The 57127-nt window shown below is 71.1% G+C and carries 49 protein-coding genes and 1 pseudogene (1 of these 50 only partly in view); 22 read left to right on the top strand and 28 right to left on the bottom strand.

All coding sequences use genetic code 11. The features are described from left to right. Positions 1-69: 69 nt before the first annotated feature. The 7 genes from ABZ794_RS12560 to ruvC all read right to left on the bottom strand — a co-directional run bounded on the left by ABZ794_RS12560 (position 70) and on the right by ruvC (position 6795). A complete protein-coding gene (locus tag ABZ794_RS12560; protein WP_357515585.1) occupies positions 70-636 on the bottom strand; it encodes an adenine phosphoribosyltransferase in 567 nt (188 codons plus the stop codon). A 78-nt stretch (positions 637-714) separates the two neighbouring features. Next, positions 715-1914 carry a protein translocase subunit SecF gene (gene secF, locus ABZ794_RS12555; RefSeq protein ID WP_210784944.1) on the bottom strand — a complete coding sequence of 400 codons (1200 nt, stop codon included), beginning with the start codon at positions 1912-1914 and terminating at the stop codon, positions 715-717. Between the two features lies 1 nt (position 1915). Further along, positions 1916-3829 carry a protein translocase subunit SecD gene (gene secD / locus ABZ794_RS12550; protein ID WP_210784945.1) on the bottom strand — a complete coding sequence of 638 codons (1914 nt, stop codon included), beginning with the start codon at positions 3827-3829 and terminating at the stop codon, positions 1916-1918. Between the two features lie 277 nt (positions 3830-4106). Next, positions 4107-4463, bottom strand: coding sequence for a preprotein translocase subunit YajC (yajC, locus tag ABZ794_RS12545; RefSeq protein ID WP_238688667.1), 357 nt, complete (start codon positions 4461-4463; stop codon positions 4107-4109). A 121-nt stretch (positions 4464-4584) separates the two neighbouring features. Then, the gene (gene ruvB / locus ABZ794_RS12540) at positions 4585-5652 is read right to left on the bottom strand and encodes a Holliday junction branch migration DNA helicase RuvB (RefSeq protein WP_210784946.1); all 1068 of its coding nucleotides are present in this window, start codon (positions 5650-5652) and stop codon (positions 4585-4587) included. 16 nt (positions 5653-5668) lie between these two features. Then, positions 5669-6271 (bottom strand): Holliday junction branch migration protein RuvA, encoded by a 603-nt coding sequence (gene ruvA, locus ABZ794_RS12535; protein ID WP_210784947.1) that lies wholly within the window; start codon positions 6269-6271, stop codon positions 5669-5671. Next, positions 6268-6795: a crossover junction endodeoxyribonuclease RuvC gene (ruvC, locus tag ABZ794_RS12530; protein WP_210784948.1), complete on the bottom strand. Its 528-nt coding sequence runs from the start codon at positions 6793-6795 to the stop codon at positions 6268-6270. Before ruvC ends, ruvA begins: the two co-directional genes overlap by 4 nt. Before the next feature lie 269 nt (positions 6796-7064). Here ruvC and ABZ794_RS12525 point away from each other — a divergent pair, with 269 nt between their 5' ends. Next, a complete protein-coding gene (locus ABZ794_RS12525) occupies positions 7065-7847 on the top strand; it encodes a 3-hydroxybutyrate dehydrogenase (protein ID WP_210784949.1) in 783 nt (260 codons plus the stop codon). A gap of 14 nt (positions 7848-7861) precedes the next feature. After that, positions 7862-9781, top strand: coding sequence for a helix-turn-helix domain-containing protein (locus ABZ794_RS12520; protein WP_328655100.1), 1920 nt, complete (start codon positions 7862-7864; stop codon positions 9779-9781). A gap of 46 nt (positions 9782-9827) precedes the next feature. Here ABZ794_RS12520 and ABZ794_RS12515 read toward each other — a convergent pair whose 3' ends face one another. From ABZ794_RS12515 to ABZ794_RS12480, 8 genes are all read right to left on the bottom strand, one after another. Further along, positions 9828-10436 carry a TetR/AcrR family transcriptional regulator gene (locus tag ABZ794_RS12515; protein WP_357515581.1) on the bottom strand — a complete coding sequence of 203 codons (609 nt, stop codon included), beginning with the start codon at positions 10434-10436 and terminating at the stop codon, positions 9828-9830. Between the two features lie 11 nt (positions 10437-10447). Beyond that, positions 10448-12016, bottom strand: a complete 1569-nt coding sequence (locus tag ABZ794_RS12510) for an MFS transporter (protein WP_357515610.1) — start codon at positions 12014-12016, stop codon at positions 10448-10450. 84 nt (positions 12017-12100) lie between these two features. Next, the gene (locus tag ABZ794_RS12505; protein ID WP_357515579.1) at positions 12101-12772 is read right to left on the bottom strand and encodes a transcriptional regulator; all 672 of its coding nucleotides are present in this window, start codon (positions 12770-12772) and stop codon (positions 12101-12103) included. 79 nt (positions 12773-12851) lie between these two features. Beyond that, positions 12852-13865, bottom strand: coding sequence for a branched-chain amino acid ABC transporter permease (locus ABZ794_RS12500; RefSeq protein ID WP_210784951.1), 1014 nt, complete (start codon positions 13863-13865; stop codon positions 12852-12854). After that, positions 13862-14743 carry a branched-chain amino acid ABC transporter permease gene (locus ABZ794_RS12495; protein ID WP_112583340.1) on the bottom strand — a complete coding sequence of 294 codons (882 nt, stop codon included), beginning with the start codon at positions 14741-14743 and terminating at the stop codon, positions 13862-13864. Before ABZ794_RS12495 ends, ABZ794_RS12500 begins: the two co-directional genes overlap by 4 nt. Beyond that, on the bottom strand, positions 14740-15978 hold the full coding sequence (locus tag ABZ794_RS12490) for an ABC transporter substrate-binding protein (protein WP_210784971.1): 1239 nt from the start codon (positions 15976-15978) through the stop codon (positions 14740-14742). The genes ABZ794_RS12495 and ABZ794_RS12490 overlap by 4 nt, the downstream gene beginning before the upstream one ends. Before the next feature lie 62 nt (positions 15979-16040). After that, positions 16041-16733, bottom strand: coding sequence for an ABC transporter ATP-binding protein (locus tag ABZ794_RS12485; RefSeq protein ID WP_210784953.1), 693 nt, complete (start codon positions 16731-16733; stop codon positions 16041-16043). After that, positions 16720-17481, bottom strand: a complete 762-nt coding sequence (locus ABZ794_RS12480; RefSeq protein ID WP_357515576.1) for an ABC transporter ATP-binding protein — start codon at positions 17479-17481, stop codon at positions 16720-16722. Before ABZ794_RS12480 ends, ABZ794_RS12485 begins: the two co-directional genes overlap by 14 nt. Before the next feature lie 223 nt (positions 17482-17704). Here ABZ794_RS12480 and ABZ794_RS12475 point away from each other — a divergent pair, with 223 nt between their 5' ends. Next, positions 17705-18562, top strand: coding sequence for an SPFH domain-containing protein (locus tag ABZ794_RS12475; protein WP_210784954.1), 858 nt, complete (start codon positions 17705-17707; stop codon positions 18560-18562). A 165-nt stretch (positions 18563-18727) separates the two neighbouring features. Here ABZ794_RS12475 and ABZ794_RS12470 read toward each other — a convergent pair whose 3' ends face one another. Next, positions 18728-20104 carry a permease prefix domain 1-containing protein gene (locus ABZ794_RS12470; protein WP_357515573.1) on the bottom strand — a complete coding sequence of 459 codons (1377 nt, stop codon included), beginning with the start codon at positions 20102-20104 and terminating at the stop codon, positions 18728-18730. Then, positions 20101-20466, bottom strand: a complete 366-nt coding sequence (locus ABZ794_RS12465) for a PadR family transcriptional regulator (protein ID WP_210784956.1) — start codon at positions 20464-20466, stop codon at positions 20101-20103. Before ABZ794_RS12465 ends, ABZ794_RS12470 begins: the two co-directional genes overlap by 4 nt. 162 nt (positions 20467-20628) lie before the next feature. Here ABZ794_RS12465 and ABZ794_RS12460 point away from each other — a divergent pair, with 162 nt between their 5' ends. Beyond that, positions 20629-20892 (top strand): hypothetical protein, encoded by a 264-nt coding sequence (locus ABZ794_RS12460; protein ID WP_091402229.1) that lies wholly within the window; start codon positions 20629-20631, stop codon positions 20890-20892. 104 nt (positions 20893-20996) lie between these two features. Here ABZ794_RS12460 and ABZ794_RS12455 read toward each other — a convergent pair whose 3' ends face one another. The 3 genes from ABZ794_RS12455 to ABZ794_RS12445 form a co-directional block, all read right to left on the bottom strand. Further along, the gene (locus ABZ794_RS12455; RefSeq protein ID WP_247669696.1) at positions 20997-22172 is read right to left on the bottom strand and encodes an alcohol dehydrogenase catalytic domain-containing protein; all 1176 of its coding nucleotides are present in this window, start codon (positions 22170-22172) and stop codon (positions 20997-20999) included. Continuing rightward, on the bottom strand, positions 22169-23623 hold the full coding sequence (locus tag ABZ794_RS12450) for an aldehyde dehydrogenase family protein (protein WP_357515570.1): 1455 nt from the start codon (positions 23621-23623) through the stop codon (positions 22169-22171). Before ABZ794_RS12450 ends, ABZ794_RS12455 begins: the two co-directional genes overlap by 4 nt. A gap of 68 nt (positions 23624-23691) precedes the next feature. Then, positions 23692-24348 carry a TetR/AcrR family transcriptional regulator C-terminal domain-containing protein gene (locus ABZ794_RS12445; RefSeq protein ID WP_210784958.1) on the bottom strand — a complete coding sequence of 219 codons (657 nt, stop codon included), beginning with the start codon at positions 24346-24348 and terminating at the stop codon, positions 23692-23694. A gap of 196 nt (positions 24349-24544) precedes the next feature. Between ABZ794_RS12445 and ABZ794_RS12440 the strand changes: the two genes are divergently transcribed. Next, positions 24545-25717 (top strand): acyl-CoA dehydrogenase family protein, encoded by a 1173-nt coding sequence (locus ABZ794_RS12440; protein WP_357515568.1) that lies wholly within the window; start codon positions 24545-24547, stop codon positions 25715-25717. A gap of 62 nt (positions 25718-25779) precedes the next feature. On the opposite strand, the gene ABZ794_RS12435 is transcribed toward ABZ794_RS12440, so the two are convergent. Beyond that, positions 25780-26817 carry an aminotransferase class V-fold PLP-dependent enzyme gene (locus ABZ794_RS12435; RefSeq protein ID WP_357515564.1) on the bottom strand — a complete coding sequence of 346 codons (1038 nt, stop codon included), beginning with the start codon at positions 26815-26817 and terminating at the stop codon, positions 25780-25782. 153 nt (positions 26818-26970) lie between these two features. Here ABZ794_RS12435 and ABZ794_RS12430 point away from each other — a divergent pair, with 153 nt between their 5' ends. Continuing rightward, positions 26971-30168, top strand: coding sequence for a COR domain-containing protein (locus ABZ794_RS12430; protein ID WP_357515562.1), 3198 nt, complete (start codon positions 26971-26973; stop codon positions 30166-30168). A gap of 11 nt (positions 30169-30179) precedes the next feature. On the opposite strand, the gene ABZ794_RS12425 is transcribed toward ABZ794_RS12430, so the two are convergent. The 4 genes and pseudogenes from ABZ794_RS12425 to ABZ794_RS12410 all read right to left on the bottom strand — a co-directional run. After that, positions 30180-32354: an FUSC family protein gene (locus ABZ794_RS12425; protein ID WP_357515560.1), complete on the bottom strand. Its 2175-nt coding sequence runs from the start codon at positions 32352-32354 to the stop codon at positions 30180-30182. Positions 32355-32441: 87 nt separating this feature from the next. After that, positions 32442-33854: an FAD-dependent oxidoreductase gene (locus ABZ794_RS12420; RefSeq protein ID WP_357515558.1), complete on the bottom strand. Its 1413-nt coding sequence runs from the start codon at positions 33852-33854 to the stop codon at positions 32442-32444. A 72-nt stretch (positions 33855-33926) separates the two neighbouring features. Beyond that, the gene (locus tag ABZ794_RS12415) at positions 33927-34418 is read right to left on the bottom strand and encodes an RICIN domain-containing protein (protein WP_238688679.1); all 492 of its coding nucleotides are present in this window, start codon (positions 34416-34418) and stop codon (positions 33927-33929) included. 48 nt (positions 34419-34466) lie between these two features. Continuing rightward, a pseudogene (locus ABZ794_RS12410) lies at positions 34467-36101 on the bottom strand (serine/threonine-protein kinase); the annotation flags it as partial. 194 nt (positions 36102-36295) lie between these two features. On the opposite strand from ABZ794_RS12410, the gene ABZ794_RS12405 reads away from it, so the two are divergent. Continuing rightward, positions 36296-36892, top strand: coding sequence for a hypothetical protein (locus tag ABZ794_RS12405; protein WP_210784966.1), 597 nt, complete (start codon positions 36296-36298; stop codon positions 36890-36892). A 247-nt stretch (positions 36893-37139) separates the two neighbouring features. Continuing rightward, positions 37140-38012: a DUF4231 domain-containing protein gene (locus tag ABZ794_RS12400; RefSeq protein WP_357515556.1), complete on the top strand. Its 873-nt coding sequence runs from the start codon at positions 37140-37142 to the stop codon at positions 38010-38012. Between the two features lie 160 nt (positions 38013-38172). Here ABZ794_RS12400 and ABZ794_RS12395 read toward each other — a convergent pair whose 3' ends face one another. Then, a complete protein-coding gene (locus ABZ794_RS12395; protein WP_210786437.1) occupies positions 38173-39555 on the bottom strand; it encodes a cation:dicarboxylase symporter family transporter in 1383 nt (460 codons plus the stop codon). Between the two features lie 91 nt (positions 39556-39646). Here ABZ794_RS12395 and ABZ794_RS12390 point away from each other — a divergent pair, with 91 nt between their 5' ends. From ABZ794_RS12390 to abc-f, 4 genes are all read left to right on the top strand, one after another. Then, positions 39647-41239: a sensor histidine kinase gene (locus tag ABZ794_RS12390; RefSeq protein WP_238688652.1), complete on the top strand. Its 1593-nt coding sequence runs from the start codon at positions 39647-39649 to the stop codon at positions 41237-41239. Next, the gene (locus ABZ794_RS12385) at positions 41236-41931 is read left to right on the top strand and encodes a response regulator (RefSeq protein ID WP_210786439.1); all 696 of its coding nucleotides are present in this window, start codon (positions 41236-41238) and stop codon (positions 41929-41931) included. The genes ABZ794_RS12390 and ABZ794_RS12385 overlap by 4 nt, the downstream gene beginning before the upstream one ends. A 185-nt stretch (positions 41932-42116) precedes the next feature. Then, on the top strand, positions 42117-42356 hold the full coding sequence (locus ABZ794_RS12380; protein WP_282102937.1) for a PIN domain-containing protein: 240 nt from the start codon (positions 42117-42119) through the stop codon (positions 42354-42356). Positions 42357-42645: 289 nt separating this feature from the next. Then, the gene (gene abc-f, locus ABZ794_RS12375) at positions 42646-44283 is read left to right on the top strand and encodes a ribosomal protection-like ABC-F family protein (RefSeq protein ID WP_357515552.1); all 1638 of its coding nucleotides are present in this window, start codon (positions 42646-42648) and stop codon (positions 44281-44283) included. 44 nt (positions 44284-44327) lie between these two features. Here the strand turns inward: abc-f and dnaE are convergent, their stop codons facing one another. After that, entirely contained in the window at positions 44328-47858 is a 3531-nt protein-coding gene (gene dnaE / locus ABZ794_RS12370) for a DNA polymerase III subunit alpha (protein WP_357515550.1), read from the bottom strand. 144 nt (positions 47859-48002) lie between these two features. Between dnaE and ABZ794_RS12365 the strand changes: the two genes are divergently transcribed. The 3 genes from ABZ794_RS12365 (at position 48003) to ABZ794_RS12355 (ending at position 49793) form a co-directional block, all read left to right on the top strand. Continuing rightward, complete coding sequence (locus ABZ794_RS12365) at positions 48003-48623, top strand: L-threonylcarbamoyladenylate synthase (protein ID WP_357515548.1); 621 nt, start codon at positions 48003-48005, stop codon at positions 48621-48623. 88 nt (positions 48624-48711) lie between these two features. Further along, on the top strand, positions 48712-49251 hold the full coding sequence (locus ABZ794_RS12360) for an RNA polymerase sigma factor (protein WP_210786443.1): 540 nt from the start codon (positions 48712-48714) through the stop codon (positions 49249-49251). Next, complete coding sequence (locus tag ABZ794_RS12355; RefSeq protein WP_210786444.1) at positions 49248-49793, top strand: hypothetical protein; 546 nt, start codon at positions 49248-49250, stop codon at positions 49791-49793. Before ABZ794_RS12360 ends, ABZ794_RS12355 begins: the two co-directional genes overlap by 4 nt. A 6-nt stretch (positions 49794-49799) precedes the next feature. Here the strand turns inward: ABZ794_RS12355 and ABZ794_RS12350 are convergent, their stop codons facing one another. Beyond that, complete coding sequence (locus ABZ794_RS12350) at positions 49800-51257, bottom strand: serine/threonine-protein kinase (protein WP_210786445.1); 1458 nt, start codon at positions 51255-51257, stop codon at positions 49800-49802. A 130-nt stretch (positions 51258-51387) separates the two neighbouring features. Here ABZ794_RS12350 and ABZ794_RS12345 point away from each other — a divergent pair, with 130 nt between their 5' ends. From ABZ794_RS12345 to ABZ794_RS12315, 7 genes are all read left to right on the top strand, one after another. Continuing rightward, positions 51388-51987 (top strand): hypothetical protein, encoded by a 600-nt coding sequence (locus ABZ794_RS12345; RefSeq protein ID WP_210786446.1) that lies wholly within the window; start codon positions 51388-51390, stop codon positions 51985-51987. Between the two features lie 130 nt (positions 51988-52117). Continuing rightward, complete coding sequence (locus tag ABZ794_RS12340; protein ID WP_091401756.1) at positions 52118-52459, top strand: PadR family transcriptional regulator; 342 nt, start codon at positions 52118-52120, stop codon at positions 52457-52459. Further along, entirely contained in the window at positions 52456-53403 is a 948-nt protein-coding gene (locus ABZ794_RS12335; RefSeq protein WP_210786447.1) for a permease prefix domain 1-containing protein, read from the top strand. The genes ABZ794_RS12340 and ABZ794_RS12335 overlap by 4 nt, the downstream gene beginning before the upstream one ends. Positions 53404-53519: 116 nt before the next feature. Then, on the top strand, positions 53520-54857 hold the full coding sequence (locus tag ABZ794_RS12330) for a sensor histidine kinase (protein ID WP_210786448.1): 1338 nt from the start codon (positions 53520-53522) through the stop codon (positions 54855-54857). Further along, positions 54854-55570 (top strand): response regulator transcription factor, encoded by a 717-nt coding sequence (locus ABZ794_RS12325; RefSeq protein ID WP_210786449.1) that lies wholly within the window; start codon positions 54854-54856, stop codon positions 55568-55570. Before ABZ794_RS12330 ends, ABZ794_RS12325 begins: the two co-directional genes overlap by 4 nt. A gap of 80 nt (positions 55571-55650) precedes the next feature. Beyond that, complete coding sequence (locus tag ABZ794_RS12320; RefSeq protein ID WP_357515544.1) at positions 55651-56544, top strand: ATP-binding cassette domain-containing protein; 894 nt, start codon at positions 55651-55653, stop codon at positions 56542-56544. Further along, positions 56541-57127 carry the 5' portion of an ABC transporter permease gene (locus ABZ794_RS12315; RefSeq protein ID WP_357515542.1) on the top strand. It continues 475 nt past the right edge of the window, so only the first 587 of its 1062 coding nucleotides appear in the window; it begins with the start codon at positions 56541-56543; its stop codon lies off the right edge, out of view. The genes ABZ794_RS12320 and ABZ794_RS12315 overlap by 4 nt, the downstream gene beginning before the upstream one ends.

Below are 57127 nucleotides of genomic sequence, written 5' to 3'. Positions count from 1 at the left end.
CGCCGGACGGTCGGCGCCGGGTCCGTCCGACGGGTCCGGGATCAAACGGTCAGCAGAGTATCGACCGGCTCAAACAGTCAACAGGGCGTGGACGGGACGCGGCGCCAGCCGCTGGCGCCCGCCCAGGAAGCCGAGCTCCAGCAGGACCGTGAAGCCGGTGACGGTGCCGCCGGCCCGCTCGACCAGGTCCAGCGTCGCCTCGGCGGTGCCACCGGTGGCCAGCACGTCGTCGACCACCAGCACCCGGTGCCCGGCGGTGAAGGCGTCCTCGTGCACTTCGAGGGTGGCCTCGCCGTACTCCAACTCGTAGGAGACCGAGTGCGCCGGACGGGGCAGTTTGCCGGCCTTGCGCACCGGCACCACACCCACCCCCGTCGCGTACGCGATGGCCGCCGCCACGACGAACCCGCGCGCCTCGATGCCGACCACCACGTCGAAGGTGTCCCGCCCGTGGTGGGCGACGATCCCGTCGATCACCTCACGGAAGACCTTGCCGTCGGCGAACAGTGGCATCAGGTCCTTGAACATGACGCCGGGCTTGGGAAAGTCGGGCACGTCCAGCACCCGACTGGCGACCAGTCGGGCGACCTCCGGGCCACTGTCCCCGCGCGCTGCGGTGCTGTGGGTCTCCGTCACGGCTTTTTCGCTCTCCTTCGACGACGAACGGCGTCCGGCAACAGCATGCCGGACGCCGTTCGGGTGTTTCCTGTCGGGTCAGCGCCGCTTGGCGCCACCCGGCCGGTTGCCGCCGCCACCGGGGCGACCGCCCCGGGCGCCGGTGGGCCGCTTGCCCGCCGGCCGAGCGCCCACCTTGGGGGCGGCACCGGCCAGCGCGGCGGCGTCCTGGTCGACCGGCTCGTCGGTCGCATCGGCCTGGGCCACCGGGCTCGCGGCAGCACCCTTACCGGTGACCTCGCCGCGGCCGGCCCCGCCCCGCCGGGTCAGGACGCGCTTGTTGTGAGCCTGGATCCGCGGGTCGTAGTTCTTCAACAGCGCCAGCAGCGGAGTGGCCACCAGGATGGAGGTCAGGAACGCCACAGCCATACCGACGAACAGCACCAGACCGAGGTCCTTCAGCGTGCCGGCGCCGAGCAGGCCGGCACCGATGAAGAGCAGACCGCCGACCGGCAGCAGGGCGACCACCGAGGTGTTCAACGACCGCATCAGGCTCTGGTTGATGGCCAGGTTGGACGCCTCGCCGTACGTCTGGTTGTTGTTGGCCGTGATGCCCCGGGTGTTCTCCTGGACCTTGTCGAAGACCACCACCACGTCGTAGAGCGCGAAGCCCAGAATGGTGAGGAAGCCGATGATCGTCGACGGGGTGACCTCGAAGCCGACCAGCGAGTAGATGCCGGCGGTGAGGATCAGGTTCGTGATCAGCGAGGCGACCGCGGCGACGGCCATCCGCCACTCGAAGCGCAGGATCAGGTAGACCATCACCAGCGCGATGAAGATGACCAGACCGAGGATGGCCCGCTGGGTCACCTGGCTGCCCCACGCCTCGCTGACCTGGTTGTCGCTGATCTGGTCGACGTTGATGCCGAGGTCCTCGGCGATCTGGGCCTTGACCGCGGTGGCCTGGTCGACGGTGAGCTGCGGCGTGCGCAGCTCGTAGGAGTCACCGCCGGGACCGCCGACCTTCTGCGCGGTGGCCACCTCAACGCCGGTGTTCGCCGAGGTGAGGGCCGAGTTGACCTCCCGCTCGGCGTCGTCCAGGGTGCCGACGCTCGCCGGCACCTGGAACGAGTTACCGCCGGCGAACTCGATGCCCAGGCTGAACCCACGGATCGAGAAGCTGAGGATCGCGATCAGGACCAGGACCCCGGCGACGCCGAACCAGAGCTTGCGCCGGCCGACGATGTTGAGACCGGCCTCGCCGTTGTAGAGGCGGCTCGCCAGACCGTTTTCAGCCATCTCAGGCCTCCTTGGCGCGCGGGTTGCGGGGCTGAGTCGGCTGGTTGCGGGCCGGAAGTGCCCGGCCCAGACCGCTGACCCGCGGGGACAGGAACGCCCGGGTGCGGGCGAACATCGTCATGATCGGGTGCCGGAAGAGGAAGACCACGACCAGGTCCAGCACTGTGGCCAGACCGAGGGCGAAGGCGAAGCCCTTGACCGTGCCGACCGAGACCACGTAGAGCACCACAGCGGAGAGCAGGGTGATCGCGTTGGCCGAGATGATCGTCCGGCGGGCCCGGATCCAGGCGCGGGGCACCGCGCTACGCGGGCTGCGCCCCTCCCGGATCTCGTCTTTCAGTCGTTCGAAGTAGATGACGAACGAGTCCGCCGCCACACCGAGTGAGACGATCATGCCGGCGATGCCGGCGAGGGTGAGCGTGAAGCCGATCTGCCGGCCGAGCACCACCAGCGCGCCGAAGACCAGCAGCGCGGACAGGATGAGGCTCAGGAAGATCACCGAGCCGAGCAGCCGGTAGTAGAAGAACGAGTAGATGATGACCAGCAGCATGCCGATGCCCGCCGCGAGCAGACCGGCGCGCAGGTGGCTGGCGCCCAGCGTGGCGGTGACGTTCTGCGCCTCCTGCTGCTCGAAGGTCACCGGCAGTGCGCCGTAGCGCAGCTGACCGGCGAGGGTGCTGGCGTCCTTCTGAGTGAAGGTGCCGGTGATCTGGGAGTTGCCGGTCAGCACGCCCTGGATCTCCGGGGAGGAGACGATCTTGTTGTCCAGTACGACGGCCACTCGGCACTTGCCGTCCTGGCCCAGCGCGGTCGCGTCGCAGGCCTGGCCCTCGTTGTTGAACGACTCACGGGTCAGCGAGGTCCACTTGCCCTGGCCGTCGCCGGTGAAGTCCAGGCTGACCACCCAGGCGTTGGTCTGGTCGAGCACCGCGTCGGCGTCGGACACGTCGGTGCCCTCGACCTTGGCCTGGTCGAGCAGGTACTTCGACGCGCCGTCCTCGCAGGAGACCACCTGCTGCTTCGGGTCGGAGATCGACGCCGGGGGGCGCTGGTCGAGCTGCGCGCAGCTGATCGTCGGCACGTTGAACTGCATCTGCGCCGGCAGCACCGCCACCTCCTGCGGAGACAGCGTGCCGAACGGCTTGAGCTTCTCGGCCAGCGACGGGTCGGCAGTCAGATCGGCCGGGGCCTGCAACCCGTTGGCGGCCTGCCACGCGGCGGCACCGACCTTCTGCTCGACGACCTTGCGCTGCTGCTCGACACTGGCCGGCACCGGTTCGGCGCTGGGCGCGGCGGCGCTCGGCGAGGCCGTGGCGGACGCGGAGGGGGTCGGCGTGGCGCTGGGCGACGCCGGGGCCATTCCGCCCTGACCGCCGCTGGGCGACGAGGTCACCTTCGGCGAGGCGCTGCCCGTCGGGGTCGGGGTCGCGGCGCCGGACGGGGTCGCGCTGCCGGTCGGGGCGGCGCTGCCGGACGGGGCCGGCGTGGCGGCGGGCGGCGCCTCGGCCACCCCGCTGCCGGAGGCGGCCTTGAGCACCTTGCGGAAGCGCAGCTCGGCCGCCTCGCCCACGTCGTCGAGGTTCCGGTTCTCACCGGGCAGGGAGATGACGATGTTGCGGTTGCCCTCGGTGACCACCTCGGCCTCGGCCACGCCGAACGCGTTGACCCGGCTCTCGATGATCTCCCGGGCCTCCTCGAGGTTCTCCGCCGTCGGGGGCTTGCCGTCGACGCTGTTGGTCGCCTCCAGTGTCACCCGCGTGCCGCCGATGAGGTCCAGGCCGAGCTTGGGCTCGAGCCGGTCCTTCCAGCTGCCGCTGGCGCCAGCGAAGAACACCAAAAGATAGAGGACCACGAAGATGAACCCGAGCACGGCGAGCTGCCGCCCGGGGCGCATCTGTCCCTGAGGTGGTGCCACGGCTGTCCTGTCTCCCTGTACGGTCGCGCCGCTGTCGCAGCGGCGGCGGTGTCGGGCCGGGGGTCCTGCCCGACGGGGTCTGCCTTGAGCCGACGGAGTGCCGACACGAGGACCGGGCACCCCGGCGCGGAACGCCGACGGTCACGGGAACGTGCCGACGCCCGGCGTCGACCCAACTATCCAGTTTTCACGTCTCGCCCGCTGCCCCGTTCGGGCGCGACGACCCGGAAGCCGGCCGACCGGCCGTACGCCGGACTCGCCGCTCCCGGGGGAGGGGTCACTCCTTGACGGTGTCCGCGTCCTCGGTGACCGGCTCGCTCGGCAGCTCCGCGCGGGTGACCACCCGCGCGATGGCCGGGCGGGCATAGCGGGTCTGCACGCCCGGGGCGACCTCGATCAGGACGGTGTCGTCCTCGATGCCGGTGACAGTGCCGTAGAGCCCACCGATGGTCACGACCTCGTCGCCGGGGCCGAGGTTGGACTGCATCGCCTCCGCCTCTTTGCGGCGCTTCTGCTGGGGCCGGATCATCATGAAGTACATGACGCCAAAGAGCAGGGCGATCATCAGGATCGGCGTGATACCGCCGGCCCCGCCACCCGGTGCTGCCAATTGCACGGTTACTGACCTTCCCATTGGCCACCTGCTCGGCACCGGGGTGCCGGAGCGGAGGCGGATTCTCACGTCCTGTACAGACCGCGGCGAAGTCTAAACCCTGCACCTGGGAACGCCGAATGCGGCACAGATCACGTTCACATCACGGCTGATCGACATCCAAGGAGAACAAGTCGGGTACAGGTGGACTATCCGCACCAAATGTACCATTCGGCGGCGTGCGCCCCAGATGCCGCCAGGCGGCCTCGGTCGCCACCCGACCCCTGGGCGTACGGGCCAACAGCCCGGCCCGCACCAGGAACGGCTCGCAGACCTCCTCGACAGTGTCCGGCTGCTCCCCCACCGCCACGGCGAGGGTGGACAACCCGACCGGGCCGCCCCGGAACGACTCGACCAACGCGGTCAACACCGCCCGGTCCAGCCGGTCCAGGCCGAGCGCGTCCACGTCGTACACGATCAGGGCCGCGCGGGCGGTGTCGAGGTCGACCACCCCGTCCGCCCGGACCTCGGCGTAGTCGCGGACCCGGCGCAGCAGCCGGTTCGCGATCCGCGGCGTGCCCCGGGACCGACCGGCGATCTCGGTAGCGCCCTCCGGGGTGATCGGCACCCCCAGGATCCGCGCCGAACGGTGCAGCAGCGTCTCCAGATCCGCCGGGGCGTAGAAGTCGAGGTGCGCCACGAAGCCGAACCGGTCCCGCATCGGCCCGGTCAACAGGCCCGAGCGGGTCGTCGCGCCGACCAGGGTGAACGGCTCGACGTCCAGCGGAATCGCCGTCGCCCCCGGCCCCTTGCCCACCACCACGTCGACCCGGAAGTCCTCCATCGCGCTGTACAGCAGCTCCTCGGCCGGCCGCGCGATCCGGTGGATCTCGTCGATGAACAGCACGTCGCCCTCGGCGAGGCTGGTCAGGATCGCCGCCAGGTCACCGGAACGCTCGATCGCCGGCCCGCTGGTCACCCGGATGCCCGCGCCCAGCTCGGCGGCGACGATGTTGGCCAGACTCGTCTTACCCAACCCGGGTGGGCCGGAGAGCAGGATGTGATCCGGCGGCGACCCCCGCCGCATGGCGCCCTGCAGCAACAGGTCGAGCTGGTCGCGTACCCGGTCCTGGGCGATGAACTCGGCCAACCGCCTCGGCCGGACCGTGGCCTCCGCGTCCCGATCGGCGTCGCTGACGTACGCCGAGACGAGCCCCTCGGTCTCGCTCATCGTGCGACCCGGGCGGTCATCGGGTGCGACCCAGCAGTCGGATGGCCTGCTTGAGCAGGACCGGCACCGGCGGGGTCTCACCCTCGATCGACTCCGCCACCGCGGCCACCGCCTGATCGGCCTGCCCGGCCGTCCAGCCCAGCCCCACCAGCGCCTGCCGGACCTGGTCGGGCCAGCTGCCGCGGGTCACCCCGGCCGCCCCGTCCGCGCCGATCGGCACCGGGCCGATCCGGTCACGTAGCTCCAGCACCAGGCGTTCCGCGCCCTTCTTGCCGATCCCGGGTACGCGGGTCAGGGCGGCCGTGTCGGCGTTGGCGATCGCCTTGCGAACCGCGTCGGGGGTGTGCACCGCCAGCACCGCCTGGGCCAGTCGCGGGCCGACCCCACTGGCGGTCTGGAGTAGCTCGAACAGCGACTTGGCGTCGTCGTCGGCGAAGCCGTAGAGGGTCAGCGAGTCTTCCCGCACGATCAGGCTGGTGGCGAGCCGGGCGACCTGGCCGACCCGCAGCTCCGCGAGGGTCCCCGGGGCGCAGTGCACGGCGAGCCCGACCCCGCCGACCTCGATCACGGCCTGGTCCGGACCCGTCGCGGTCACCGTGCCGCGCACGCTGGCGATCATCGCGCTCCTCCTCGTCGTGCCCGGTCGGCTGCGGCGGCCAGCTTGGAGCGGGTCCCGCCGCGCCACACGTGGCAGATGGCCAGGGCCAGCGCGTCGGCGGCGTCCGCCGGCTTCGGCGGCTCGTCCAGCCGCAACAGCCGGGTCACCATGGCGGTCATCTGCGCCTTGTCGGCCTGACCGGACCCGGTCACGGCGGCCTTCACCTCGCTCGGGGTGTACGTCTGCACCGGCAGCCCGGCCCGCGCCCCGGCCAGCACGGCGATGCCACTGGCCTGCGCGGTGCCCATCACGGTACGAACGTTGTGCTGACTGAACACCCGCTCGACGGCGACGCTCTCCGGTTGATGCTCGGCGACCAGCTTGTTCAGCGACCGGTCCAGGTGCAACAGGCGCAGCGCCAGGTCGTCGGCCGGGTCGGTGTAGACCACGTAGTAGGCGACCAGGGTGCAGGGCCGGCCGGGCACACCCTCGACCACGCCCACCCCACACCGGGTCAACCCCGGGTCCACACCGAGCACGCGCACGCCGCCCCCTCCCCAGCCGTCAGCAGTACGTGTGTTCGACACCCTAACCGGCGCCCTTCCCACCAGCCCCACGGGACACGCCCTCGCGCCGCTGCACGCCCCGCGCCCCGACGTGTCCGACGGCATCATCCTGAGGTTGGGCGATCCTGCGGGCGCACGACGGGACGAGGCAAGGCGCGGCGGGGCGGGTGGGGCCACACAGCTTTGGTACGGAGTATGTGTCGCTGACCCATGTGCCGGGGAGCACACAGCTCGTAACTTCTTGCGCCATGACGGCAGAACCCGTGGTGGTCCCCCACGTCGTACAGGTCGACCTCTCCGGTCGGACCGCCCTGGTGACCGGGGGCGGCGGCGGCATCGGGCGGGCGTGTGCCCTGCGGCTGGGTGCGGCCGGCGCCAAGGTGCTCGTGGTGGACCGCAACCTGGAGGCGGCCAAGGCGGTGGCCGCCGAGGCCGGTGGCCGGGCCGAGGGCGTGGACCTGTCCGACGCCGCGGCGGTGGATTCGCTCGACGTGGACGTGGACATCGTGGTGAACAACGCCGGGCTCCAGCACGTGGCGCCGTTGCAGGACTTTCCCGTCGAGCGTTTCGAGTACATCCAGCGGGTGATGGTGGAGGCGCCGTTCCTGCTGATCCGCCGGGCGCTGCCGCACATGTACGCGCGGGGCTGGGGACGGGTCGTCAACATCTCCTCGGTGCACGGGTTGCGTGCCTCGCCGTACAAGGCGGCCTACGTCTCGGCCAAGCACGCCCTGGAGGGGCTGTCGAAGGTGGTCGCGTTGGAGGGCGCCGCGCACGGGGTCACCGCCAACTGCATCAACCCGGCGTACGTGCGTACCGCGCTGGTGGAGAGCCAGATCGCCGACCAGGCTGCCAGTCACGGCATCGACGAGGCCGAGGTGATCGAGAAGATCATGCTGGCCCGGGCCGCGATCAAACGGTTGATCGAGCCGGAGGAGGTGGCCGAGCTGCTGGCGTACCTCTGCTCGCCGCCGGCGGCGTTCATCACCGGGGCGTCGATCGCCCTCGACGGGGGCTGGACGGCCAACTAGTGGGGCTGAGCACAATGTCGACCATGTCTTCGCCGGTGGAGTTCCTGGAGCTGCTCGCCCGAGAGGCCGCGGCGGTCGAGTTCGAGGGACCGCTGGTGGCCGCGCGGGCCGCCGGGCTGCCGCCGGACCGGCTGGCCGAGCTGGAGCAGGCCAAGTCGGTGGCGTTGCGGGTCCGCGCGCTGCTGGAGCGTCGCCGCCGCCGGGAGAGCGAGCTGTCCGGCCTGTACGACACTGTCAGCGACCTGGCTGGGCTGCGCGATCTGGACGACGTGTTGCGGGCGATCGTGCACCGGGCCCGTCACCTGCTGGGCGCGGACGTGGCGTACATGACGCTCAACGACGACGAACGTGGCGACACCTACATGCGGGTCACCGACGGGTCGGTCTCGGCCCGTTTCCAGCGGCTGCGCCTGCCGATGGGCGCCGGTCTCGGTGGCCTGGTGGCCCAGTCCGGTGCCCCGTACGTCACCGCCAACTACGGCGAGGACGCGCGCTTCCACCACACCGGCGAGATCGACGCCGGGGTGGGCGAGGAGGGGCTGGTGGCGATCCTGGGGGTGCCGCTGCGGCTCGGTTCGACCTCGATCGGGGTGCTCTACGCGGCCAACCGTTCGGCCCGGCCGTTCGTCCGGGAGGAGGTGGCGTTGCTGGTGTCGCTGGCCGCGCACGCCGCGGTGGCGATCGACACCGCCCGGCTGCTGACCGAGACCCGTTCGGCGTTGGCCGAGCTGTCGGCGGCGAACACCACCATCCGGGCGCACAGCAGCTCGGTGGAGCGGGCCGCGGCGGCACACGACCGGATGACAGCGCTGGTGCTGCGCGGCGGCGGCGTGGAGGACGTGGCGGCTGCGGTGACCGAGGTGCTGGGCGGCGCGCTGCTGGCGCTGGACGCCGAGGGCCGCCTGCTGGCCCGGGTGGGTGAGATCGAGGAGCCGGACCGCGCGGACATCGTCGAGGCGGTGGCCGCGTCCCGGACCGAGGGGCGCAGCGTACGCCGGGGTCCGCTCTGGTACGCGGCAGTGGTGGCCGGCGCGGAGAACCTGGGCGCCCTGGTGCTGCGCCCTGACGACGAGTTGGTCGACGCCGACCAGCGCATCCTGGAGCGGGCCGCGTTGGTGACCGCGCTGCTGCTGCTGTTCCGCCGAACGGTCGCGGAGGCGGAGGGGCGGGTGCGTGGCGAGTTGCTGGACGACCTGATCGCCCGACCGCTGCGCGACACCGACGCGCTGCGCAGTCGGGCCCGTCGGCTCGGGGTGGACCTGGACGCGCCGCACGTGCTGGTGGCGGTGGGCGACGACGCGATCGCCGCTACCGGTTCGGCTCGGCAGCGGGTGCTCTCCTGGGCCACCACGTACGCCTCGGCGCGCGGCGGGCTGGCCGCGGCGCGCGACGGCCGGGTGGTGCTGATGCTGCCGGGGTTGGACGCGGGCGGCAGCGCCCGCGCGGTGGCCCGGGACCTGTCCCGGGTGACCGGTCGACCGGTGACGGCCGGGGCGAGTGGCCCGTCGAACACGCCGGCGGCGCTGGCCGGGACGTTCCAGGAGGCGGACCGGTGCCTGACGGCGCTGGGCGCGCTGGGTCGCGCCGGGCAGGGCGCGAGCACAGTGGAGTTGGGCTTCGTCGGGTTGTTGCTGGGCACTGTCGGTGACCGGGGCGAGAAGGACGTGACCGAGTTCCTCGGCGCCACCGTCGGGCCGGTGCTCGACTACGACGCCCGGCGCGGCACGGCTCTGGTGAAGACGCTGGAGGCGTACTTCGGGGTGGGTGGCAGCCTGGCCCGGGCCGCCGAGCAACTGCACGTGCACGTCAACACGGTGACCCAGCGGTTGGAGCGGGTCGGGCAGTTGCTCGGCGTCGACTGGCAGCGGCCCGAGCGGGCGCTGGAGGTGCAACTCGCGCTGCGCCTGCACCGACTGCGGGCACCGGCCGGCTGACCGACGCCGGCCGGCGGCACGAACGCCGCCGACCGGGCGCCCGGCGTCAGCGGGCCTGGATGCCCTCCAGCACGGCGTCGACGACCCGTTCGGGCAGGGACTGCTCGTCCAGGTCCGGGTTCCACTGGAGCACCCGCTGGATCAGCATCGGCCCGGTGAGCAGCGCCATCGTCACCTCGACGTCGATGTCGGCGCGCAGCACCCCCTCGTCCATGCCGCGTCGCAGCACCTCGCGCATCAGCTGCCGCCGGGGCGAGATGATGTTCTGGTAGAGCTGGAACTGGTCGGCGCTGCGGTTCACGGCGGGTGCCAGGCAGGGCATGATCTTGGCCGCTCGCGGGTCGACGTTCTTGCCGATCGCGCCGACGAGCAGCACCAGGTCGTCGCGGACGGAGTGGCCCGCCGGCTGGGCCAGGACGCCCTTGAGGCGGCGCAGCGCGTCCAGCAGCAACGCGTCCTTGCCGGCCCAGCGGCGGTAGATGGTGGCCTTGCCGACCCCGGCGCGGGTGGCGATCGCCTCGATCGAGAGCGCCTCGATGGTGCTGCCCTCGGCGAGCAGGTCGAGGGTCGCCTCGATGATCGCCTCGTCGGCGCGGATGCTCCGCGGTCGACCGGGCGACCGCGGAGCATCGGCAGTGGACGTCATGTCCGCCATTCTCCCCGAACCTATGCCGTGCCGGCCAGCTCAGGCTCGGCGACCGGCGCCGCCGGGGCGACGCTCGTGTCCTCCTTGCCCGGCATCCAGCGCAGCACCACGATGATCCCGAGTGCGGCGATGACCGCGGAGAGCCCGGCCGCCCAGTGCATGGCGGTGACGAAGGCGTCGTTGGCCGCCGAGATCAGTCCCGGCGCCGCCGGGCCGAGCTGGCCCGCCGCCGCGTACGCACCGGAGATCGACTCGTTGGCCGCGTCCTGGGCCTGGGTGGGCAGACCGGTCAGGGCGTCAGCGATGTCGCTGCGGTAGACGGCGGAGAGCACCGAGCCGAGGACGGCCACGCCGAGCGCGCCGGCCACCTGGCGGATGGTGTTGCTGACCGCGGAGCCCACTCCGGCCTTCTCCCGGGGCAGCGCCGACATGATCGACTCGGTGGCCGGCGGCATGATGTTGGCCATCCCGGCGCCCTGGATGAGGAAGACGAGCAACACGATCCAGATCGGGGTGGAGTCGCCGATGAAGACGAACGCGCCGAGTGACACCACCGTCAGCGCCAACCCGACGGTGGCGACTGCCTTACCGCCGTAGCGGCGGACCATCGCGGCGCTGCGCGGCGCGAAGACCAGCTGGGCGCCGGCGAAGGGCAGGAAGAGCAGACCGGTCTGCAACGGGCTGTAGTCGCGCACGAGTTGCAGGTAGAACGAGCCGAAGAACATCGAGCCCATCGCGGCGAAGAACACCAGGCCCACGATCACGACCGGCGCGGCGAACCGGGGCACCTTGAACAGTCGAACGTCCAGCGACGGGTGGTCGCTGCGCCGCTCGTACTGCACGAACCAGGCCAGCACCGCGACGCCGACCAGGATCGAGCCCCAGGCCACCGGGCGGCCGAAGCCGTGCTCGCCGCCGTCGATGATGCCGTAGGAGAGGGCGACCAGGCCGACAACGGAGAGCAGCACGCCGAGCACGTCGATCCGACCCGGCCGCGGGTCACGCGACTCGGGGACCAGCAGCGCCACCAGAATCACGCCGGCGACGACCACCGGCACGTTGATCAGGAAGACCGAGCCCCACCAGAAGTGCTCCAGCAGCGCGCCGCCGAGGATCGGACCGATAGCCACGGCGAGACCGACAGCGCCGGCCCAGACCCCGATGGCCCGACCACGCTCGCGCGGGTCGAAGACGTTGGAGATGATCGACAAGGTCACCGGCATGATGGCCGCGCCGCCGACCCCCATCAGGGCGCGGGCCGCGATGAGCTGTCCGGGGCTCTGGGCGTACGCGGAGAGCAGCGACGCCAGGCCGAACAGCACCAGACCGATCATCAGGAAGCGCTTGCGGCCGGCGCGGTCGCCGAGCACCCCGAAGGTGAACAACAGCCCGGCGAAGACGAGCGTGTAGGAGTTGATCGACCACTCCAGCTCGCCCTGGCTGGCGCCGAGACCGTGCACCGGGTCGGCCAGGGTGCGCAGGGCGACGTTGAGGATCGTGTTGTCGAGGACGACCACGAGGAGGCTGATCACCAGCACCCCCAGGATCGCCCACCGCCTCGGGTGTCCGGTGTTGTCGTGCAGCTCCATGCCTTGCTTTCCCCCCACGCTGATCACCCGCGACGAAATACGATACGGGTCAGACTCGTAACGCGGGTCAGCCTACGACGCGTATTAACGATACGGCACCGATCCGTATCGTATGTGGTGGGCATCACGCCCGGGCGCGGCCGCCAGGCAGGCGTCGACGGCCTCCGTCAACGTGCCGAGACGGACCGCCGGACCGCCGAGCGGCGCGATCCAGCCCGGCCCGGCGCCGTACACCCGAAGGAGCGGAAAGTCCCGGGCGAAGCGCACCAGGCGGTACGCGCGGCCGGTGAGCGGCGTCTGCGACCAGAGCACGACGATGCGCGGGCGGGCCCGGTACACAGCGCTGGTGAGCGCGGACCAGGGCAGCGCGGGGCCGAGGTTCAGACAGCCGCGGCCCTGCTCGCGCAGCGCGGCGGCGAGCGCCAGCAGACCCAGGCTGTGCGCCTCCTTCTCGGCGCCGGCCAGCAGCACCCCGCCGGTGGGCAGTGCCCGGCCCGGCTCCCGGCGGTACGCGTCCAACCCGACCCGGACGCCCTCGAAGAGGGCGTGCTCGACGACGATCTCGGCGGCGGTACGCCCCGACAGCCGGGCCAGCAGCGGACGGCAGACCTGCTCCCAGAGCGCCGGCACGCCCCACGCCTCGACCAACTCCAGCACCAGCGTCGCGACGCCGTTGGCGTCCAGGTCCTCGGCCGCCAGCGAAACCTGCTTGTGCGCGATCTCCACGGCCTCCGCCGGCATCGGATCGGTCAGCACCAGACGTACCCCCGGGTAGACGGTCTCTACCCGGGGGTTCGCTCGGACGGCGCGTGGCGGATGCGCCCTCGGGTGAGTTTCAGCGGCGGCGGGCCGCCAGTCGGTGGGCCAGCGCGGCGACGCTGCCCCAGATGCCGCGCCGGAACAGCACCACGACGAGGACGAAGATGCCGCCGGTCACCAGGCCGATCGCCTCGAACCCGGAGAACGACAGCCAGTCCTCCAACCGGACCACGAGGGCGGCGCCGAGCACCCCACCCCAGAGGGTGCCGATCCCGCCGAGCACCACCACGATGACCGCCTTGCCGGAGGTGGTCCAGTGCAGCACGTCCAGCGAGACGAACCGGTGGCCGACAGCGAACAACCCGCCACCGAGGCCGGCGATGAACCCGGAGAGCACGAACGCGGTGAGCTTGTAGCGGTGCACCGGGTAACCCAGCGCCCGCGCCCGCGCGGGATTGTCACGGATGCCGACCAGCACCCGGCCGAACGGCGAGTGCACGATCCGCCAGGCGGCGGCGAGCCCGAGCAGCACGATCGGCAGGATCGCGTAGTAAAAGAAGTAGTCGTCGGTGAGGTCGAGGCCGAACAGCTCGCGGGGCACCCCCTGCAGGCCGTTCTCGCCCTGGGTCACCGAGCGCCACTCGTTGGCGACGTAGTAGACCATCTGCGCGAAGGCCAGGGTCACCATGGCGAAGTAGATGCCGGTCCGCTTGACCGCCAGGTAGCCGATCGGCACCGCCAGCACGGCCGCGGCGAGGGCCCCGGCCAGCACCGCGAGAGGAAACGGCAGGCCGACGTGGATGGCCACCAGCCCGGTGACGTACGCGGAGGTGCCCCAGAACGCGGCGTGACCGAAGGACATCAGCCCGGTGAAGCCGAGCAGCAGATCCACCGCCACGGCGAACAGCGCCCAGCAGAGGATGTCAACGGCGACCGCCGGGTAGAGGCCGTTGGGCAGCCACGCCGCGACGGCCAGGCCGACGGCGAGCAGCGCGTACCGGACCCAGCCGGGGGCCCGGGCCACGGCGATCAGCCCGGACGGTGGCGTCGAACGCGACGCGTCGGTAGGAGTGTCCACTGTGTTGGTCATGCGGGGGCCTCCTCCCGACCGAACAGGCCGGCCGGGCGCCAGAGCAGCACGCCGGCCATCACCACGAAGACGATCGTCTGCGAGACGAGCGGAAAGTTGGAGAGGTACGCCTCACCCCACGCCTGCACGAGTCCGATACCGAAGCCGGCGGCGACCGACCCGAAGATCGAACCCAGCCCGCCGATCACCACCACGGCGAACACCACGATGATCAGGTCGGCGCCCATCAGCGGGTTGACCGCGCGCATCGGCGCGGCCAGCACACCGGCGAGACCGGCCAGCCCGATGCCGAAGCCGAAGACCGGGGTCACCCACCGTCCGACGTCGATGCCGAACGCGCGGGTCAGGTCCGGCCGCTCGGTGGCCGCACGGACCACCATGCCGATCCGGGTCCGGGTCAGCACCCACCACACCGCGACACAGAGCAGCACCGCGAAGCCGAGGATGAACACCCGGTACGTCGGAAAGTCGAACAGCCCGAAGTCGACCGAACCGCTCAACAGCGACGGCGTCTCGTACGGGCTGGACTGCACGCCGTAGCGCAGTTTCACCAGGTCCTGAAGGATCAGCGTCAGACCGAAGGTGAGCAGGAAGTTGTAGAGCGGGTCCAGTTTGGTCAGCCGGTGGATCACCGCGCGTTCCAGCGCCATGCCGAGCAGACCCAACCCCACCGGCATGATCACCAGGGCGGCCCAGAACGGCACGCCCGCCTCGCTGAGCAGCACGTACGCCCCGAACGCGCCGAGCATGTAGAACGCGCCGTGGGCGAAGTTGACGACCCGCAGCATGCCGAAGATGACAGCGAGCCCGAGGGCGAGCAGGGCGTAGAACGCCCCGCTCACCAACCCGTTGAACGTGTTCTGCGCGAATCCGCTCATAGTTTGCAGTCCGCCGAGGGCGCGCGGAACGCCTCCGCGGCGGGGATCGTCTTGAGCACCTTCACGTAGTCCCACGGCTCGGCAACCTCGGACTGCGGCTTCACCTGGGCCAGGTACGCGTCGTGCACCACCCGGTGGTCCTCGGCGCGGATCTTCCCGTTGCGCAGGAAGACGTCCTCGACCGTCTTGCCCTCCAGGCCCTTGACCACGGCGTCCGCGTCGTCGGTGCCGGCGGCCTGCACCGCCTCCAGGTACTGCGAGGCCGCGGAGTAGTTGGCGGCGTGCGCGAAGGTCGGCCGGGTGCCGGCCTTCTGCTGGAAGCGGTCGGCGAACTCCCGGTTCTTGGCGTCGAAGTTCCAGTACCAGGCATCGGTGTACGTGGTGCCGGCCAGCGCCGCCGGGGTGAGCGAGTGGATGTCGGTGAGGAACATCAGCCCCACCGCCAGGCCGACGCCCTTGTCCCGCAGCTTGAACTCGTTGTACTGCTTCACCACGTTGACCAGTTCCGCGCCGGCCTGCATGGTGCCCAGCACGTCCGGCTTCGGGTTCAGGTTCGGTGCCTTGAGCAGGAAGGTGGAGAAGTCACCGCTGGTGTTCGGAAACGGCGCCCCGTCCTTGCCGACGACAGTGCCGCCGGCCGCCGTGATCGCTGTGGAGAAGCTCTTCTCCATGTCCTGACCGAAGGCGTAGTTCGGGTAGAGGATGTACCAGTTCTTGCCGATCTGCTCAGTGGTGGTCTTTCCGGTGCCGTTGGCCAGCATGTACGTGTCGTACGCGTAGTGGAAGGTGTACTTGTTGCAGCTCTTGCCGGTCAGGTCGGTGGTCGCCGCACCGATGTTGAAGTAGAGCTTCTTCTTCTCCTTCGCCACGTCGGCGACCTTCAGCGCGGCCGACGAGGTGGGCACGTCCAGGATCAGGTCGACGCCCTTGCGGTCGTACATCTCCTGGGCCTTGGAGTTGGCCACGTCCGGCTTGTTCTGGTGGTCGGCGGTCTCCACTGTGATGTTCTTGGTCACCGCCTTGTCGCCGTACTTCGCGGTGAAGTCGGCGATGGCCATCTCCACCGCCGCCACCGAGTTCTTTCCGGACAACTCCGAGTACGCCCCGGACTGGTCGTTGAGCACGCCCAGCACGATCTTGTCGCCGGTCAGCTTCTGGTCGCCACTCGACTGGGGGCCACCGCCGCCGCATCCGGCGGCCAGCACCACCACGGCCGACGCCGCGGCCACACCCATCGTCCTGCGCATGCCCACTCCATCCATTCCGCGCGGCGTCGCGCGGGTCGTCGTTGAGAAATTCAGATCCCGAGGTACGCGAGCAGTTCGCGTTCGCGCGAAAGCACGTCGGAGTTGTCCATCGCCTCGGCGACCCGGCCCTCGGCCAGCAGGTAGTGCCGGTCGGCGACACCGGTGGCGAAGTGCAGGTTCTGTTCGACCAGCAGCACCGTCACCCCGTGCCGTTTGGCCTCGCGCAGCAGGTCGCCGACCTGTTGCACCAGCAGTGGCGACAGCCCTTCGGTGGGCTCGTCGCAGAGCAGCAGCCGGGCGCCCATCCGCAGCACCCGGGCCAGCGCGAGCATCTGCTGCTCGCCGCCGGACAGCATGGTGGCCGCCGAGTCCCGTCGGGTGTACAGGGCCGGAAACGCCTCGTACACCCGCTCCAGCGACCACGGGTCGGGGCCGACTGTGGGTGGCAGCGTGAGGTTCTCGGTGACCGTCAACGTGGCGTAGCTGCCCCGGTCGTCTGGCACCCAGCCCAGCCCCAGGCGGGCCCGCTTGTGCGCCGGCAGCCTGGTGATGTCCCGCCCGTCCAGCTCCACAGTGCCGCGCTGACCGGGGTGCAGCCCCATCACGCAGCGCAGCAGTGTGGACTTGCCGGCACCGTTGCGGCCGACCAGGGTGACCACCTCGCCGGCGCAGACCTCGAGGCTGACGTCACGCAGCACCTGCGCCTCGCCGTAGGAGGCGGACAGGTTGTCAATGCGCAGCATCGGCGGCTCCCAGGTAGGCGGTGATCACGCGCTCGTCGGCGCGGACCTGCTCGTACGGGCCCTCGACGAGGACCTTGCCGGCCTGGAGCACTGTGACGGTGTCGGCGAGACGGCCGACCACGCTCATGTTGTGCTCGACCATCACCACGGTCCGGCCCTGGCGGACCCGACCGATCAGCTCGACGGTGCGGTCGACGTCCTCCAGGCCCATGCCCGCTGTCGGCTCGTCGAGCAGCAGCACCTTCGGGTCCAGCGCCAGCGCGATGGCCAGCTCCAGGGCGCGTTTGCGGCCGTACGCCAGGGACGCCGAGGGAGCATGCGCCAGCTCGGCGAGCCCCACCATGGCCAGCAGTTCGTCGGCCCGTTCGGTGTAGCGGCCCATCAGCTTCGCCGACCGCCAGAACCGCCAGCCCAGCCCACTGGGCGACTGCAACGCCAGCGCGACGTGTTCGCGCGCGGACAGTTGGGGAAAGAGGCTGGTGATCTGGAACGAACGGGCCACGCCGAGCCGGGCCACCTGCTCCGGGGGCAGCCCGGTGACGTCCCGCCCGCCCAGCTCGATCCGGCCACCACTGGGTCGCAGGAAGCCGGTGAGCAGGTTGAACAGGGTGGTCTTGCCCGCGCCATTCGGGCCGACCAGCGCGTGCACGCTGTCCGACGCCACGTCGAGGTCGACGTCGTCGACCGCCCGGAAGCCCTGGAAGTCGCGGGTCAGCCCACGGGCCGACAGGAGCGCTTGCCCGGCCATCGCCTCATCCTCCGCACGTCGCGGCGACGGTGGGTTCGGTGACCGTGGTCACAGGCCCGTCGCGTGGACGAAACCTACGGCGGGCCGCTGGAGTCGAACCATGTCGATGGGCTCCATATTCGACCCGCGATTGACGTGCGTGAACTCCACTCCCCCGCGCCGTCGACTTGACCGGACCCCCTAGGTTGATGATCCACACAGCCCACCGGAAGGTTCCCACCCCATGCCCGTCGGCTTCACCATGGCGATCGTCTTCGCCGTCGCCCTGGCGGTCAGCGCCGTCGTCGCACTCGTCGCCCCCGCACGGCCGCTCAAGCGGATGGCCGCCCTCGCGGCGCTCGGCTTTCTCGCCCTCACGCTGGTGGTCGGCATCGCCTCCAGCGCCCACTCGGTACCCATCCGCTCGGTCGGCATCGTCACCAGCTTCGGCAAGCCCACCGGCGAGGTGACCGGCTCGGGCCTGAAGTGGGTGGCACCCTGGCAGAAGGTCGGGGAGTGGGACGCGGGCCGCCAGAAGTACGACCACATCGGCGGCGACAACTGCGTGCGTGTGCGCACCGGCACCCTCGCCGACGCCTGCGTCGAGGTGCTCGTCGAATGGCAGGTCAAGCCGGAGAACGCGCCGAAGCAGTTCATGGACTACAAGGGCGACTTCGGTAGCTTCCGGGGTCAGCGGGTGGGTGTGCAGCTCGACAGCGCGGTCAACGACGCCTTCGCCGCGTACAACCCGCTGGAGAAGATCGACGCCCAGACCGGCGACCTCAACGTCGACCTGAAGCCGTTCGCCGCGAACATCAAGACCAGCGCGGAGACCCGCCTCGCCACCGACGTGGACATCCTCTCGGTGACCATCACCCGGGTGAACCACGACGACAAGACCGAGGGCAACATCAAGGCGTTCCAGGACAAGCTGGCGCAGACCCGCAACCTGGAGCAGGACCGCAAGAACGCCGAGATCTCCAAGCAGATCACCGAGACCAACGCCACTGTCGACAAGGTGACCCGTTGTCTGGAGATCGCGGAGAAGAACGGCGCGAACCCGGGGCTCTGCATCAACCCGGGCATCGTCACCGGCAAGTGACCCACAGCCCCAAGGCGATCACCGTCGGTCACCTTCGTAGGGGCGGGTGCGGCATCAAGCGGTATACCTCAGAGGCATATTTATGCCTCCGAGGTATACCGCTCCTCGGCAGATCGACATCGCGGGCCAGCCGAGCGCACGGTGGAGCCGTGAGGAATTGACCGCCTAGGCGAAGCTGAACAGCGGCGGGAAGACGAGGACCACGATCCAGGCCCACACGGCGTACACGGGCAGGTAGCCGGTCTGCCACCGTTCGAGCGTCGCGAACGGTGTGCGCCGACGGATGAAGGACAGCAGCAGCCACGCCGACCACGCGAGGTTGACCAGCAGGATCACGTTCTCGCCGAGCGCTGCCGCCCGGTTGGGCGTACCGCCGTACTCGTCGGTGATGCGCCCGGTGATCTCCGCCAGCACCAGCACGTCGATGGCCAACGCACTGACCACCAGCGCGAGTTGGAGTTTGTCGAACGGACCGGGCGGGGCCAGCGGGTCACGGGCCGAGAGTGAGTAGAGCAGCAGCCCCAGCACCACGACCAGCAGGAGGTCGAAGAGGAGCAGCGCCTCCCGCTCGACGTCGATGCCGTGGCTGGTCCAGACGACAGCGACGAGGAAGGCGAGCAGCGCGGCGGTGAAGAGCGGGGTGAACAGCCGGGTGAGGACCGGCGCGATGTTCTCGACGACACTCTGCTTGGCCTCGACGAGCCACCCGGCCACCACGACCGCGGCCGCGGCGCCTGCGGGCAGCAGCCACTGCGAGATGAACGCCTCCGGGACGATCCCGATGGCCGCGAAGGTGTTGAACAGGAACGCGGAGAGCACGCCGCCGCCGAGGGCCATCAGCACCAGGTAGATGAACCACTCGCCGGTGAATCGAATGAAGTCCATGCGTCGACGGGAGGAGCGCCAGTCGTCGGCGACATAGGCCAGGCCGACCACCATCCACAGGGCGATGGGCAGATGGATGCTGGTGACGACAACGGACTGCGAATCGTCCGCCAGGGGGTAGGCGTTGGCCGCCACGGCGCCGAGGACGAAGAGCACCGCCAGTGCCGCGATCACCGTCCGTCCGGCCCCCCGGCGCCAGGCCAGGTACGCCGCCAGCCAGGGCAGCGCGAACAGTGTGAAGTTCCGCGCGTAGAACGAGCCGTCGTCGGCGAAACTCAGCCCGAACAGCGCCGGCACCTTGACGGACGCCACCGCACCCGCCGCACAGCCGAGCATGACCCACAGGTCCCGGCGGGAGCGCGTGCCGCCGACCGGGCTGCCGGAGTCGCCGGTCAGCACCAACTGCTTCCACAACCGTTCGGAATGTTCCCGGGCGAACTCGCGGGACAGGTCGTCGAGGCTGCCCATTCGTTTCACAGCGACCAGGAACGCCTCGTCCGGGCTCAGGCCGGCGGCCACGAGCTCGTCGACGGAGCCACGAAGGTGGTCTTCCAGTTCGTCGGCGTCCACCGGTTGCAGTTCCCGGCGGCGCAGCACGTACTGACGCCACTGCTCGAACTGCGCTTCCAACTCCTGCGGCCCCTCGTGCGCCGTCATGCCAGGCCCTCCAACGGGCGCACCGTCAGCGGCGCGCGGTCGTGCCAGATCTCCTTGAGCGCACCCACCACTGTGTCCCACTGCCGACGCTGCTCGGCCAGTTCGGCCAGACCCCGGTCGGTGACGCGGTAGTACTTGCGCTTCCGCTCGCCGGCGACCGCCTGCCAGCTCGACTCCAGGTGACCGAGGCGCTCGAGCCGGTGCAGCAACGGATAGAGCAGCCCTTCGGTCCAGTCCAGCTCACCCCCGGACAGTTCGTTGATCCGCCTGAGGATGGCGTACCCGTAGCTCTCACCCTCAGCCAGGATGCCGAGCACCATCGGCGTCGCCGAGGCGGCGACCAGATCCTTGGCGACCTTCATGAAACCTCACGCTCCAAACCTAGAGGTACGATGCATAGTACTGCTAGGTATCACTCCCGGGGCAAGGGGTCGACCGAATCGCCGTTCCGGGCAGCTGTGGTGCCGCGAACGGCTTGGTCCGGGTTAGCCTTGGCGCATATGGCTACCTTTCGCAGCGCCTCAGTGCTCCTTTCCTCAGACGGCACCAGGACCCCCGGCACCGCCGCGCTCTTCGCCGAGCCGGCCCGTAGGGGCGGGATTCCGCCCTGGGCAGGCGACTTCCGGCCCGCCAACAGCGCCGGCAACGGCCCCAAGAACGCGGTCGGCAAGACCTTCACCTTGGAGCTGCCCGACGGCAGCACCGGCAAGGTCGTCGTCCAGGGCCTCAAGAGCGGCAAGGGCGGCGTCGTGCTGGCGCTGATGGGCGAGGACGCCCCACCCTTCTGACCAGTCCCCCGGCCTCGTTGCCCGGGTGCCCAGGGTTGGCCCTCCCGGGGTCGACCCAGGGCACCTGGCCAACCACGTCAGTCGCCCGACGGCTGTGACGAGCGTCAGTCCAGGGTGACCACCCAGCGAGCGCCCTCTCCCCGCGCCAACCGGTCGAACGCCGCAGGCGCCTCGTCCAACGGAACCGTCCCGCTGACCAGCACACCCAGATCCAGTGCGCTGTCGGCCAGTTCGGCGGCCAGCACCGGCACCTCCCGGTCCGGGTCGGACGAGCCGTACACCGAGGAGCGCAGCGTGCGCGCGGAGTGGAAGATGTCCAGCGCGCCCAGGCTGACCATGTCGTCCTTCGCGCCCATGCCCACCACCGTCACCGCTCCCCCACGCCGGGTCAGCCGCCAGGCGGCGCGGATGGTGGCGGCCCGACCGACGCACTCGAAGGCGTGGTCGACGCCCCGGCTCTCGGTGCGCGCCCGTACCTCCTTGGAGAGCCGGTCGTCGGAGAGCAGGAAGTCGGTCGCCCCGGCGGCGAGCGCCAGGTCCCGTTTCGCCTCGGCGACGTCGATGGCCAGGATCGGCGTGGCACCGGCCCGGCGGGCCGCGCTGAGCACGGCGAGCCCGACCCCACCGAGCCCGACGACAGCGACCGACTCGCCGGGCGCCACCCGGGCGGTGTTCCGGACCGCGCCGACGCCGGTGAGCACCGCGCAGCCGAGCAGTGCGGCCTGCTCGGGCGGCAGCCCGGCGGGGATCGGGATGACGGCCCGTTCGGGTACCACCACAGCCTCGGCGAGCGCGCCGAGGCCGAGGGTCAGGTGCAGCGGAACCTCGTCGTCGGTCTCGCCGCGCGCCACGGTCGGGGCGGTGGTGTCGGCGCAGAGCCACGGCTCGCCGCGCCGACACCACCAGCAGGCCCGGCAGGCCGGCGCCCAGTTGAGCACCACCGGGGTGCCGACCGTCAGTTGGCCGCCCGGCCCGACCTCGGCCACCACGCCGGTCGCCTCGTGCCCGAGCACCAGCGGGAACCTCGCGGCGAGGGTGCCGTTGACCATGGACAGGTCGGAGTGGCAGACACCGGCCGCCCTGATCGTCACCCGCACCTCGCCGGGGCCGGGCGCGGGCAGGCGTACCCGCTCGACCCGCAGCTCGGCGCCGGACCCGCGCGCGACCAGCGCGCGAACAACGACCGGCGCGGACGCCGGCTCGGTGCCGCCACCCGGCGCGGCCGGCGACGGTTCGATGCGGCCCGCGGGCGCGGCCGGGGACAGCTCGGGGTCGGTCATCGCTGGATCGCCTTCAGCTCGCAGAACTCGGCCAGCCCGTGCACGCCCAACTCCCGGCCCAGGCCGGACTGCTTGTAGCCGCCGAACGGGGCGAGCGGGTTGAACGGGGCACCGTTGATGTCGACGGCGCCGGTGCGCAGCCGCCGGGCCACCGCGAGCGCCGCGTCGGTGTCGGCGGACCAGACCGCGCCGGCCAGCCCGTACTTCGAGTTGTTGGCGATGTCGACCGCCTCATCGGTGTCGGCGAACGGGATCACGGCGAGCACCGGGCCGAAGACCTCCTCCTGGGCGAGCGCGCTGTCGGGGCGCACGTCGGCGAAGACGGTCGGGGCGACGAAGTGCCCCCGGGTCGGCACCGGGGCGTCGGGACCGCCGGCGACAAGCCGGGCACCGTCGGCGAGGGCTCGGTCGATGTGGCCACGAACCCGCTCGGCCTGGGCACCGGAGACCAGCGGGCCGAGCCGGGTCGCCGGGTCGAACGGGTCGCCGAGGCGGTAGCCGGCCACTGCCGTGGCGATCAGGTGCAGCGCCTCGTCGTACCGGTCGCTGTGCACCAGCATCCGGGTCCAGGCGGTACAGGTCTGCCCGGAGTTGAGCAGGGCGTTGCCGACGCCCACCTTGACCGCGGTGCCCAGGTCGGCGTCGGGGAGGATCACGTTGGCGGACTTGCCGCCCAGCTCCAACGCGACCCGGGCGATCCGGTCGGCGGCGAGCCGCATGATCCGCGCGCCGGTGGCGGTGGAGCCGGTGAACGAGACCAGGTCGACGTCGGGGTGCCCGGCGAGCGCCTCACCGACCACCGGCCCGGTGCCGGGAACCAGGTTGAGCACGCCCGGCGGCAGGCCGGCTTCGGTGACCGCGTCGAAGAGCAGGTACGCGGTCAACGGGGTCAGCTCGCTGGGCTTGAGCACCACCGTGCAGCCGGCGGCGAGGGCGGGCGCCAGCTTCGCCATCACCTGGTGCAGCGGGTAGTTCCACGGGGTGATCGCGCCGACCACGCCGACCGGCTCGCGGACGACGAGGGAGTTGCCGATGCTCTCCTCGACCGGCGCGCGGGCGGCGAGCGCGACGTGGTCGCGCAGCACCGTCAGTGGGAGCCCGACCTGCACCCGGGTGGCGAGCTTGAGCGGCGAGCCCAGCTCGACGGCGATGGTGCGGGCGAGGTCGTCGGCGCGGGCGGTGAGCGCCGCGTGCAGCCGGTCGAGGTGGGCGGAGCGCTCGGCGGGGGTCGCGGCCGACCAGCCGGGGAACGCGGCGCGGGCCGCGGCCACGGCACGATCCACGTCGGCCGGGGTGCCGGCCGGCACCTGCCCGATCAGCTCCCCGGTGCTCGGATTCTCCACGTCGATGAGACCGGCGTCGGCGGGGGGCGTCCACTCCCCGCCGAGGTGCAGGTGGCGCCGGAGGCGCAGGGAGTCGGGCAACAGCGACGGCGGGGCGGCGAGGTCCATGTCGTCCCTTCGAGGGGTGGGCGGTGGGGTCGCGACGGGCGATGAAACTAGCGCTGGGAGTTTGGACGCTACCCGTTGGGCCGGGCGGACTCCACCGTCTCGACGGTGCGGGTGTACTCGGCGGCCAGACCGTGCAGCAGGGCGTCCAGGCCGAGGGCGAAGGCACCCTCGTCCACGCTCTGCTGGTGTTCGGCGAGCCGGTGGGCCTGACGCAGGTGCGGGTAGTGCGCCGCGTACAGCTCCGGGTCCTCGACGAAACCACGGGCGAACGAGCCGAGCGCCGACCCGGCCACGAAGTAACGCAGCGCCGCGCCGATGTGGGTGGCGCGGGCCGGCGGCCAGCCGGCGCGGACCAGCCCGCCGTAGACCGCGTCGGCCATGGCGAGGGCTGCCGGTCGACGACCCGGCCCCTGCGCCAGGTACGGCACGATGTTCGGGTGCGCGGTGAGGGCCCGCCGGTACGACCAGGCCCAGTCCCGCAGCGCGGCGAGCCAGTCCCGGCTGGCGAAGCCGCTGGTGTCGACGGCACCGGTGACAGTGTCGGCGACCGCGTCGAGGATCTCGTCCTTGGTGGCGAAGTGGTTGTAGAGCGAGGGGCCCTGTACGCCGAGCGCGGCGGCGAGCCGGCGGGTGGAGAGCGCGCCGAGCCCGTCGGCGTCGATCAGCGCGAGCGCCGTCTCGACGATCCGGTCGCGGGTGAGCAGAGGCCGTCGAGGTCGGGGCACGTCAGAACTCCTCGGTCTGCGGTGTCCCTCCCCGTGGGAACCACCTGTTCACGCACCCTATCGGGGACCGCCTGCGGGCAGGCGTCACCACGTCGGCCGGAGAAGGGGTCTGGACGAATGAAAACTTACACCGCTAGTTTATGAGGGACCGCCACGGCCCGTGGCGGCGCACCACCACGCCGACCGAGGGGGAACCGTGGACTTCGCACTGTCCGACGAGGAACGCGCCGTCCGAGACACGGTGCGCGCGTTCATCACCCGCGAGGTGATGCCCCTGGAAGCGGAGGTGCTCCGCCGGGAACGGGCGCACCAGCCGAGCCTCGACCACTCCGAGGTGCGCGAACTGCAACTCAAGGCGCGCAAGTTCGGCTTCTGGGGCCTGGCCACCCCGGAGGAGTACGGCGGGATGAACCTGCCAGCCGTACTCCAGTCGTTGATCTGGACCGAGCTGGGCCGCACGTTCGTGCCGTTCCGCTTCGGTGGCGAGGCCGACAACATCCTGTTCCACGCCACCGAGGAGCAGAAGCGGGAGTTCCTCATCCCGACCATCGAGGGCGAGCGACGCTCCTGCTTCGCGATCACCGAGCCGGGCGCCGGATCCGACGCGGCGAACATCCGGCTGTCCGCCCGCCGCGACGGCGACGACTGGATCCTCGACGGCGAGAAGACCTTCATCACCGGCGGCCACGACGCCGACTTCGCCATCGTGGTCGCCGTGACCGACCGGGAGAAGGGCGCCCGCAACGGCGGCGCCACCGCGTTCCTGGTGGACCGGTCGATGGGCTGGCGTTCGGAGTTCATCCAGACGATGGGCGAGGGCGGGCCCGCGTCGCTCATCTTCGACGGCGTACGCGTGCCGCACCGCAACATCCTCGGTGAGATCGGGCAGGGCTTCACGCTCGGCATGGAGTGGATCGGCAAGGGGCGCTACACCATCCCGTCGCACGCCATCGGCATCGCCGAGCGGGTGTTGCAGATGGCCATCGAGTACGCCAACACCCGGGAGACCTTCGGCACGAAGATCGGCGCCAACCAGGCCATCCAGTGGATGATCGCCGACTCCGAGACGGAGCTGGAGGCGGCCCGCTGGCTGGTGCTGCGCTCGGCGTGGACCGTCGACGCGGGCCTGGACCCCAGGCACGCCTCGTCGATGGGCAAGCTCTACGGCGCCGGCATGGTCAACCGGGTGGTCGACCGGGTGCTCCAGATCCACGGCGGCATGGGCTACACCCGAGAGTTGCCGATCGAACGCTGGTACCGGCAGGTCCGGCTCTACCGGATCTTCGAGGGCACCGACGAGATGCAGCGGCTGATCATCTCGCGGGACCTGCTGCGCGGCTACACGAAGATCGGTGGCCACCTGGCCTGAGCCGCATCTCTGATGCCGCTGAGGACGGCCGGCCGCGCGCCCGGCCGTCCTCGGCGCCGGGTTCAGCCGGTCAACGCCGTGAGCGCGGCGTCCACGTCAGCCTCGGTGGAATAGATGTGGAACGAGGCCCGGACCCGTCCGGCGCGCACCGCCGCCCGGATGCCGGCCGCCGCGAGGCGCTGCTCCGCGTCCGGCACGTCCACGCTGACGATCGCGCTCTCCCCCGGCGCCCGGCCCAGCCCGGTCAGGAACCGGTTGGCCAGCGCCACGTTGTGCGCCCCGATCGCCGACACGCCGATCTCGGCGACCACCTCCAGGGCGGGCGCCGCACCGACCCAGCTGAACCAGGCCGGTGAGATGTCGAACCGGCGGGCGTCGTCGGCCAGCCGCAGCGGCGGGCCGTAGTAGGAGGCGTGCGGGTCGCGGCCCGCGTACCAGCCGGCCGCATCGGGGCGCAGCAGCTCACGCAACCCGGGGGCCAGATAGGCGTACGCGGTCCCGCGCGGATTCATCAGCCACTTGTAGCCGCCCACCGCCACCGCGTCGGCCCGACTGCCGTCGAACGGCAGCCAGCCGCACGCCTGGGTCGCGTCTACCACCACCAGCGCGTCGTGCGCGCGGGCCGCGGCCACGATCTCGTCGTACGCCGCGACCGCCCCGTCGGCCGACTGCACCAGGCTGAACGCCACCAGGTCGGTATCGGCGTCGATGGCGTCGACCAGAGATTCCAGCGGCACCGTGCGAACCGTGACGCCACGTTCCTCCTGAACCAGCCAGGGGAAGAGATTCGAGGTGAACTCGACCTCGGGGACCACCACCGTGGCACCGGCCGGCAGCGCCGCCGCGACCGGCGCGAGGAGCTGCGACACCGCCACGCCGACCGCCACGTCACCGACCGGCACCCCGATGAGGTCGGCGAGGGTGGCACGAGCCCGGTGCGTCGACTCGCCCCAGCCTTCCCATGACGTACGACCAACCCGCCAGACCGCGAGAGCCTCCTGCAACGCCGCCCACGCCGGCTCCGGCGGCAACCCGTAGCTGGCGGTGTTCAACCAGCCAGGCTCCGGCTGCCACAGCTTCTGCGCCTGCTCGATCTCCATGCCGTCGACGCTAGGCGGCGTGGCGTCGAACGGGCACTGCCAATCGGCGATCGGCGGCCTGTCAGGGAGCATGCTCGGTTGCCGGACCGACCGCGCCGAGAATCGACCCAGCCGGCAATACTGATTGTGCATGAGGGACTACGCTGCTTCGGCATGGATGACGGCGCGATTGCCAAGGCCAAGCACCGGATAGCTGCCGCTACCGGCGGGCATGTCAACCTCAGCGGTCTCGGCCTGACCGCTGGCGACCTTGCCGAGCTCTTGCGCGACATCCCGGCTTTCGCTGATGTGACCAGCCTCAATCTAGCCCAGAACAACCTGGACACCCTGCCGGACGCCGTCGCTGCCTGGACCTCCCTCACCACGCTGCGCCTGGACGTCAACCGGCTCACCGCGCTACCCGACGCGGTCGCCGCCTGGACCGCCCTCACCGAACTGGACCTGGGTGAGAACCGGCTCACCGCGCTACCCGATGCAGTCGGCACCTGGAGGGGCCTGACCCTGCTAAGTGCCTACCGAAACCAGCTCAGCGCGCTACCGGACGCAGTCGCCGCCTGGACTGCCCTGACACAACTCAACTTGGGTGGCAACCAGCTCAGCGCGCTACCGGACGCTGTCGCCGCCTGGACTGCCCTGACACAGCTCGATATGGACTACAACGAGCTCACGGCGCTGCCAAGCGCGAGCGCCGCCTGGGCCCATCTCGATGTTCTGTACCTGGACGGCAACCAGCTCACCACCCTGCCCGACGCTATCGCCGCCTGGACCGCCCTCACCGCGCTGTACCTGGACGGCAACCAGCTCACCACCCTGCCCGACGCTATCGCCGCCTGGACCGCCCTCACCGAGCTGTACCTGGACCGCAACCAGCTCAAAACGCTGCCCGACGCCATCGCCGCCTGGACCGCCCTCGCCGAGCTGCACCTAGACAACAACCAGCTCACCACCCTGCCCGACGCCATTGGTCGGCTCACAGAGCTTCAGGTGCTCGTCGTACAGGGCAATCCACTTCCGCCTGAGGTGCTGGCCGCCGAGGTGGAGGGTACGAAGGCGCTGCTGACGTTCCTCAGGGATGTCGCCACCGACGGGATCTCGATCTCGGAGGCGAAGCTGCTTTTCGTGGGCGCTGGCGAGGCTGGAAAGAGTTCCCTGCTGGGGGCGTTGCGCGGCGAGCCCTGGCAAGATCGTCACCAGACACAGGGCATGGAGATCAAGCCACTGGTGGTGAGCCACGCCGGCCATGAGATCACCCTCAACGGGTGGGATTTTGGCGGCCAACAGGCATACCAGCCGGCGCACCAGTTGTTCTTCAGTGCGCCGGCCGTCTACGTCGTTGTCTGGAAACCCCGTCCGGGTGTCGCGGCCGGCATGGTGGAATCGTGGATCGCCATGATCGCCCACCGGGCCCCGGACGCCCGGGTCCTCGTGGTCGCGTCCCACGGCGGGCCGTCCTCTCGCGCCGATGCCATCGACGAGGCTCACCTGAAACAGCGCTTCGGCAATCTGATCGTTGGTTTTCACGAGGTCGACAGCGCCGTCCCGGACGATCGGCTGGAGGCGCTGCGGGAGGCGATCGCGATGACCGCCGGCACGCTCCCGCACGTACACCGTAACTACCCGGCCAACTGGCAGCGGACGATCGAGGCAGTCACGGCCGGCGGTCAGCAGGCGGTCGACTACCGCAGCTACGAAGCGGTAGCCGCAGCGCAGGGCCTGAACGACTTCCAGGCACGAACGCTGGCCAGTAATGCCCACCACCTGGGAAAGTGGATCTACTACGCGGACGATGACGCGTTGGCCGCGTTCGTGATTCTTCAACCGGACTGGCTCAACGTCGCGATCGCCGCCGTCCTCGACAGTCGAGACGCCGTCGACGCCCTCGGTCTCGTCTCACACCGCATGCTCGGCAGTCTGTGGAGTGCCGCCCAGGCTCCCGACAGCACGCTCTACACGAGGGAACAGCAGCGACTGTTCCTGGCACTCATGGGGCGCTTCGAGCTGACCTACCAGGTCTCCCTCGACGCCGCACCCGAGCCGGTGAGTCTCATCGCGCAACTCGTCCCTGCCGCACAGCCGGACCTGCGGATGGCATGGGTCGAGTTCCGCCCCGGCGACCGCGAGTACCTGGAGGTGTGCCGGATCTCGGAAGGTCCCGCAGGTAGCGTGGTCATTCCCGACTCCCTGATGTACCGGCTCATCGTTCGACTCCACCACCAGCGCTACACGGAGCCCGATTCCCTGCAGGGTGTGCACTGGCAGCAGGGCATGGTCCTGCAGAGCCGGTACGGTGCCCGCGCGCTCCTCACGGTACGTACCGGGGTCGGTGTCCAGGTCCAGGTGCGCGGCCCGGACGCCGTCACCTACCTACGCCAGGTCACCGACGAGATCCGCTACTGCATCGAGCGGTTCTGGCCCGGCCTGAGCACCGTCGCCCTCGTCGCCTGCCGGGACGGGTGCGGCCTGCCCACGCCGGGTGCGGGCTTGTTCGACGTCGACAAGCTCATCAAACTGCGCGACCGGCACGGGCAGAGCATCGCGCAGTGCCCGATATCCGGCTGCGACGCCTTCCCCGCCATCAACTCGCTGCTGGGCGGTTCGGGCGCGACCCAGGACGCGCTCGCCGTTCTGCAGGACGGCGTGGCGCTGATGGACAACCATGTCCGCGGGCTGAGTCAGCGGGTGACCGAGCTCAACGACACCGTCAAGGCCAATCTTGCGGGCGTGAACGCACAGCTGACCGCGTTGATGTGGCAGCTCAACGACGAGGCCGCGGACGGACCGCGCCTCTTCACCCTCACCCCCGTCGAGGCGTCCGTTCGCAACCCGCAGTGGACCACCAAGCGGATGCGGCTGACGTTGTACTGCGAGCACTCGCTTCAGCCTGTGCACGTCCTCGAGCCTGCGCGGCACGATGCCGGGGTCTACGACACGGACGTTTCCCGCGAGTGGTGGACCAGAGCTGTCCCACTCCTGAAGGCCACCACAATGCTCCTCAAGCCTCTCCTGGGCGTGGGGCTGGCCGAGCTCAAACTCGATTTCAGCGACGAGCAGTGGAAAGCCATCGAAGAGCAGGTCTCCCTGGCGAACGAGACGCTGAACGCCGCGGCGGAGGCCGCGAACCACCTCACCGCGGACGACCACAGCGCCGGGCTCGCGGAACAGGCCCCCACCGCACCAACGGCTCCCGTCCACGCCGAGGGCGCCACCCTCCGGATGCTGCACGTCGCGCTCCGCGCCCAGGACGTCACCATCGCCGACCTCCGCAAGGTGGTACGCCCCGACGGCCGCATCCTCTGGGTCCACCGTCAGTTCGAGCACCTCTACCACAGCGGCCTACCCGTCATCCCCTGACCCGGACTGGCTCACGGTCGCCCTGCGGAACCGGGCGGCGGGTGGATCCGGGCGAGACTGTCGGCGAGGCCGGCGAGCCACCGGTCGACCTCCACCAGGTGCCGGACCGACTGATGGTCGGCCTCGCCGAGGAGCGGACGGATCCGGTCCAGGTGGTCGACGCAGGTGGTCGAGACTGGCGCCCGCTCCGATGTCCGGCCGTGGGCGACCTCGTCGGCGAGGAGGCCGTACGCCGATCGCAGGCGCCCGGCGGAGTCCCGCAGCAGCGCCGCCGCACCGGGCCAACCGGCGAGGCAGCCGGGTGGGTTGCGGCGCAGCAGCGACTCCGCGCCGGGCACGACGTGGTGCCCGGCGCTCAGCACGGCGTCCCAGTTCACCTGTTGACGGTGCGGATCGTGCCGCTCCGAGTGGTACTGGCAGTACGACGAGTCGATCAGGACCATCCGGCGACGGACCCGGCCGAGAGCAGCCTCGGGTGGCGGGGCGTCGCCGAGCACCGCCTGGACCGTCTGTTCGACAGCGTCCGCGCTGGCCGCCAGGTAGCGGGTGGCGTTGTGCCGCAGGTCGTGGCCCGCGCCGCGCGGCCAGATCGCCACCCCGGCGAGCACGCCGATCACCGTGCCGAGCAGCACGTCGACGAGGCGGGCCTCGGCGATCCGCCACCCTTCCGGGCTGAGCTGGGCGAAGACGACGGTCAGCAGCACTGTGAACAGCGCCTGCTGCCACACCGGGCCGAGCAGGCGGCCGACGCCGAAGGCCAGCAGAAGGGTGACCGGCAGGACGACGGCGTACACGATCGGCTCGTCGACGACGAGCATCACCCCGCCGCTGACGACCGCACCGATGATCGTGCCCAGCACGGCCGGCCGCAGGGCGGTGCGGGTGTCGGCGGCCGACGTGCGCAGGACCGTGAGGGTGGCCAGCAGCACCCAGAAGCCGTGGGTCAGCTGCAACACCCCGGCGGCCACCCGGGCGATGGCGAGCGCCACGGCCAGCCGCAGCGAGCTGTGCAGGTGGACCGAGCGCGGCGCCAGGTGGGAGCGGAACTGCCACCAGTACAGCGTCCACGGGCTGCGCCGGGCGTACTCGAACAGCGCCGAGGAGGCGTCGTCGCCGCCGAGCCGCGCCCCGGTGGCCACCCGGGAACCGACGACGAAGACCCGTACCTGGTCCGCGAGGGCCACGGCGGTCGCGTCCCGGCACAACCGGGGTACGTCCGGCGAGTCGCGGACCTGGCCGTCTCCCACCGGGTACGCCGCCTCGGCTCGTCCGACCGCCACGTCCAGGTCGGCCGGGGCCACCGCCGGGGCACCCGGCGACAGGCTCCGACCGGCCGCGCGGGTGGTGTCCGCACACGAGCGCAGCAGACGCGCCGCCGCCAGGTCCGGGATCGGCTGCGGCGGGGCGTCCGCCGCCAACCGGTCCGCCTCGGCGAGCACCTCCCGTAACGCGGCCGCGCAGATCCGCAACGCCCGATCCTGAGCGCCCGCCGCGGTGGGCGCCCACGCCGGAGGGCTGCGGTTCAGCTCGATCGCCGCCACCACGTCGTACGCCCGCTCGCGCCGCGCGCCCCGATCAGCAGCGGCGGCGTGCGGGTAGGTCAACCGCTCGGCGGTGACGTCGAGGAAGGCGGCGACGCCGTCCGCCGCCGCGGCCAGGCGCTGCCGGTAGGAGACCGGCACCGGGTCGGGCCAGAGAAACACCTCGGCCGCGGCGAGCAGCACGACGGCGAGCGTGACCCCGCCGAGTCGCTCCGGGAGGGTGCCCGGCTGGTACGGCGGGATCGACGCCAGGATGTAGAAGAGCTGGAAGGCGCTGGCCAACCCCACCAGGCGCGGGTTGCCGACCCCGGCGAACGCCACCAGGAACCCGACGACCAGCATGCCACCGGCTGCCGCCCAGGTGCTCCACGCCAACAGCGAGCCCGCCGCGATCAGCGCCCACACCACCGGCAGCGACAGCACGAGGATCCGCGCCCGTTGCGGCGCCGGACCAGGTAGCTGAGCGAACGACCCGGCGGCGATCGTGCCGAACAACCCGTACGTGGCGAGCGTCGAGTTGTCCGCGCCGTACCGGCAGCCGTAGAAGACGACGGACGCGACGAGCGTCAGCCGGGCCGCACGTCGCAGGATGGCGTCACCCGGGTCACGGCGGCGAAGCCGGCCAAGGAGGCTGGTTCCGAGCACTACCGCTCCCCCGGTTCGTCGCGGCACCCCTCCCCGGCCCACCATTCTCCACCGCGCCCGGCGGTGGGCGGCGGGTTTGGCGACGAATCACCGCCGGGAGCCGCCGAGCAGGCCGAGCCGCAGGGCCCGGAAGAGGGTGCCGGGGCGGCTCAGGGCGGCCGGGTGGTCGAGCATTGTGGTGACCCGGCCCAGCCGGGCGTTGAGCACCGGGTCGGTCAGCGACGCCCGGAAGAGCAGGTCCCCGAACCACTTGGTGACCTTGTAGCCGGGCGGGTACGGCCCGTCGACGTGCGGCAGCTCGATGTCGGCGGTGGTGGAGATCTGCCAGGCGGCGTCGACCACCACGCGGACCTGGTCGAAGTACGCGTGCGCGGGACCGTCGTGCGGCTTCGGACCGGAGCGCAGGTACTTCGACAGGCAAGAGGCGTGCAGTGTCGCGGAGGTCATGCCCTGGCCGTACACCGGGTTGAAGGACGCGACCGCGTCACCGGCGGCGACCAACCCGGCGGGCAGGCGGTCGAGCTTGTGGAAGTCGCGGCGTCGGCTGTCCGCCTGGTGGTAGGTGACCACCCCGCCGAGCATCTCCCCGTGTTCGGCGATGTCACCGAACATCTGCGGGTAGTGCTCCCGGCAACGGGCGGTGAAGTCGGCGACGTCGCGGCTGGGGCGGTCCCCGTCGTAGCCGGCCACCAGCATGATCCAGCGGTCCCCCTCGACCGAGTTGATCCCACCGATCCGGGCGGTACGCCCCTTGCCCGCCATGGTGTGGAAGACCGCCACCCAGGCATCGCTGACCAACTCGTCGCGTTTGAAGAGCGCCGTGGCGTAGTTCAGCTTGATCGGCATGCGGTGCAGCGGCGGGCGCGGCCACCCGTGCTCGGCCAGCCAGTCGCTCAACCGGCTGGACCGCCCCATCGCGTCGACCACCAGGTCCGCCGCTTCGACGACGGGCTCGGTGCCACCCTCGGGCACGTACCGGGCGCCGTTGACCCGCCGCTCGTCGAAGAGCAGACCCTCCGCCCGGCCGTACACCATCCGGATGTTGTCGATGGCGAGGGTGCGTCGGCGGACCAGCGCCTCCAGGAACGGACGCGTGGTGATCAGCGCCGGTCCGGTGCCGGTCGCCGCGGGCGGCAGACCCAACATGCCGTTCACGAAGACCTTCGCCGTGCCCGGGTCGCGCGGTGGCGGCGGGGCGCCGAGCGCGAGCGCCTCGTCGGCGATGCCGGGAAACCAGCGCTCCAACTGGACCTGACCGGCGGGCAGCAGCGCGTGCACCTGACTGCCCTGGGGCACACCCGGCCGTGGACCGGCGTCGACATCGGACGGATCCCGCTCGATGATCAGCACTTCCTCGGCGTGGTCGCTCAACACCCGGGCCGCCAGCAACCCGGCCATGCTGCCACCGAGCACCACCGCACGCCGCATGACCACTCTGGTCTCGGCGGGTGGTTCGGCCGTCGCTATCTCGGCGAAGAGCCGGGACGGAGAGGGGGGCATGCGATCACTCCTCGAACGGTCGGGAACCTCGGCATCCACGACCGTAACCACCCCAGCCCCTGCCGTCAGGGCTCAATTGGCCCGCCACTTCTGGTTGGCGTTGCCGCTGCACTGCCAGATCTGCAGCCGGGCGCCGTTGTCCGGGTTCGAGTCGAGCACGTCGACGCACCTGTCCGCCCTGGTGTTCACCAGGTCGTACGCCTTGTTGAGGGTGAACCTCTGCGATGCCGCGCCGGAACACTCGGCGAGTTGCACTGCTGCGCCGTCCTCGGTGGAGTGCCCTGCGACATCCAGGCACTTGCCCATCGAACGGACCGTGCCGTCCGCCGGGAAGGTCCACAGCTGCTTCGCGGTCCGCCGACAGTCCCAGATCTGCAGCCGCGCACCGGCGACGGCGTTGCCGTCCGGGATGTCGATGCAGCGGTCACTGGCGAAACTGGAGATCTGCTTGCCGGCTGGCGTGCTGCCCTGCGTGGGGGACGGCGGCGGAGCAGCCGATTGCTGCGTCGGATCCCCCGGGCCGGTCGTCGTGCCGCTACCAGTCCCGGGCGACGGCGGCCCCACGCTCGCCGACGGTGGCGGACCGGCGGGTCGGGACGGCGAAACACCAGCGACCGGCAGGCCTTGGAAACCATCCGCGATCAGCGCGAAGACCGCCGCGCTCGCGGACCATTCGGCGGCGGAGGTGGTCCAGTCGATCGAGTACGCGTGCCCGTTGTGACCGACGAAGGCACGGCTCAGCGTGTGCATCGGAGTGCCGTCCTCGTCGGTGTACGCCCACTCCCACTCGGCGGCCCGCAGCTGGTAGCGCAGCGCGTCGAGCCGTATCTGCCGGTAGTCGGCGTAGCGCCCGCGTTGCGCCTCCTCCCGCTCCCGCAACTCGGCGACCAGGTCCGCCGGGACGGCCCGCAGCTCGTCGACGACGAGCACGCGGCTGCCGTCCGGCTCGCGGAACACGGCGCGCGCACCGTCGCGTCGCGCCTGCCAGCCGTCCGGCACCGGTACGAGGAAGCGGGGATCGTCACGGTAGTAGCGCCAACCCGCGGGCGCCGGTGGCAGCACCCTGGACACCGGCGTCTCGGCGATCGGCGACGGGTTCACTGCCGGCGCCGCCACTCCGCCGTCACCCGCGCCACCGAACAGCCCACCATTCAGCAGGGACGCGGTGACCAGCAGGACGACCAGCAGGGCGGCGGCACCGATCGACCCGATCAGCCGGGCCCGACGCCTGCGGCCCGCCCCGGACCCCGACGCGGGGACAGCCGGCGCGGCAGGAACAGCCGGTGCGGCGGGCGGGTCGGGCTCGACGGTGACGAACTCGGGCACGATCGTCGGACGGGGCCCATCGCCGACGGCGGTGGCGGTCGTGGCGGTGATCCGGGTCAGCGGCCCGCCGCCGGCGGTGCTCACCTCGGCGGCCGGCACGTCCGGGGTGGCGGCCTGCCGCAGGAGACGATCCGCCTCATCGGCGCTGATCCGCTGATCCGGCTCGCGGCGCAGCAGTCCCGCCAGGAGCGGGGTCAGCCGACCTGCTCGTTGTGCCGACGGTGGTGGCTCGGTGGCGAGGGCTGCCAACGTGGCGATCGGAGACGAGCGGTGGTACGGGGTGTGTCCCTCGACCGCCGCGAAGAGGGTGGCGCCGAGCGACCACAGGTCGGCCGCCGGTCCCACGTCGCCGTCGGTGGCCCGCTCGGGCGCGAGGAACGCCGGCGAGCCGAGCACCATCCCGGTCTGGGTCATCCGTGGGTCGCCGGGGAGGGTGGCCAGACCAAAGTCGGTCAGCACCACCCTGCCGTCGTCGCCGAGCAGCACGTTGGCCGGCTTGACGTCCCGGTGCAGCACGCCGGCCCGGTGTGCGGCGCGCAGCGCACCCAGAATGCCGAGCCCGATCCGCGCGGCGCGCTCCGCCGGCATCGACCCCTCGGCTTCGAGCACCTGTTGCAGGGACCGGGACGGCACGAGTTCCATCACGATCCAGGGATCATCGCCCGCGTGCAGCACGTCGAAGACGCGTACCACGTTGGGGTGGCCCAGTCGGGCGACGGCCCGCGCCTCGCGCATGGACCGTTCGCGCATCTCCCGGCGTTCGTCGTCACGCAGGCCGGGCGGCGCCACCAACTCCTTGATGGCGACGTCGCGCTGGAGCATCTCGTCGCGGGCCTGCCACACGCGGCCCATCCCGCCCTGGCCGAGCGGACGGACCAGCCGATAGCGATCGGCAATCAACTGTCGAGAGGCGTCTGGCACGACAGGAACGTACCCGGCGAGGTTTACCCGCCCAATTCCTGTGGCGGCTGGAAAAGGCGGCAGTCGGATATGTCACACGCAAGATCGACTGCTGAGCGATCGTTCATTTAGACATAACTCCACCATCGGCGCGAGCACGGTCGCCCACCGCAATGTTACCAACGCGTACATCGGTAATCTGCTATGAATATCGAATGAATTCGAATTCCACCGAACACCGGATCGGCCGCGCCACGGCCCGGTGGGGATTCCTGTACCTGGCGGTGGCCCTGTCCGCCTGCACGCCGGCAGGTGACTCGCGCCAACACACCACGCCGCCGGCCAACCGCGCGGCGCCGTCTTCGAGCGCCAGCGCTGGTGGGCCGCCGTGCACGCCATCGGTCGACACGCTGCCAGCACCGCCGGCGGGCTACCGGTCGGTGGGCGAAGACGTGGCGGTGCCCACCACTCCCGTGCTGTCGGCGGAAGATTCCGGGGAGGCCGATCCGGCGGCACGGCTGTTCGCCAAATGGGGGCTCGTCGTCCGCGCCGGCACGGTCGTCGACCTGCGAGTGGCACCGGGCTGGCAGGACAAGGCCCGGCTCGGCTGGGGCGGCACCGGCACCCCCGCGTCGACCGTCACGGTGCACGCCTGCGCGCCGGAGAGTGGGCAGGGTCAGTGGATGGCCTTTGTCGGCGGCACCTGGGTCGCGCAGGCCGCCTGCGTACCGCTCATCGTGACGTCGAACGGCCAGAACGACAGCGTCACCCTCGGCATCGGCCTCCCCTGCGACAAGACCACCGAGCCGTAGCCCCCCACGTCCACCCCCCGCACGGTTGATCAAGAGCTTTGCGTCATCCAACCCGGGTGTCCTGCCGCAAACCCCTTGATCAACGGGGATAGCGGTGGGGGACGGCGTTGGTTGGGACGGGCGTCGCTGCGGGCGGTCCGGGTGGACGGCTGGGTCTACTGTCTACACCGCCTACGTACCGACTGTTCGCCGGGATCGCTGTTCACCCCCGCCGACGCCCTGGACGTTCTGTCGAGAGGTCAACGACATGCTGAAGGCCGAGGATCTCCCCCCGTTTCAGCGCGCCGTGTCCTACGAGTCGCAGCGCGGCCAACGCGTGTACGCAACCCTGATCGCGCTGCGGCTGTCCCTGCTCCTGGTGGCCGCGATCGCGGGAGTCGCCACGTGGAAACTCGACAATTTCGCCCCGGGCCCGGCGCTCGCGGCGGGCGCCTTCGCCGCCACCTCGATCGTCGAGGTCTTCCTCCTCACCAATCGCCCCAATGAACGGTGGTACGTCGGCAGAGCCCTCTCCGAATCCATCAAGTCGCTCACATGGCGATTCACCATCGCGGCTGACCCTTTTCCCCGAGCGCGAAGCGAATCCGACAGCGCCGAGGAATTCACCAACCGACTGTTGGGCCTGACCCGAGACATGTCGGCCGCCTCGTTGGCGGCCCCAGCGGTGGCTGGGCAACAAATCACGGAAGGAATGCGGACACTACGGGCCGCCTCCCTCGACGAGCGCCGCACCGCGTACCTGACCGGCCGTCTTGAGGCCCAACGAGCCTGGTACGCCGAACGATCACTGTCGAATCGGGCGCAGGCGACCCGCTGGTCGGTCAGCATGCTCGTGATGGAGATAGTCGGGGTGACCCTGGCCGTGTCGAGGGCCGCCGGGCTGACCGACCTCGACCTGCTCGGAGTGGCCGCCGCGGCGGTCGCGGCCGGCGCGGCCTGGACGCAGACACGGCAGCACGGTGCGGTGGCCACCGCCTATGCCCTGGCAAGTCAGGAACTCGCCGCCATCGGGTCCCTCGGTACCCGGATCAGTTCGGAAGCCGACCTGTCGCGATTCGTGAACGACACGGAGACGGCGATCTCCCGGGAGCACACGATGTGGCGAGCACGCCGACGCTGACACCTGGACGCACGGCCACCGCCCACTGATCACCTCGATTCTCAGGAAGTCGCGGTGGCCGGGCGGCTCGGATGCTCCGATGTCCAGGAAGCCGAGCGCATCACATCGTGGAGCGGGGTCGCGGCGGCGCGGCCGCCGCGACCCCGGTTCACGCCGTGACTCAGGCCGGGGCTCCGGCCAGCGTGGCCTCCTTCTCGTCGGGGCGGGACGCCGCCTCGTCGTCGTGCTCGTCGACCATGGTGGCCTCGTCGAACGGGTCGTTGCCGCTCAGCACCGCGGTCGCCCGCTCCCGGTCGAACTCGCCGGTCCAGGTTCCCACCAGCACTGTCGCCACCGCGTTGCCGGCGAAGTTGGTCAGCGCCCGTGCCTCCGACATGAACCTGTCGATGCCGACGATCAGCCCGACCCCGTCGACGAGGTCCGGCCGGTGCGACTGGAGGCCACCGGCCAGCGTGGCCAGCCCGGCACCGGTGACCCCGGCGGCACCCTTCGACGCGATGATCATGAACAGCAGCAGCGAGATCTGCTCGCCGATGGCCAGCGGCTTGCCCAGCGCGTCGGCGATGAACAGCGACGCCATGGTCAGGTAGATCGCCGTACCGTCCAGGTTGAACGAGTAGCCGGTCGGCACAGTGATGCCGACGACCGGCTTGCTCACACCGAAGTGCTCCATCTTGGCAATCAGCCGTGGCAGCGCCGACTCCGACGACGAGGTCGACAGGATCAGCAGGAACTCCCGGCCCAGGTAACGCAGCAGCGAGAAGATCGAGATCCGGGCCACGAACCACAGCAGCGCGCCCAGGAACACCAGCACGAAGATCAGACAGGTGGCGTAGAAGCCCACCATGATCTGGGCGAGGCTCTTGAGGGCGTCCACGCCGGTCGCGCCGACCACGGCGGCCATCGCGCCGAACGCACCGATCGGCGCCAGCCACATGATCATGGCGAGGACCTTGAAGACGACCCGCTGGATGACGGTGATGGCGCTGAGCACCGGCTCACCCCGCCGGCCCATGGCCTGGACGGCGAAGCCGACCAGCAGGGCGACCAGCAGCGTCTGGAGCACCTTGCCCTCGGTGAGCGAGGAGAGCAGCGTCGTCGGGATGATCCCGAGCAGGAAGTCGTCCGTCCCGGCGGCCTCGTCACCGGCGGCGGCCTTGCCGGAGCCGACGAGGTCCGGGCCGAGGTTCAGGCCCGAGCCGGGGTGGATGAGGTTGCCGACGACCAGGCCGATGGCGAGCGCGACTGTCGACATGGTCAGGAAGTAGCCGAGGGCCAGGCCGCCGACCTTGCCGACCTTCGCGGCCTGCCGGACGGAGCCGACGCCGAGCACGATGGTGCAGAAGATGACCGGGCTGATCATCATCTTGATCAGGTTGACGAAGCCGGTGCCGATCGGCTTCAGTTCCTTGCCGAAATCGGGGGCGACCAGGCCGACCACGATGCCGGCGACCACGGCCACGATGACGGCCACATACAGGTAACGGGTACGGTCCCGGCGGACCGCCGGTGCCGGGTTGGTGGCGGATGCGGTGGTGTCCATGTCGACAATGTGAACCGCGTCTCACCCGTTGACAGCCTTGCGGTCATTCTGTTCACCGCGATGGCGAAACGGCGGCGCGAGGAGGGAGGTGGTGGAGGTGGCCCGACGCCAGTGGAGCATCGCGGGGCAACTCTTCGCCCTCCAGGCGATGGTGGTGACGCTGCTCGTGCTGGCCGGCGCGGCGGGCGCCGTCTGGCTGGCCCGCAGCGACTCCCGCCAGGCCGCGCAGGAGGAGGTGCTCGCGGTGGCGCAGACCGTGGCGGGCTCCCCCGACGTCCGCGCGGCCCTCGCGACCGCCGACCCCGCGAGGGTCCTCCAGCCGTACGCCGAATCGACCCGGAAGGCCACGGGCACCGACTTCGTGGTGGTGATGGCCCCCGACCGCACCCGTTTCTCGCATCCGACCCAGGACCGGATCGGCGAACCGTTCGTCGGCGAGATCGGGCCCGCTCTGACGGGCCGCGCGTTCACCACCACCAATGTCGGGACGCTCGGCGAGTCGGTGCGCGCTGTCGTTCCGGTGTACGACGAGCAGCGACACCTCGTCGGTCTGGTCTCGGTGGGCATCACCACCCGCGAGATCGACAAGAAGCTGCTCGGCCAGTTGCCGGTGCTGTTCGGTGTGGTCGCGCCGGCTCTGGCGCTCGCCGCGACGGGCTCCTGGCTGCTCAGCCGCCGGCTCCGTCGCCAGACGCACGGTCTGGGGCCGGCCCAGATGACCCGGATGTACGAGTACTACGACGCCGTCCTGCACTCGGTGCGTGAAGGTCTCGTCGTGCTGACCACCGATCGCCGGGTGGCGTTGGTGAACGACGAGGGCCGCCGGCTGTTGGGGCTCGACGCGGACGCGCCGGTGATCGACCAGCCGGTGGCCGGGATCGACCTGCCGCCCGCGGCGGCCGAGCTGCTCGACTCCGGGCGCGACGCCCGCGACGAGCCGATCGTCGCCGGTGACCGGGTGCTCGTCGCCAACCAGCGGACCACCCGCTTCGAGGGCGCGGTGCTCGGCACCGTGCTGACCCTGCGCGACCAGACCGAGCTGCGCACCCTGGCCAGTGAGCTGGATTCGGTGCGCGCGTTGACCGAGGCGTTGCAGGCGCAGACCCACGAGTCGGCCAACCGGTTGCACACAGTGCTGACCCTTGTCGAGTTGGGCCGCGCCGACGAGGCCGTCCGGCTCGGCACCCGGGACCTGGCCCTCGCCCAACAGCTGACCGACCGGGTGGTCGGCGCGGTGACCGAGCCGGCGTTGGCCGCACTGCTGCTCGGCAAGTCCGCACAGGCCGGCGAGCGCGGGGTGGATCTGGTCATCGAACCGGACTGCCGCCTCGACGACAGTCCGCTGCCGACCGGCGACCTGCTCACAGTGGTCGGCAACCTGGTCGACAACGCCCTGGAGGCGGTGGCCGGTACGCCGGCGCCGCGCCGGGTGCGGGTCTTCGTCGGCGCTACCGACGACGAACTGGTGGTCCAGGTGGCAGACAGCGGTCCCGGGCTGGCACCGGAGCGGGTCGCCGACGCGTTCCGGCGCGGCTGGTCCACCAAGAGCACCGGCCGGGGCCTCGGCTTGGCGCTGGTCGGGCAGGTGGTACGCCGGCACGGCGGCAGCGCCGAGGTCTGTCGCTCGGACGACGGCGGCAGCCTGTTCACCGTCCGGCTGCCGGGCAGGATCGAGCGGTCATGACCGCCATCCGGGTGCTGGTCGTCGAGGACGAGCCGCTACTGGCCGAGGCGCACAGCGCGTACACCGAGCGGGTTCCGGGCTTCGTGGTGGTCGGGGTGGCGCACACCGCGCGGGCGGCGATGGCGGCCCTGCGCGCCAACGACGGCGGCGACGTGGACCTCGTACTCCTTGATTTTCGGCTGCCCGACCTGCACGGCCTGGACGTCTGCCGGGCGCTGCGCGCGGCCGGCAGCAGCGTCGACGTGCTCGCGGTGACGTCCGCGCGGGACCTGGCGGTGGTGCGCACCGCGGTGTCTCTCGGGGTGACCCACTACCTGCTCAAGCCGTTCACGTTCGCCGCGTTCCGCGACAAGCTGGAGCGGTACGCCGACTACCGCGCCCAGGCGCTCGCCGACGGCGAGGTCGCCGCCCAGCACGAGGTGGACCAGATGTTCGCAACTCTGCGCGGCACCGCCGGGCACAGCCTGCCCAAGGGACTCGACGCGCAGACCCTCGATCGGGTACGCGCCGCGCTCACCGACGGCACCCGCGCGGAGGTCGGGCTGTCCGCGACCGAGGTGAGCGCGCTGACCGGCATTTCCCGGGTGACCGCCCGCCGCTACCTGGAGTACCTGGTGACTGTCGACCGGGCCGCCCGCACCCCGCGCTACGGCACCCCCGGCCGCCCCGAGGTCGAGTACCGCCCCCGCTGAGCGGGGCGTAACTCCGCCCCGAAACCAGCCGAGAGGTGCCACTCATCGATGCAGGAAGTGGGAGAATCGACGGCGACCCGATACGTCTCCGTGCCCGCCTGGCCGGTAAGACCCTCTGCATCACCTTCGTGACGCTCGGAGAGCTGACCAAGTGGACAGCGCTCCGAAGCTGAGGGCCGCGCAAGCTGGCCGACCTCGCGCAGTGGCGCTCGGGGATCGTGCTGCTTCCCTTCGACGAGGCGGTGGCGGTGACCTGGGGGCACCTCCAGGCGCGGGCTCAGCACCGGGGACGCCCCCGACCGACCAACGACTCCTGGATCGCAGCTTGCTGCCTGGTCGACCGGCTGCCGCTGGCGACTTTCAACGGCAAAGATTTCGCCGACTTCGCCGAGTACGACGGGCTACGTCTCTTCGACGTCTCCTAGCTTTGGCAGCTCCGAGTGTGGCTGCCCGATACTGCGAAACGGTGGCCGGCCGGGAACGCGGTGGCGGCGCGGAGATCCGTTGTTAGACTCGGCGGAGTTGGGTTGGCGATACTTCCAGGGAGACCAGACATGGCGGGTGACGACGACATCTCCGGGTGAGACCGGATGTGTTCGGCCATTGGTTCGGCGCGCCTCCTGCGCAGCCGCCGTGGCCATTTTGTCGTTCCACCGGTTCCCGTTGTCGTCGGGCGGCTGAGGCGCGCCCACCCCACCCTTTGAGGTCACTCGCATGTCTGATGCGTTCATTGTCTGCTCGAACCTGTCCTTCTCCTGGCCGGACGACACCCCGGTCTTCTCGGAGCTGTCCTTCACCGTTCCCGGCGGTCGCACCGGCCTGGTCGCGCCCAACGGCGCCGGCAAGAGCACCCTGCTGCGGCTGATCGCCGGAGAGCTGCGACCCAGCGGCGGCAGCGTCACAGTCGACGGTGTGCTCGGCTACCTCCCGCAGACGCTGCCGCTGGCCGGCGACCTGAGCGTGGCGCAGGTGCTGGGCGTGGCTGAGCGGATCGCGGCACTGCACGCCATCGAGGCCGGCGACGCCAGCGAGGAGCACTTCGCCACCATCGGCGACGACTGGGACATCGAGGAGCGCACCCGCTCGGAGCTGGACCGGCTCGGCCTGGGTGAGCTGTCGCTCGACCGCCGGCTGCACACCCTCAGCGGCGGCCAGGTGGTCTCCCTCGGCCTGGCGGCACAACTGCTGCGCCGCCCGGACGTGCTGCTGCTCGACGAGCCGACGAACAACCTGGACCTGGGGGCCCGGCACAAGCTCTACGACGTGCTCACCGAGTGGTCCGGATGTCTGCTGCTGGTCAGCCACGACCGGGAACTGCTCGACCGGATGGACCGCATCGCCGAGCTGGACCAGGGCGAGATCCGCTGGTACGGGGGCAACTTCACCGCGTACACCGAGGCGGTGCAGGCGGCGCGGGAGGTGGCCGAGAGCAACCTGCGCAACGCCGAGCAGGAGGTCAAGCGGGAGAAACGGGAGATGCAGCAGGCCCGGGAGCGGGCCGACCGGCGGGCCAGCAACGCCTCCAAGAACCTGAAGAACGCCGGCCTGGCCCGGATCGTCGCCGGTGGGCTCAAGCGCAGCGCGCAGGAGTCGGCGGGCAAGGCGCAGGAGACGCACTCGTCCCGGCTCGGTCAGGCCAAGGCCCGACTCGACGAGGCCGGCCGGGCGGTACGCGACGAGGACCGGATCGTCGTGGACCTGCCCGACACCACCGTCCCGGGCGGGCGCACGGTCTTCTCCGGCCACGGGATGCGGGCCCGCTTCGACGACCGGGAGCTGTTCGGCGGCGACGGCGCCGACCTGGTGATCAGGGGGCCGGAACGGATCGCCCTGACCGGGGCGAACGGCGTCGGCAAGTCGACCCTGCTGCGCCTGGTCAACGGTGACCTGCAACCGTCCGGCGGTGAGCTGAAGCGCGGCGAGGGGCGGATCGCGTACCTGTCGCAACGGCTGGACCTGCTGGACCTCGACCGCACGGTGGCGGAGAACTTCGCCGCCTACGCGCCGAGCCTGCCGGACGCCAAGCGGATGAACCTGCTCGCCCGGTTCCTGTTCCGGGGCGCCCGGGTGAACCTGCCGGTCGGGGTGCTCTCCGGCGGTGAACGCCTGCGCGCCACCCTCGCCTGTGTGCTCTGCGCCGAGCCGGCGCCGCAACTGCTGCTGCTCGACGAGCCGACGAACAACCTGGACCTGGTCAGCGTGGGTCAGCTGGAGAGCGCGCTGTCGGCGTACCAGGGGGCGTTCGTGGTGGTCAGCCACGACGAACGGTTCCTCGCCGAGATCGGCGTGCAGCGTTGGTTGCGGTTGGCCGACGGCCAGTTGCGGGAGATCAGCGCCCCCGAGCGGGTCTGAGCCCGGCGGTCCGGCCGGCGCCGGCCGGCCGGACCGATGCCGGCTCAGCTCACGTTGGCCGGGCCGAGGACGCTCTTCAGGTCACCCATCAGCGCGGTCGTGGCCGCCACCCGGAACGGGCCCAGCCGCAGGGTGGTGGTGCGCCCGCCGTTCTGGAGTTTGACGTGCACCTCGGTGTCGCCGGGGTGCAGCACCAGGGTTTCCTTGAGTTTCTCCACCAGCGGTGGTGTGCAGCGGTGCACCGGGATGGTCAGGGTGACCGGCTTGTTGGTGGCGCTGGTGCTGACGTCCGGCATGGACATGTCCATCGCCATGATCCGCGGGGTGTCGTCGCGGCGGTCCACGCGACCCTTGACCACCACGATGGCGTCCTCGGCGATGTACTGCCCGATCACCTCGTAGGTGTTGGGGAAGAACAGCGTCTCCACCCCACCGGCCAGGTCCTCCAGGGTGGCCGACGCCCAGGCCCGGCCCTGCTTGGTGACCCGGCGCTGCACCCCGGACAGGATGCCGGCGAGGGTGACGATCGCCCCGTCGGGCACCCCGCCCTCCTCGGCCAGGGACGCGATGGTGGTGTCGGCTGCCGCGTTGAGGATGTGCTCCAAGCCGAAGAGCGGGTGGTCGGAGACGTACAGGCCGAGCATCTCCCGCTCGAAGGCCAGCTTGTCGCGCTTGTCCCACTCGCTGTCGCCGATGGTCGGCATCACAGTGGTGCTGCCGGTGTCGGCGTCACCGAAGCCGGCGCCGAACAGGTCGTACTGGCCGACGGCCTCCTTGCGCTTGACGTCGGCGTACGCGTCGATCGCGTCGGCGTGCACCGCGAGCAGGCCCTTGCGGGGGTGGTCCAGGGAGTCGAACGCACCCGCCTTGATCAGCGATTCGATGGTCTTCTTGTTGCAGACCACGGCGTCCACCTTGGACAGGAAGTCGTAGAAGTCGGCGTACTCGCCCTTCTCCTCCCGGCAGCGCATGATCGAGGCGACCACGTTCGCCCCGACGTTGCGGACGGCGGCGAGGCCGAAGCGGATGTCCTTGCCGACCGGGGTGAACGGCCCGGCCGAGGTGTTCACGTCCGGCGGCAGCACCTGGATGCGCATCCGGCGACACTCGGCCAGGTAGAGCGCCATCTTGTCCTTGTCGTCGCCGACGCTGGTCAGCAACCCGGCCATGTACTCGGCCGGGTAGTGCGCCTTCAGGTACGCCGTCCAGTAGGAGACCAGGCCGTACGCGGCGGAGTGCGCCTTGTTGAAGGCGTACCCGGCGAACGGCACCAGGACGTCCCACACCGCCTGGATCGCCTCGTCGGAGTAGCCGCGCTCGCGGCAGCCGTCCCGGAACGGGATGAACTCCTTGTCGAGGATCTCCTTCTTCTTCTTACCCATGGCCCGGCGCAGCAGGTCCGCCTGACCGAGGGTGTAGCCGGCGAGGATCTGCGCGGCCCGCTGCACCTGCTCCTGGTAGACGATCAGGCCGTGGGTGGGCGCCAGGATCTCCCGCAGCGGCTCCTCCAGCTCCGGGTGGATCGGCGTGATCTCCTGGAGGCCGTTCTTGCGCAGCGCGTAGTTGGTGTGCGAGTCGACGCCCATCGGGCCGGGTCGGTACAGGGCCAGGACGGCGGAGATGTCCTCGAAGTTGTCCGGCTTCATCAACCGCAGCAGGGACCGCATCGGCCCACCGTCGAGCTGGAACACGCCCAGGGTGTCACCGCGGGCCAGCAGCTCGTACGCGGCCTTGTCGTCCAGCGGCAGGCCCAGCAGGTCGAGCTTCCGGCCGTGGTTCAGCTCGATGTTCTTGACCGCGTCGTCGATGATCGTCAGGTTGCGCAGGCCGAGGAAGTCCATCTTCAGCAGCCCGAGCGACTCGCAGGTCGGATAGTCGAACTGCGTGATGATCGCCCCGTCGGCGTCGCGGCGCGTCAACGGGATGTGCTCGATGATCGGCTCGGCGGACATGATGACGCCGGCGGCGTGCACACCGGTCTGCCGGATCAGCCCCTCGATGCCCTTGGCCGTGTCGATCACCTTGCGGACGTCCGGGTCGGAGTCGTACAGGCCGCGGATCTCGCCCGCCTCGGCGTAGCGGGGGTGCTTGTTGTCGAAGATGCCGGTGAGCGGGATGTCCTTGCCCATCACCGCCGGCGGCATGGCCTTGGTGATCCGGTCGCCGACCGCGTACGGGAAGCCGAGGACCCGGGCCGAGTCCTTGATCGCGGCCTTCGCCTTGATCGTGCCGAAGGTGGCGATCTGGGCGACCTTGTCCTCGCCCCACTTGTCGGTGACGTACTTGATCACCTCGCCGCGCCGACGCTCGTCGAAGTCGATGTCGACATCCGGCATCGAGACCCGCTCGGGGTTGAGGAACCGCTCGAAGATCAGACCGTGCTGGATCGGGTCCAGGTCGGTGATGCCCAGCGCGTACGCGACGAGCGACCCGGCGGCCGAACCACGGCCCGGACCCACGGCGATGCCCTGGTTCTTCGCCCACTGGATGAAGTCGGCGACCACGAGGAAGTAGGACGGGAAGCCCATCTGGTTGATGACGCCCAGCTCGTACTCGGCCTGGACGACGTGCCCCTCCGGGATGCCGTTCGGATAGCGGCGGGCCAGGCCGGCGAAGGTCTCCTTGCGGAACCAGGACTCCTCGGTCTCCCCCTCGGGCACCGGGAAGCGCGGCATCAGGTTGTGGAACTCGAACATGCCCTTCGGGTCGACCTTCTCGGCCACCAGCAGGGTGTTGCGGCAGCCTTCCTGCCACAGCTCGGACGAGTCCACAGCGCGCATCTGGTCGGCGCTCTTGATGAAGTAGCCGCCGCCCTCGAACCGGAACCGGTTGGGGTCGTCGATGTTGCTGCCGGTCTGCACGCAGAGCAGCACGTCGTGGGCGGTGGCCTGCGCCTCGTGGGTGTAGTGGGAGTCGTTTGTGACCACCGGCGGGATGTCCAGCTTGCGGGCGATCTCGGTGAGCCCCTCACGGACCCGGCTCTCGATGGAGAGGCCGTGATCCATGATCTCCAGGAAGTAGTTGTCCTTGCCGAAGATGTCCTGGTAGCTGGCGGCGACCTTGAGGGCCTCGTCGAACTGGCCCAGCCGTAGCCGGGTCTGCACCGCGCCGGACGGGCAGCCGGTGGTGGCCATGATCCCCTCGGCGTGCTCGGCGATCAGCTCCATGTCCATCCGGGGCCACTTGACGTAGTGCCCCTCCATGGAGGCGCGCGAGTTGAGGGTGAAGAGGTTCTTCAGGCCCTGCGCGTTCTTCGCCCACATGGTCTTGTGGGTGATCGCACCGTTACCGGAGATGTCGTCGCTCTTCTGCTCCGGGCGACCCCACTTGACCCGTGCCTTGTGATAGCGCGACTCCGGCGCCACGTACGCCTCGACGCCCAGGATCGGGGTGATCCCGGCGGCCATCGCCTGGTTGTAGAAGTCGTTCGCGCCGTGCATGTTGCCGTGGTCGGTGATCGCCACAGCGGACATGCCCAGCCGCTTGGCCTCGGCGAACAGGTCCTTCAGTCGGGCCGCTCCGTCGAGCATCGAGTACTCGGTGTGCACGTGCAGATGCGCGAACGAATCAGCCATGCGTGGCGCCCCCCGGCGGTGTGGATCTTGTTGGTCGGAGCCGACCGGGACCTACCCTACCGAGGTGATCTCCGGGGCTCCACCGTCCGCGCCGAGGGTGGCCCTCGTCTCCTGATCCTCCCCGCGTGCGCCTAGTCTCGGAGGATGGCGAGGTACTACGACGTACACCCGGAGAACCCACAGCCCCGGGTCATCGGGCAGGTCGCCGACCTGATCCGCAGCGGTGGGCTGGTCGCCTACCCGACGGACTCCTGCTATGCGCTCGGCACCCAACTGGGCAACCAGGACGGGCTGGACCGGATCCGGCAGATCCGACATCTCGACGATCGGCACCACTTCACGCTGGTCTGCCACGACTTCGCCCAGCTCGGCCAGTTCGTGCAGATCAGCAACTCCGTCTTTCGCCTGGTCAAGGCGTCCACTCCGGGCAGCTACACGTTCATCCTGCCGGCCACCCGCGAGGTGCCCCGCCGGATGCTGCATCCGAAGAAGCGGACCGTCGGCGTGCGGGTGCCCCGGCACACAGTCACCCAGGCGCTGCTGGCCGAGCTGGCCGAGCCGCTGGTGTCCAGCACGCTGGTCCTACCCGGCGACGAGGAGCCGATGACCCAGGGCTGGGAGATCAAGGAACGGCTCGACCACCAGCTCGACGCGGTGCTCGACGCCGGCGACTGCGGCAAGGAGCCGACGACCGTGATCGACCTGTCCGGGCCCGAACCGGAGATCCTGCGCCGGGGCGCCGGGGACGTGTCCCGCTTCGACTAGCGGGTCGGGTGCCGGACCGTACGGGGGCACGCGGGCCGCACCGGTCGTACGCTCAGGGATCGGCACCGGCGAGCATTGGACATCCGGCATGCCCGACGCGGACGACATCGACGCCCTGGCCCGGTCCGCCGCCCACGGCGACCCCGCCGCGCTGAACTCCCTGCTGGTCGCGGTACGCCCGGAGGTGCTGCGACTGTGCGCCCGATTCCTGCCTAGCCGGGAGGACGCCGAAGAAGCCTGCCAGGACACCTTGCTGGCGCTGGCCGGCGGCATCACCCGGTTCGAGGGGCGTTCCTCGTTCCGCACCTGGCTGCACCGGCTGACCGCCAACCGGGCCCGTTCCACCTACCGCACGCTGCGCCGCCGCTGCCGGCTGGAGGCCGAGGGCGTACCGCTGCCCGACCAGGCCGACCCCCGACGGACCAGCGTCGTCGCCGGCACCCGCCTCGACCTGCTCGACGCCTTCGACTCGGTCCACCCCGACCTCGCCGAGGTGGTCGCCCTGCGCGACGTCCTGGGGCTGAGCTACCCGGAGATCGCCGCCCTGCTCGACGTGCCGCTGGGCACTGTGAAGTCCCGGTTGCACCTGGCCCGGCGGCAGGTCCGGCAACGGCTCGGGGCGGAATGAGCCGCCCGTCGTTCCGCCGGGTCGTCGTCGTCCTCGCGGCCACCGTGGGCGTCGCCGCCTGCGGCGCCGACGCCGTCTCGCCCCTGCCCGTCCAACCGCCCGGCCCGAGCCTCTCGACCCCGACACCCACCACGATCGCCACGATCCCCGCGCCCGGCACGCCCTCCGCGTCGCCGTCCCGACCGCCACCGACCAGCGCGCGCCCGGCCGCGCCACCGCCCGCACCCACCAGGACAAGGGGTACGCCCCGACCGACTCCCCCGCCGACCGACGCCACGCCGGCCTGTCAGGGCGCGGTGCGCTACGACCTGCCGCTCGCCGAGACCGAGATGGAGCTGCTGAAATCGCTCTGCTTCGCCACCGGTGCGGTGCTGCGCATCCAGGGCATCGGGCCGGGGCTCGTCACAGTGGACCGCCCCGACCTGGTGTCGCAGCACTACGAGGCGGGCGTGGTGGACATCCGCTTCGTCCGGCCCGGCACGGTCGCCGTGACGATCCCCAAGGACGGCCGGGAGCACACCATCACCGTTGTGGTCCGCTAGCCGCGCCTAGCGCAGGCGCACCCCGGCGAGCAGGGTGTCCACGAAGGCGGGCCCGCTGTCCGCTGGCGGGACGATCTGCGCGTACACCAGGGCGGGCCGGCCGGGGTGCAGAGCGGCCGACTCGGTGATCTGCGGCCGACCCCGCTCGCAGCGGTACGCCACCACTGTCCACTCGACGCCGGCCTGCCGGGTGACCCGGGCCGGCGCGGGCGTGCAGTCGCCATGCGTGCGCTCGGCCAGGAACCCGGCGGGCGTGGCACGGGCCGCCGTGCTGGCGGAGAGACCCACGAAAGCCCCGGGCAGGCGAGGGTCGGCCGCCCAGCGGCGGGGTTGCGGCGACATCACCAGCGCCGGTTCGGGTTCGCCGTCGGCACCGTACTGACCGGCCCAGGTGGCACCCGTGGCGGACCAGCCGGGCGGCAGCGTCACGGTCAGCGGCCCGGTCGTGTACGTGCCGCCGACCGGCCGGGCCGACCCGGCACCATCCGGCTCGGCGCCCGTCACACCCACCGCGGCGACGGCCACCACAGCGGCCGCGACGCGCCGCAACCGGTACGGGCGGCCCGGCCGAGGTTGGCGCCGCACCGGACCGGCCGCCGTCGCCGGTCCCCCCGGGCCGCTCCCGCCGGTCGACGCGACCGGCCGGCCCGCCGGGCCACTCGCGCGATTCAGGGCGGCGTGCAGGGTCGCGGCGTCGGGGTAGCGGTCGGCCGGACGGTGGGCGGTGGCCCGCACGAGCACCGCCGCGACCGCCGCAGGTACGTCGTCCCGAAGTCGGATCTCCGGGGGATGCCGAGGCGGGTCGGGTCTGGTCCGGTTCGCGCCCGACGGGTCGGCGGCCAACAGTCGGATGCCGAGCCGGCCGAGCCCGTACACGTCGGCGCGGGTGTCGACCACCGCGCCCGGATCATCCTGCTCGGGGGCCATGTAGCCCGGGGTGCCGGCCCGGGCGGTCAGCCCGGAGGCGGCGGCGAGCGCCTTGGCGAGGCCGAGGTCGGCGATCAGCACCTGTTCCGCGCCGCCGGGGCCGACGGAGCGGAACAGGATGTTGCCCGGGGTGAGATCACGGTGCACGACGCCGTGGCGGTGCAGCACGGCGACCCCGGCGCAGACCTCGCCGAGCAGCCGCAACGCCGTCGGCGCGGGGATCTCGCCAGTGGCCAACCGGTCCCGCAGGCTGCCCCCGTCCGCCCAGGCCAGGACCGCGTACGGGCGGCCGTCGGGCAGCTCACCGACGGCGTGCACCCGGATCAGCCGCTCGTGCTCCAACCGGCGCAGCAACCGGGCCTCGTCCAGGAAGCGTTCCCGCACCCGCAGGTCGTGGCTCCAGTTCTCGGCCAGCACCTTGATCGCCACGTGCGCGTCGAGCGCCCGATCGTAGCCCAGCCAGACCGTCGCGAACGAACCGACGCCGAGCAGTCGCTCGACGGCGTAGGGCCCGATCCGCAGTGGAGCCGTCACCATGTCACCCCCGGCCAGCACGGTCGGTCGGCGTTCGTCTGCACAGTAGACCCGGCCGGTCGGAATTCCGACGAACCGTTGGCCCTGGCGCGGTGACTAAGAGGGCAGGAGACCCATCACCGAAGGAGCCACCATGAACCGTCCCGCGATCCTCCTCACCACCGCCGCGTTGGCGCTCGGCACGCTCGTACCGGCGACCGTCGCCGGCTCGGCGGCGGCAGCGCCAGTGGCCGGCGGCGTCGCGTCCGCCTCGGCCCGCGGTCCGCTCGCCGTCGCCGCCGGGCACACCCACCCGCAGGTGCTCAGCGTCGGTGGCGTCGGCGTGTACCGCATCGGTGCCAGCCTGGCGTCGCTCACCACGAACGGGCACCTCGACTGGACCGTGCCGACCTGCGGCGGGGTGGTGCACGCCGGCGCGGCCGGATCCTGGGCGGGCGTGATCCTGCTGGCCTTCCGCGACGGGCGACTGGTGGAGGTCGGTACGGCGACGGTGCCGCCACGGTCCCCCGCCGGTGCGACTGTCGGCATGTCCTTCGACGAGCTGGAGGCGATCTACGGCTGGCGGGGGTCGCTGATCCGCAACGACGCGGGGGACGCCGAGGCGTACCTGGTCCGGGCGGGGTCGCGGGTGGAGCTGTTCACCGGTCACCCGATCCGGCCGGGGGTCGGCTACTTCCAGGTCGGCCCGGCAAGCTTCGTCGAGCGGAACTTCCGGCAGGGCGTGTCCTGCTGACTTTTCCCAGGTGCGGGGCGTCCGGTGTCGGCCGGGCGCCCCGTCCGTCGTATCGGCCCGAACGGAGGTTGGGCGGACACGATGATGTCGGCGTAGACAACACTGTGTGCCACACAGTATGGTGTGACACATGGTTAGCGAGGACGTTCTACGGACGCACCTGCAGGAGTTGCGTCGAGGCACCGTCGTGGTGGCCAGCCTGGTCGCGCTACGCCGACCGGACTACGGCTACGCACTGCTGCAACGGCTCAGCGACCACGGCTTCCCGGTCGACGCCAACACCCTCTACCCGCTGCTGCGCCGCCTGGAGGACCAGGGGCTGCTGACCAGCGAGTGGAACACCGAAGAGAGCCGACCGCGCAAGTTCTACCGGACCAGCGACGAGGGCGAGTCGATGCTGAACCGGCTCCTCGACGACCTCGCCGCCGTGCAGACCTCCATCACCGGGCTGATCCAAGGAGTGGACCGATGAACACCCTGACCGACCGCTACCTCGCCGCCACCCTGCGATCGGTGCCCACCCAGCGCCGAGACGAGATCGCCAACGAGCTGCGGGCCTCCATCGAAGACATGATCGACGACCGCACCGGCGGCGGCGCGGACCCGGCAGCGGCCGAGCGGGAGGTGCTCACCGAGCTGGGCAATCCGGACGTGCTGGCCGCCCGGTACGCCGACCGCCGGCTGCAGCTCATCGGCCCGACCTACTACCTGCTCTGGCTGCGACTGCTGAAGCTGCTGCTCAGCTTCATCCCGGCGCTGGTCGGCACGGTCGTCACCGTGGTCGAGGCGGCCGAAGGAAAGGGTTTCGGGGCCATCGGGCCGGGCGTCGTCGCGGCCATGCAGGTGGCCGTGCAGATCGCCTTCTGGCTCACCCTGACGTTCGCCATTCTCGAGCGCACCCAGACGGCCGTGGACGTGCCGGAGTGGACGGTGGACCAGCTGCCCGACGCACCGGTGCGACGAGGCATCCCCCTCGCCGACACCATCGCATCGGTGATCATGCTGGTGCTGACCATCGCGTACCTGCCGCTCCAGCACTACCACTCCTGGGTGCGTGGCACCGACGGCGAGAACATTCCGATCCTCGACCCGGCGCTCTGGTCGTTCTGGCTGCCGGCGTTGATCGTGGTCCTCGCCGCCAGCGCTGTGGTCGAGATCGTCAAGTACCGGATCGCGCACTGGACCTGGACGATCTTCGGCATCAGGGCGGTGCTCAGCCTGGCGTTCGCGGTGCCGCTGATGTGGTTGGCGCTCTCCGATCGACTGCTCAACCCGGCCCTCGGCGAGCGGTTCAGCTGGCTGGCGGAGGCGGACAACCGGGACTCCCTCGGCCTGGCCATCGCGGTGGGCGCCGCCGCGATCGTGGTCTGGGACCTGGTCGACACCGCAGTGAAGACCCGGCGGCAGACCGCGTGAGTGATCCCCGACCCGACGGCCCGGCGCGTACCCCGCGCCGGGCCGTCGCCCGTCGTGGTGACCGCGGCGGCCCGCCCGGTTGGAGGGCCTGGTGGGCGGCGTGGCATCGTTCCCGGATGACAGTGGCACCGCGACCGGAATGGCGTCGTCCGGGTCCAACGGCCGAGCAGCGCCGAAACGACCTCTGGATCGGCTTGGGGATGACCGGGCTGGCGTTGGTCAGTCTGACCCTGGCCCGCAGCACCGGCGCGTTCCTGCTGGGCCCACCGCCGTCCGGGCCGGAGCAGCTGTTCTGGACCGTCGCGGTGACCCTCCCGCTCATCTGGCGACGACGCCGGCCGACCGCGACAGTGCTGGTCGTCGCGGTGGCGTTCATCGCCGCGCAGGCCCGCTCGGCCCCGGAGAGCCAGTTCTCCTCCTGGGCCCTGTTCTGCGCCCTCTACACCGTCGGCGCCTGGGGGCAGGACCGCCAGCTGTCCCGCCGGCTGCGGATCGGCGTGATCGCCACGATGTTCGCCTGGCTCGGGCTCTACTACGCGGTGATGATCGACCACATTCCGGCGGACACCTTCGCCGACGCGGTCGGGCCGGTGCCACCGGTGCTCGCCGCGATGGTCAACGGTGTGCTGCTCAACGTGCTGGTCTTCGGTTTCGCGTACTTCTTCGGCGAGACCGCGTGGGTGGCCGCGCGCCGCGAGCACGAGCTGCGCGCCCAGGCCGAGGACCTGCGCCGGTCGCAGGCCGAGGCCCGGGAACGGGCGGTGCTCGGCGAACGGGTCCGGATCGCCCGCGAGCTGCACGACGTGGTCGCCCACCACGTGTCGGTGATGGGCGTGCAGGCATCCGCCTGCCGCCGGGTGTTCGACCGCGACCCGGGCAAGGCCCGCACGGCGCTGACCGCCATCGAGCAGAGCGCCCGCACCGCCGTCGACGAGCTGCGTCGGATGCTCGGCGTGCTGCGGACCTCCGCCGGCACCGACGCCGCGCCGCCGACGGCCGGCGGCGTCGAACGGATCGACGAGTTGGTCGAGCGGGCTCGGGCCGCCGGGCTGACGGCCACCCTCGGGGTGTACGGCGACCCGGTCGCGTTGCCCGAATCGGTGTCCCAGACGGCCTACCGGGTGACGCAGGAGGCGGTGACCAACACCCTCAAGCACGCCGAGGCGGCCCTGCTGGACGTGCGGGTCCGGTACCTGGCCCGGGAGGTGGAGGTCGACGTGACCGACGACGGGCGCGGCGGCGGCCGGGCCGACACCGTCGGGTTGGGCCTGATCGGCATGCGCGAACGGGTCACCGCCCACGACGGCGACCTGGAGGCCGGGCCGCGGGCCGGCGGCGGCTGGCGGGTGCGCGCCCGCTTCCCCCTCGCGGCGTCGGCGGACCGACCGGTGGGCGCACAGCGGGAGCCGAGCGGCAGGCAGCAGGCGGCGACCGGCGCGGAGCCGTCGGCATGAGCGCGGCAGCCCAGCAGGCACCCGACACCGGGCCGACGGTGCGGGTGCTGCTCGCCGACGACCAGCACCTCGTCCGTACCGGCTTCCGGGTCATCCTGGAGGTGGAGGACGACATCGAGGTGGTCGGTGAGGCCGCCGACGGCGAACGGGCCGTCACCATGACCCGGGCCACCCGCCCCGACGTCGTACTCATGGATGTGGAGATGCCCGGGATGGACGGCCTGGAGGCCACCCGGCAGATCGTCGCCGACGGCCCCGGGGCGCCCGCGGTGCTGATCCTCACCACCTTCGACCGCGACGACTACCTGTTCGCCGCGCTGCGGGCCGGGGCCAGCGGCTTCCTGCTCAAGAACGGCACGCCGGAGGAGCTGGTCGAGGCGATCCGGGTGCTGGCCAGGGGCGACGGTCTGCTCGCCCCGGAGATCACCCGCCGAGTGATCTCCTCCTTCGCCCGCCCCGGCGACCCGTCGGGCACCGCTCACCGGGGTCCGGACGCCGAGGCCGCGCTGGCCGAGCTGACCCCGCGCGAACGGGAGGTGCTGATGCTGCTCGCCGCCGGGTCGAGCAACGCGGAGATCGCCTCGGCCATCCACCTGGGCGAGGCGACGGTGAAGACGCACGTGAGTCGGGTACTGGCCAAGCTCGGCCTGCGCGACCGGGTACAGGCCGTGGTGTTCGCGTACGAGAACGGGGTGGTCCGCCCCGGCGGGTGACGGCGTCCGCCGCGAGGTGGACCCGCCCGCTCACCCGCCGGGCGGACGGCGCGGCGGCGTCATCCATCTAGCGTGAGTGCGTGACCAGAACGCTTCGCCTCGACGGCGTCGACCGCAGCTTCGGCGACCGTCAGGTGCTCAGGAACGTGTCCTTCGAGGTGTCGGCCGGCCGGATGACCGGTTTCGTGGGTGCCAACGGCGCCGGCAAGACCACCACCATGCGGATCATCCTGGGTGTGCTCGCCCCCGACGCCGGCGAGGTGAGCTGGGGTGGCGCCACCCTGACCCGGCAGGACCGTCGGCGCTTCGGCTACATGCCGGAGGAGCGGGGCCTCTACCCCAAGATGACCACCCGCGAGCAGGTGACCTACCTGGGCCGGCTGCACGGGCTGGACGCCGCCGCGGCACTACGTTCCACCGACGCGCTGCTGGACCGGGTCGGGCTCGGCGAGCGCGCCGACGACCTGCTGGAGACGCTGTCGCTGGGCAATCAGCAGCGCGCCCAGATCGCCGCCGCGCTGGTGCACGACCCTGAGGTGCTGGTGCTCGACGAGCCGTTCTCCGGCCTCGATCCGCTCGCCGTGGAGACCGTCGTGGCAGTGCTGCGGGAACGGGCCTCGGCCGGGGCGCCGGTGCTCTTCTCCAGTCACCAGCTCGACGTCGTGGAGCGCCTCTGCGACGACCTGGTGATCATCGGGGACGGGGTGATCCGGGCCGCCGGCAGCCGGCAGCAGCTGCGTGACTCGTACACGGTGCCCCGCTTCGAGCTGGTCGTCGAGCACGACGCCGGCTGGGTACGCGACCACCCCGGGGTGACACTTGTCGAGTTGGACGGCGCGCGGGTGGTCTTCGACCTGCCGGCCGGCACCGACGAACAGCCCGTGCTGCGGGCCGCCCTCGCGCGCGGCCCGGTCCGCGCCTTCCGCCCGGTCAGCCCCTCGCTCACCGAGATCTTCCGAGAGGTCACCCAGTGAACGTCACCCAGGCCACCCGGCTGGTCGCCGAACGCGAGATCCGGGTCAAGCTGCGCGACCGCACCTTCCTGTTCGGCACGCTGTTCTTCCTGTTGATCGCCGCGGCCGGCACCATCCTGCCGCCACTGTTCTCCGGCGGGCCGTCCACAGTGGCCGTAATCGAGAGCTTGGCCGCGCCGCTGCGCGCCGCCGGGCTGGAAGTCCGGGTCGTCCCCGACGACCGGGCCGCCGAGCGGGCCGTCCGCGACGACGACGTGGACGCCGCGGTGGTCACCGGACCGGCCGTCCTGGCCATGGACGACGCCCCCGACGACGTGGTGAAGGCCCTGAGCACCCAACCGACCGTCCGCCTGCTCGACCCGGACGCGGTGGACCCGGTGGTGGCGTTCCTGGTGCCGTTCGTCTTCGCGTTCGTCTTCTTCATCACCTCGCAGACGTTCGGTGTGCAGATCGCGCAGAGCGTCATCGAGGAGAAGCAGACCCGGATCGTGGAGATCCTGGTCGCCGCCGTGCCGGTTCGGGCCCTGCTGGCCGGAAAGGTGGTGGCCGGGGCAATCCTGGCGTTCGCGCAGATCGCCCTGAT

This window comes from Micromonospora sp. NPDC047187 (assembly GCF_040643355.1).
Lineage (GTDB): Bacteria > Actinomycetota > Actinomycetes > Mycobacteriales > Micromonosporaceae > Micromonospora > Micromonospora salmantinae.
This window is presented reverse-complemented; position numbering and strand designations above follow the sequence as displayed.

What these genes read in the sequence shown, in the direction of transcription:
- secF (WP_210784944.1), bottom strand. Translation starts at nt 1,914, where the DNA reads ATGGCTGAAAACGGTCTGGCGAGCCGCCTCTACAACGGCGAGGCCGGT.
- yajC (WP_238688667.1), bottom strand. Translation starts at nt 4,463, where the DNA reads ATGGGAAGGTCAGTAACCGTGCAATTGGCAGCACCGGGTGGCGGGGCC.
- ruvB (WP_210784946.1), bottom strand. Translation starts at nt 5,652, where the DNA reads ATGAGCGAGACCGAGGGGCTCGTCTCGGCGTACGTCAGCGACGCCGAT.
- ruvA (WP_210784947.1), bottom strand. Translation starts at nt 6,271, where the DNA reads ATGATCGCCAGCGTGCGCGGCACGGTGACCGCGACGGGTCCGGACCAG.
- ABZ794_RS12525 (WP_210784949.1), top strand. Translation starts at nt 7,065, where the DNA reads ATGACGGCAGAACCCGTGGTGGTCCCCCACGTCGTACAGGTCGACCTC.
- ABZ794_RS12520 (WP_328655100.1), top strand. Translation starts at nt 7,862, where the DNA reads ATGTCGACCATGTCTTCGCCGGTGGAGTTCCTGGAGCTGCTCGCCCGA.
- ABZ794_RS12515 (WP_357515581.1), bottom strand. Translation starts at nt 10,436, where the DNA reads ATGGCGGACATGACGTCCACTGCCGATGCTCCGCGGTCGCCCGGTCGA.
- ABZ794_RS12510 (WP_357515610.1), bottom strand. Translation starts at nt 12,016, where the DNA reads ATGGAGCTGCACGACAACACCGGACACCCGAGGCGGTGGGCGATCCTG.
- ABZ794_RS12500 (WP_210784951.1), bottom strand. Translation starts at nt 13,865, where the DNA reads ATGACCAACACAGTGGACACTCCTACCGACGCGTCGCGTTCGACGCCA.
- ABZ794_RS12495 (WP_112583340.1), bottom strand. Translation starts at nt 14,743, where the DNA reads ATGAGCGGATTCGCGCAGAACACGTTCAACGGGTTGGTGAGCGGGGCG.
- ABZ794_RS12490 (WP_210784971.1), bottom strand. Translation starts at nt 15,978, where the DNA reads ATGGGTGTGGCCGCGGCGTCGGCCGTGGTGGTGCTGGCCGCCGGATGC.
- ABZ794_RS12485 (WP_210784953.1), bottom strand. Translation starts at nt 16,733, where the DNA reads ATGCTGCGCATTGACAACCTGTCCGCCTCCTACGGCGAGGCGCAGGTG.
- ABZ794_RS12480 (WP_357515576.1), bottom strand. Translation starts at nt 17,481, where the DNA reads ATGGCCGGGCAAGCGCTCCTGTCGGCCCGTGGGCTGACCCGCGACTTC.
- ABZ794_RS12475 (WP_210784954.1), top strand. Translation starts at nt 17,705, where the DNA reads ATGCCCGTCGGCTTCACCATGGCGATCGTCTTCGCCGTCGCCCTGGCG.
- ABZ794_RS12470 (WP_357515573.1), bottom strand. Translation starts at nt 20,104, where the DNA reads ATGACGGCGCACGAGGGGCCGCAGGAGTTGGAAGCGCAGTTCGAGCAG.
- ABZ794_RS12465 (WP_210784956.1), bottom strand. Translation starts at nt 20,466, where the DNA reads ATGAAGGTCGCCAAGGATCTGGTCGCCGCCTCGGCGACGCCGATGGTG.
- ABZ794_RS12455 (WP_247669696.1), bottom strand. Translation starts at nt 22,172, where the DNA reads ATGACCGACCCCGAGCTGTCCCCGGCCGCGCCCGCGGGCCGCATCGAA.
- ABZ794_RS12450 (WP_357515570.1), bottom strand. Translation starts at nt 23,623, where the DNA reads ATGGACCTCGCCGCCCCGCCGTCGCTGTTGCCCGACTCCCTGCGCCTC.
- ABZ794_RS12435 (WP_357515564.1), bottom strand. Translation starts at nt 26,817, where the DNA reads ATGGAGATCGAGCAGGCGCAGAAGCTGTGGCAGCCGGAGCCTGGCTGG.
- ABZ794_RS12430 (WP_357515562.1), top strand. Translation starts at nt 26,971, where the DNA reads ATGGATGACGGCGCGATTGCCAAGGCCAAGCACCGGATAGCTGCCGCT.
- ABZ794_RS12420 (WP_357515558.1), bottom strand. Translation starts at nt 33,854, where the DNA reads ATGCCCCCCTCTCCGTCCCGGCTCTTCGCCGAGATAGCGACGGCCGAA.
- ABZ794_RS12405 (WP_210784966.1), top strand. Translation starts at nt 36,296, where the DNA reads ATGAATTCGAATTCCACCGAACACCGGATCGGCCGCGCCACGGCCCGG.
- ABZ794_RS12400 (WP_357515556.1), top strand. Translation starts at nt 37,140, where the DNA reads ATGCTGAAGGCCGAGGATCTCCCCCCGTTTCAGCGCGCCGTGTCCTAC.
- ABZ794_RS12395 (WP_210786437.1), bottom strand. Translation starts at nt 39,555, where the DNA reads ATGGACACCACCGCATCCGCCACCAACCCGGCACCGGCGGTCCGCCGG.
- ABZ794_RS12385 (WP_210786439.1), top strand. Translation starts at nt 41,236, where the DNA reads ATGACCGCCATCCGGGTGCTGGTCGTCGAGGACGAGCCGCTACTGGCC.
- abc-f (WP_357515552.1), top strand. Translation starts at nt 42,646, where the DNA reads ATGTCTGATGCGTTCATTGTCTGCTCGAACCTGTCCTTCTCCTGGCCG.
- dnaE (WP_357515550.1), bottom strand. Translation starts at nt 47,858, where the DNA reads ATGGCTGATTCGTTCGCGCATCTGCACGTGCACACCGAGTACTCGATG.
- ABZ794_RS12365 (WP_357515548.1), top strand. Translation starts at nt 48,003, where the DNA reads ATGGCGAGGTACTACGACGTACACCCGGAGAACCCACAGCCCCGGGTC.
- ABZ794_RS12360 (WP_210786443.1), top strand. Translation starts at nt 48,712, where the DNA reads ATGCCCGACGCGGACGACATCGACGCCCTGGCCCGGTCCGCCGCCCAC.
- ABZ794_RS12355 (WP_210786444.1), top strand. Translation starts at nt 49,248, where the DNA reads ATGAGCCGCCCGTCGTTCCGCCGGGTCGTCGTCGTCCTCGCGGCCACC.
- ABZ794_RS12350 (WP_210786445.1), bottom strand. Translation starts at nt 51,257, where the DNA reads ATGGTGACGGCTCCACTGCGGATCGGGCCCTACGCCGTCGAGCGACTG.
- ABZ794_RS12345 (WP_210786446.1), top strand. Translation starts at nt 51,388, where the DNA reads ATGAACCGTCCCGCGATCCTCCTCACCACCGCCGCGTTGGCGCTCGGC.
- ABZ794_RS12340 (WP_091401756.1), top strand. Translation starts at nt 52,118, where the DNA reads ATGGTTAGCGAGGACGTTCTACGGACGCACCTGCAGGAGTTGCGTCGA.
- ABZ794_RS12335 (WP_210786447.1), top strand. Translation starts at nt 52,456, where the DNA reads ATGAACACCCTGACCGACCGCTACCTCGCCGCCACCCTGCGATCGGTG.
- ABZ794_RS12330 (WP_210786448.1), top strand. Translation starts at nt 53,520, where the DNA reads ATGACAGTGGCACCGCGACCGGAATGGCGTCGTCCGGGTCCAACGGCC.
- ABZ794_RS12325 (WP_210786449.1), top strand. Translation starts at nt 54,854, where the DNA reads ATGAGCGCGGCAGCCCAGCAGGCACCCGACACCGGGCCGACGGTGCGG.